Annotated in this window: 41 protein-coding genes and 1 pseudogene; 19 read left to right on the forward strand and 23 right to left on the reverse strand. The window is 54.0% G+C overall.

All coding sequences use genetic code 11. The annotated features are described in order from the left end of the window. Positions 1–179: 179 nt before the first annotated feature. Positions 180–2096, forward strand: a complete 1917-nt coding sequence (locus ACP5D4_RS05550; RefSeq protein WP_428010636.1) for an alpha-glucosidase family protein — start codon at positions 180–182, stop codon at positions 2094–2096. 2 nt (positions 2097–2098) lie between these two features. Here ACP5D4_RS05550 and ACP5D4_RS05555 read toward each other — a convergent pair. Beyond that, positions 2099–3556: pseudogene (locus ACP5D4_RS05555) on the reverse strand (glycine betaine ABC transporter substrate-binding protein); the annotation flags it as partial. A gap of 139 nt (positions 3557–3695) precedes the next feature. On the opposite strand from ACP5D4_RS05555, the gene ACP5D4_RS05560 reads away from it, so the two are divergent. The 4 genes from ACP5D4_RS05560 to ACP5D4_RS05575 all read left to right on the forward strand — a co-directional run bounded on the left by ACP5D4_RS05560 (position 3696) and on the right by ACP5D4_RS05575 (position 6885). Next, the gene (locus tag ACP5D4_RS05560; RefSeq protein ID WP_428010637.1) at positions 3696–4232 is read left to right on the forward strand and encodes an RDD family protein; all 537 of its coding nucleotides are present in this window, start codon (positions 3696–3698) and stop codon (positions 4230–4232) included. A 44-nt stretch (positions 4233–4276) separates the two neighbouring features. Further along, entirely contained in the window at positions 4277–4465 is a 189-nt protein-coding gene (gene rpmG / locus ACP5D4_RS05565) for a 50S ribosomal protein L33 (RefSeq protein ID WP_428010638.1), read from the forward strand. A 95-nt stretch (positions 4466–4560) separates the two neighbouring features. Continuing rightward, complete coding sequence (gene rpsR, locus ACP5D4_RS05570; protein ID WP_428010639.1) at positions 4561–4779, forward strand: 30S ribosomal protein S18; 219 nt, start codon at positions 4561–4563, stop codon at positions 4777–4779. 84 nt (positions 4780–4863) lie between these two features. Next, positions 4864–6885 (forward strand): ribonuclease catalytic domain-containing protein, encoded by a 2022-nt coding sequence (locus ACP5D4_RS05575; RefSeq protein ID WP_428010640.1) that lies wholly within the window; start codon positions 4864–4866, stop codon positions 6883–6885. A 137-nt stretch (positions 6886–7022) separates the two neighbouring features. Here ACP5D4_RS05575 and ACP5D4_RS05580 read toward each other — a convergent pair whose 3' ends face one another. Together ACP5D4_RS05580 and ACP5D4_RS05585 are read right to left on the reverse strand one after the other, a co-directional pair. Next, on the reverse strand, positions 7023–7859 hold the full coding sequence (locus tag ACP5D4_RS05580; protein ID WP_428010641.1) for a diguanylate cyclase domain-containing protein: 837 nt from the start codon (positions 7857–7859) through the stop codon (positions 7023–7025). Between the two features lie 69 nt (positions 7860–7928). Further along, the gene (locus ACP5D4_RS05585; protein WP_428010642.1) at positions 7929–8579 is read right to left on the reverse strand and encodes an esterase/lipase family protein; all 651 of its coding nucleotides are present in this window, start codon (positions 8577–8579) and stop codon (positions 7929–7931) included. Positions 8580–8961: 382 nt separating this feature from the next. On the opposite strand from ACP5D4_RS05585, the gene ACP5D4_RS05590 reads away from it, so the two are divergent. Then, on the forward strand, positions 8962–9363 hold the full coding sequence (locus tag ACP5D4_RS05590; RefSeq protein ID WP_428010643.1) for a hypothetical protein: 402 nt from the start codon (positions 8962–8964) through the stop codon (positions 9361–9363). Positions 9364–9507: 144 nt separating this feature from the next. On the opposite strand, the gene ACP5D4_RS05595 is transcribed toward ACP5D4_RS05590, so the two are convergent. Beyond that, on the reverse strand, positions 9508–10392 hold the full coding sequence (locus ACP5D4_RS05595; protein ID WP_428010644.1) for an alpha/beta fold hydrolase: 885 nt from the start codon (positions 10390–10392) through the stop codon (positions 9508–9510). 131 nt (positions 10393–10523) lie between these two features. Here ACP5D4_RS05595 and ACP5D4_RS05600 point away from each other — a divergent pair, with 131 nt between their 5' ends. After that, positions 10524–12116: an ABC transporter substrate-binding protein gene (locus ACP5D4_RS05600; protein WP_428010645.1), complete on the forward strand. Its 1593-nt coding sequence runs from the start codon at positions 10524–10526 to the stop codon at positions 12114–12116. A gap of 161 nt (positions 12117–12277) precedes the next feature. Here ACP5D4_RS05600 and lpdA read toward each other — a convergent pair whose 3' ends face one another. From lpdA to ACP5D4_RS05635, 7 genes are all read right to left on the reverse strand, one after another. Beyond that, positions 12278–13711 (reverse strand): dihydrolipoyl dehydrogenase, encoded by a 1434-nt coding sequence (gene lpdA, locus ACP5D4_RS05605; protein ID WP_428010646.1) that lies wholly within the window; start codon positions 13709–13711, stop codon positions 12278–12280. 136 nt (positions 13712–13847) lie between these two features. Continuing rightward, positions 13848–15035, reverse strand: a complete 1188-nt coding sequence (locus ACP5D4_RS05610; RefSeq protein WP_428010647.1) for a glycosyltransferase family 4 protein — start codon at positions 15033–15035, stop codon at positions 13848–13850. 192 nt (positions 15036–15227) lie between these two features. Continuing rightward, on the reverse strand, positions 15228–16607 hold the full coding sequence (locus ACP5D4_RS05615) for an MFS transporter (protein ID WP_428010648.1): 1380 nt from the start codon (positions 16605–16607) through the stop codon (positions 15228–15230). A gap of 86 nt (positions 16608–16693) precedes the next feature. Then, on the reverse strand, positions 16694–17596 hold the full coding sequence (gene recO, locus ACP5D4_RS05620; protein WP_428010649.1) for a DNA repair protein RecO: 903 nt from the start codon (positions 17594–17596) through the stop codon (positions 16694–16696). Positions 17597–18033: 437 nt separating this feature from the next. Continuing rightward, entirely contained in the window at positions 18034–18732 is a 699-nt protein-coding gene (deoC, locus tag ACP5D4_RS05625; protein ID WP_428010650.1) for a deoxyribose-phosphate aldolase, read from the reverse strand. Between the two features lie 122 nt (positions 18733–18854). Continuing rightward, positions 18855–19643, reverse strand: a complete 789-nt coding sequence (locus tag ACP5D4_RS05630; RefSeq protein WP_428010651.1) for an alpha/beta fold hydrolase — start codon at positions 19641–19643, stop codon at positions 18855–18857. 54 nt (positions 19644–19697) lie between these two features. Further along, positions 19698–20453 (reverse strand): lysophospholipid acyltransferase family protein, encoded by a 756-nt coding sequence (locus ACP5D4_RS05635; RefSeq protein WP_428010652.1) that lies wholly within the window; start codon positions 20451–20453, stop codon positions 19698–19700. Positions 20454–20849: 396 nt separating this feature from the next. On the opposite strand from ACP5D4_RS05635, the gene metG reads away from it, so the two are divergent. The 3 genes from metG (at position 20850) to lptC (ending at position 24477) form a co-directional block, all read left to right on the forward strand. Then, positions 20850–22448 carry a methionine--tRNA ligase gene (gene metG / locus ACP5D4_RS05640; RefSeq protein WP_428010653.1) on the forward strand — a complete coding sequence of 533 codons (1599 nt, stop codon included), beginning with the start codon at positions 20850–20852 and terminating at the stop codon, positions 22446–22448. 199 nt (positions 22449–22647) lie between these two features. Further along, entirely contained in the window at positions 22648–23265 is a 618-nt protein-coding gene (locus ACP5D4_RS05645; protein ID WP_428010654.1) for an NYN domain-containing protein, read from the forward strand. A 21-nt stretch (positions 23266–23286) separates the two neighbouring features. Continuing rightward, entirely contained in the window at positions 23287–24477 is a 1191-nt protein-coding gene (gene lptC, locus ACP5D4_RS05650; RefSeq protein WP_428010655.1) for an LPS export ABC transporter periplasmic protein LptC, read from the forward strand. A 286-nt stretch (positions 24478–24763) separates the two neighbouring features. Here lptC and ACP5D4_RS05655 read toward each other — a convergent pair whose 3' ends face one another. The 3 genes from ACP5D4_RS05655 to ACP5D4_RS05665 all read right to left on the reverse strand — a co-directional run bounded on the left by ACP5D4_RS05655 (position 24764) and on the right by ACP5D4_RS05665 (position 27808). Then, the gene (locus ACP5D4_RS05655) at positions 24764–25117 is read right to left on the reverse strand and encodes a hypothetical protein (RefSeq protein WP_428010656.1); all 354 of its coding nucleotides are present in this window, start codon (positions 25115–25117) and stop codon (positions 24764–24766) included. A 44-nt stretch (positions 25118–25161) separates the two neighbouring features. Then, entirely contained in the window at positions 25162–27204 is a 2043-nt protein-coding gene (gene dnaG / locus ACP5D4_RS05660) for a DNA primase (protein WP_428010657.1), read from the reverse strand. A 307-nt stretch (positions 27205–27511) separates the two neighbouring features. Next, on the reverse strand, positions 27512–27808 hold the full coding sequence (locus ACP5D4_RS05665) for an RNA recognition motif domain-containing protein (RefSeq protein ID WP_428010658.1): 297 nt from the start codon (positions 27806–27808) through the stop codon (positions 27512–27514). A 296-nt stretch (positions 27809–28104) separates the two neighbouring features. Here ACP5D4_RS05665 and ACP5D4_RS05670 point away from each other — a divergent pair, with 296 nt between their 5' ends. Further along, positions 28105–29493, forward strand: a complete 1389-nt coding sequence (locus ACP5D4_RS05670) for a hypothetical protein (protein ID WP_428010659.1) — start codon at positions 28105–28107, stop codon at positions 29491–29493. A gap of 155 nt (positions 29494–29648) precedes the next feature. On the opposite strand, the gene ilvD is transcribed toward ACP5D4_RS05670, so the two are convergent. Then, entirely contained in the window at positions 29649–31337 is a 1689-nt protein-coding gene (ilvD, locus tag ACP5D4_RS05675; RefSeq protein ID WP_428010660.1) for a dihydroxy-acid dehydratase, read from the reverse strand. A gap of 253 nt (positions 31338–31590) precedes the next feature. Between ilvD and ACP5D4_RS05680 the strand changes: the two genes are divergently transcribed. Beyond that, positions 31591–32442: a pentapeptide repeat-containing protein gene (locus ACP5D4_RS05680; RefSeq protein WP_428010661.1), complete on the forward strand. Its 852-nt coding sequence runs from the start codon at positions 31591–31593 to the stop codon at positions 32440–32442. 38 nt (positions 32443–32480) lie between these two features. On the opposite strand, the gene ACP5D4_RS05685 is transcribed toward ACP5D4_RS05680, so the two are convergent. The 4 genes from ACP5D4_RS05685 to ACP5D4_RS05700 form a co-directional block, all read right to left on the reverse strand. After that, positions 32481–32894, reverse strand: a complete 414-nt coding sequence (locus tag ACP5D4_RS05685) for an MAPEG family protein (protein ID WP_428010662.1) — start codon at positions 32892–32894, stop codon at positions 32481–32483. 27 nt (positions 32895–32921) lie between these two features. Continuing rightward, the gene (locus ACP5D4_RS05690; protein WP_428010676.1) at positions 32922–33428 is read right to left on the reverse strand and encodes a DNA recombination-mediator protein A; all 507 of its coding nucleotides are present in this window, start codon (positions 33426–33428) and stop codon (positions 32922–32924) included. A gap of 211 nt (positions 33429–33639) precedes the next feature. Further along, on the reverse strand, positions 33640–34554 hold the full coding sequence (locus ACP5D4_RS05695) for a class I SAM-dependent methyltransferase (protein WP_428010663.1): 915 nt from the start codon (positions 34552–34554) through the stop codon (positions 33640–33642). Positions 34555–34694: 140 nt separating this feature from the next. Continuing rightward, complete coding sequence (locus tag ACP5D4_RS05700) at positions 34695–35651, reverse strand: hypothetical protein (protein WP_428010664.1); 957 nt, start codon at positions 35649–35651, stop codon at positions 34695–34697. Between the two features lie 1235 nt (positions 35652–36886). On the opposite strand from ACP5D4_RS05700, the gene ACP5D4_RS05705 reads away from it, so the two are divergent. The 4 genes from ACP5D4_RS05705 (at position 36887) to ACP5D4_RS05720 (ending at position 42836) form a co-directional block, all read left to right on the forward strand. After that, complete coding sequence (locus ACP5D4_RS05705; protein ID WP_428010665.1) at positions 36887–39175, forward strand: Ig-like domain-containing protein; 2289 nt, start codon at positions 36887–36889, stop codon at positions 39173–39175. Positions 39176–39252: 77 nt separating this feature from the next. Continuing rightward, entirely contained in the window at positions 39253–40008 is a 756-nt protein-coding gene (locus tag ACP5D4_RS05710) for a foldase protein PrsA (RefSeq protein WP_428010666.1), read from the forward strand. A gap of 76 nt (positions 40009–40084) precedes the next feature. Further along, entirely contained in the window at positions 40085–40258 is a 174-nt protein-coding gene (locus ACP5D4_RS05715) for a hypothetical protein (RefSeq protein WP_428010667.1), read from the forward strand. Between the two features lie 484 nt (positions 40259–40742). After that, complete coding sequence (locus tag ACP5D4_RS05720; RefSeq protein ID WP_428010668.1) at positions 40743–42836, forward strand: DNA polymerase III subunit gamma/tau; 2094 nt, start codon at positions 40743–40745, stop codon at positions 42834–42836. 121 nt (positions 42837–42957) lie between these two features. Here the strand turns inward: ACP5D4_RS05720 and ACP5D4_RS05725 are convergent, their stop codons facing one another. Then, the gene (locus ACP5D4_RS05725) at positions 42958–44394 is read right to left on the reverse strand and encodes a glycosyltransferase (protein ID WP_428010669.1); all 1437 of its coding nucleotides are present in this window, start codon (positions 44392–44394) and stop codon (positions 42958–42960) included. Between the two features lie 355 nt (positions 44395–44749). On the opposite strand from ACP5D4_RS05725, the gene ebsA reads away from it, so the two are divergent. Continuing rightward, complete coding sequence (ebsA, locus tag ACP5D4_RS05730; protein ID WP_428010670.1) at positions 44750–45130, forward strand: type IV pilus biogenesis protein EbsA; 381 nt, start codon at positions 44750–44752, stop codon at positions 45128–45130. 212 nt (positions 45131–45342) lie between these two features. Then, complete coding sequence (locus tag ACP5D4_RS05735; protein WP_428010671.1) at positions 45343–46416, forward strand: phosphotransacetylase family protein; 1074 nt, start codon at positions 45343–45345, stop codon at positions 46414–46416. A 563-nt stretch (positions 46417–46979) separates the two neighbouring features. Here the strand turns inward: ACP5D4_RS05735 and ACP5D4_RS05740 are convergent. From ACP5D4_RS05740 to ACP5D4_RS05750, 3 genes are all read right to left on the reverse strand, one after another. Continuing rightward, positions 46980–48815, reverse strand: coding sequence for a ShlB/FhaC/HecB family hemolysin secretion/activation protein (locus tag ACP5D4_RS05740; protein WP_428010672.1), 1836 nt, complete (start codon positions 48813–48815; stop codon positions 46980–46982). A gap of 228 nt (positions 48816–49043) precedes the next feature. Then, positions 49044–50588, reverse strand: a complete 1545-nt coding sequence (locus ACP5D4_RS05745) for a bifunctional pantoate--beta-alanine ligase/(d)CMP kinase (protein ID WP_428010673.1) — start codon at positions 50586–50588, stop codon at positions 49044–49046. Between the two features lie 136 nt (positions 50589–50724). Next, the gene (locus ACP5D4_RS05750) at positions 50725–51447 is read right to left on the reverse strand and encodes a septal ring lytic transglycosylase RlpA family protein (protein ID WP_428010674.1); all 723 of its coding nucleotides are present in this window, start codon (positions 51445–51447) and stop codon (positions 50725–50727) included. 461 nt (positions 51448–51908) lie between these two features. Here ACP5D4_RS05750 and purM point away from each other — a divergent pair, with 461 nt between their 5' ends. Then, on the forward strand, positions 51909–52949 hold the full coding sequence (gene purM / locus ACP5D4_RS05755) for a phosphoribosylformylglycinamidine cyclo-ligase (protein WP_428010675.1): 1041 nt from the start codon (positions 51909–51911) through the stop codon (positions 52947–52949). Positions 52950–52984 lie beyond the last annotated feature (35 nt).

Here is a 52984-nt window from a genome sequence, read left to right on the forward strand (position 1 = left end):
ATTCGGTCGAACCGAAACAGGTTCCCGGCGAAGAAACTTCGATGGCGGCAGTGTTCCGATATCCCGTTCCGGCGGGGCCTGTTGAAAGTCCTGTCTGATTGTAGGGTCGCGACGACGCTACTTCGGCCGACTGAAGTCTTACCGTCGCGACCTTAACATTTTCGAGGAGGGAGACAACCGTGCAGAAAGTTCAAAAATTCAAAACCCCTCGTCTGCAAACTAACGACGAGCAATGGTGGCGTCATCCTGTTATTAACCGCCGCGCCTGGACTTGGGAAGATGCCAACAATATGCGTCATAACGGCGAGTGGTGGCAGCACGCCGTCATCTATCAAATTTCGCCGTTGAGTTTTCTTGATTCGAGTGGCAACGGCATGGGCGACCTTCAAGGCATTATTACCAAAATGGACTATATCGCCTCCCTCGGCGTGGATGCTATTTGGCTTTGTCCGGTATTCGAGGCGTCGATGGACGATTTCGGCTACGCCGTGACGGGGATGTTGGATATCGATCCGCTGTTTGGAGATTTGGGGGATTTCGATCGACTGTTAGATATCGCCCATACTTTTGGCTTAAAAGTCCTCATCGACCAAGTTTGGAACCACACTTCCGACCAACATCCTTGGTTCGTTGAAAGCCGTAAAAGTCGCGATAATGAGAAAGCGGATTGGTATGTTTGGGCAGACCCGAAACCCGATGGCTGTTCGCCGCCGAACAATTGGGTCTCGGCATTTATGGGAAAAAGTGCGTGGGAGTGGGATGACTGTCGCCAACAGTATTATTTTTATAATTTTTTGCCCAGTCAACCGGAGCTAAACTGGCACAATCCGGACGTCATCGATGCCGTGTTGAGTCGCGCTCAGTTTTGGCTCGATCGCGGCGTGGATGGATTTCGTATGGATGCGGTGAATTTTTACGTTCACGATCGAGAACTGCGGGACAATCCCAAACGACCGGAATACGTCCCGCTTCCCGACGGCATCGACCCAGACAATCCCATGGTGGACTATCTGTTTCGCTATAACTTTTGCCGTCCGGAGAATTTGAACGCTCTCAAACCGATTCGCGAACTGGTCGATCGATATTCGGGGGTGGTGACGCTGGGCGAGGTGACGCTTTGCGAAGATTCCATCGACCTCTCGAGTCAGTACGTCAAAGGAGACGATCGCTTACACCTGGTTTACAACAGCGCCTTACTCCAAGACGAACCGATGACGGCGGCCATGATGCGGCGCATTCTACAACGCATTCAAATTCACTTCGCTGAAGGGGGGCAATGTTGGATTGTGGGCAACCACGATTACGGACGCCTTCGATCGCAGTGGACAGAAAGAGCTATTAACGGACAACCTTACCCCGAAGAGTTCTACCACATGATGGCGGCGTTGCTGTTGTGTCTTCCCGGCGCGTTTTGTCTCTATCAAGGGGACGAGTTGGGGCTTCCGGAAGCGAAAATTCCTAAAGACATTCCCGAAGACAAAATTCGCGATCCCTTTGGTAAGGCGCTCTATCCCCAAGTCCCCGGTCGAGACGGCTCTCGGACTCCCATGCCTTGGGATTCGAGCCAACCCCACGCCGGGTTTACTTCCGCTGAAGAACCCTGGCTTCCGATTCCCAAAAACCATCTCAACCGTGCGGTCGATCGACAAAACAGCGATCCCGATTCCTTGTTGAATACCTGGCGGCGATTGCTCCATTGGCGTCGCGGTCAACCCGCCCTTATTGCTGGAGATTTCCAACTGTTGGAGACGGACGAACGGATACTCGGGTTCGTGCGGGAATACGCAGAACAGCGATTGTTGTGTCTGTTCAACATTGGCGGCGACTCGGTGAGATACGACCTGACGGAAAATGCGGAATGCGAGTCGGTGTTCGGTGTCGAATGCGAGATTCAATCGTCGGGGGATGCCGAACATCCGTCACCCGGCGATTCCATCGTCCTGCCTCCCTACAGTTGCTTTTTCGCCAATCTCCTCAGTACTGAGAGGGCTGAAGTGGAGGCGGCCGCCTCAGAGGGAGAATCTTCGGAGGCTCGCGAGGCTAAAAACTCGCGCACGACTTCGTCAAACGGACGAAAATCTCCGTCTACGGCGTAGTTCATCTCCTGAATGTCGGATTCGCTAATTTGTCCGGCTAACTGTTCGATCGACTCCCTCACCTCGGGATATCGTTCTAACGTCTCCCGGGAAAACACCGGAACCGCTTCGTAAGGCGGAAAATACTGTTGGTCGTCTTCCAAAACCACCAAATCTAACTTGCCCAGTAAGCCATCTGTGGAATTGGCCGCCACCACATCAACTTGATGGTGGACGAGGGCGCGATACATTAACCCCAACTCCATCACCCGAGGCGATCGCGCAAAGTCGAGATCGTAAGTTCGCGCCAACCCAGGATATCCATCGTCTCGCTCGATAAACTCGTAGCCAAATCCCGGTTGCCACTCGTCCGCCTGACGTTTCAAATCCGAGAGCTGCTGCAAATCGTAGCGTCGCGCGTCCTCCCCGCGTACCACGATCGCGAAAGTGTTCTCGAACCCCAAACTGGGCATGACCGCCAAATCGAACTGTTCTTTATAGCTTTTTCTAACCTCGGTTTCGACCGCCCGAGCGTCGGCGATGGGGTCGCGGTTCAGAATTCCCGCAAACGCCGTCCCCGTATATTCCACGTAACCGTCAATCTGTCCAGATTTTACCGCCTCGTGACAAATAAAAGTCCCCCCCAGATTAAACTGTCGCGCTACAGTTAGATTAGTATGATTTTCGATTTGCTGTGCCAGAAGTTCCCCGAGAATCACCTGTTCGGTGAAGTTTTTCGAGCCGATGGTAATATCGCCCGAGGCGGGGGACGTAGAATTCGAGGCGGGATAGAAGGCGATCGATCCCAACAATCCTACCAACACCAACAGCGCCAAACTGCGAGGCGTCTTCCATTTGCGCCAATGGTGACCGTTTCGCAGGATTTTTTCGATCTCTCCGATGGCGAAATCCGCCAGCAGCGCCATCACCGCCGCCGGAACCGCCCCCGCCAAAATCAGGGAATTGTTCACCGTGGCGATTCCGCGAAAAATGAACACCCCCAAACCGCCAGCCCCAATCGCCGCCGCAATCGTGGCGACGCCCACACTCGTCACCGTCGCCACCCGCACCCCAGCGATAATCACTCCCATCGCCAGAGGAAATTCCACCTTCCACAACAACTGTCGATCGGTCATTCCCATACCGCGGCCTGCTTCCACGATGGCGCGATCGACCCCTGAAATTCCCGCGTAAGTATTGCGAACCAGGGGCAGCAGCGCGTACAAAAACAGCGCCACGATCGCGGGAATTTTACCGATTCCGCCCAGTAACGGAACCGAAATCAGAAAGCCAAAAATCGCCAAACTGGGAATCGTCTGCACCGCGTTGGCGAAGCCAATAATCGGCGGTGCGAGTTTGGGGCGTCGCGTCACCAGCAATCCCGCCGGAATCCCGATTAAAAGCGCGATGGCTACCGAAAGCGCCACCAACAGCAAATGTTCCCCCGTTCGCAACCAAATTTCGGAACCATACTGAAGCATAATTGAAAATTGAGAGAGGGGGAGCTTGGGAGAGAATTTTCCCTCATCCCATCATCCCATCATCCCATCATCTCCTCATCCCCTCATCCCCCCGAGCGTGGCACTATTAAGATAATGCTGGCAATTCCCAACACTGTCGATGGACAACGATCCGATTTACGATCGCGTGCCTCGAGTGCCCCTGTGGCGCCGGGGTTGCGCGTTTGCACTCGATAGCGCGATCGCCTGGTTTCTCTGCGCCATGCTGGGCGGACCGAATGGCTTCGCGCGGTTCGTCAGTTTTGCCCTGGCGTGGTTGGCGATGCGCGTCGTCGTCGCCGCCTCGAATTACGGCCAAAGTCCCGGCCGCTGGGCGTTCGATATGCGCGTGGTAGACAACCGCTACAAACGTACCCCCGGACTGGTAGAACTGGCGAAACGGGAAGGAATGGCGGGGCTGTTTGCGTTTTGGGCGCTGTCGGGCTTCTTTGGCTTGGCCTCGCGCAATGCCTTTTATTTGCTGGGACTGGTTCCCTTCAGCATCGATGTGGGCGTGGCCTGGTTCGACCCTCTCGATCCTTCCGCCCTGCACGATCGCATTGCCGATACTCGCGTCGTCGCCACCCGACGGGGCTACTCCTTGGACGTGAAAGCTAAAAAATGGGTTGCCCTAATTCGGCAAACTATGAAACAATAGACGATCGCGTCTGAATTTGTTCACAGAAGAAACACGAGACGATTATGGCTAAGGGCGTCCGCATTGTCGTGACCCTCGAATGTACCGAGTGTCGCACGAACACTAACAAGCGATCGAAGGGCGTGTCTCGCTACACGACCCAGAAAAACCGTCGTAACACCACCGGGCGGATGGAACTGAAAAAGTTCTGCCCCCACTGCAACAAACACACGGTTCACAAAGAAACCAAATAGATCGAACCTCGGTTCGATCGCATAGTCCCGAGACGCTTTCAACGCCTCTCGGCTGCTAAACCCCAACCTTCAATTGTTTAGGAGTAAAGCATTCCATGGCTACGTTTTACCGTCGTCGCGTATCTCCCATCAAACCGGGAGATCCCATCGACTACAAAGATGTCGATCTGCTCAGAAAATTTATTACCGAACGGGGGAAAATCCTGCCTCGCCGCATCACGGGTTTGACGGCTCGCCAACAGCGCGACCTGACCAAGGCCATTAAACGCGCTAGAATATTAGCACTGTTGCCGTTCTTGAATAAAGAAGGGTAATGTTTTCTTGTCGTGCGTTAGCTGTCGGTGAGAGATCGACGGCTAGCGGCGTAACAACGACACAGACGTGCAACGGGTAGGCTGGTGGAGAAGGGAAACCTCGTAGAATTTCGACTGCACGGCGAGCGCCGGCTTGCGGTGCTAGACCGTCCAGAAGGGAAGAAGAACTGGGTCGCGATCGACGATCGAGGCCAGTCTCGGACTCTATCACCCAAACAAATTACGTTTAATCTCAACAGCCAAGCGTTTAGCCCCGACGAGATAGAGTCGTTGCTCGAGGAAGCGCAAGATTATCTCGATCCCTCGAGTTTAGAAGTGGCTTGGGAGTTTCTCTCCGAAGATGGAGAGTCGATCGATCCCAGCGGACTCGCGCAACTGCTCTTCAACGACGAAACGCCGGCTCAACAGTACGCCGCACACTGTTTGTTGTCGGACGATAAAGTATATTTCAAACAAAAAGGCGATCGCTACGAGCCAAGATCCGCCTCGCAGGTGGCCGACCTCAAACACCAACTCGAGGCCGAAGCCCAACGCCAACAAGAATGGCAGGAGTTTCTCGATCGCGTCAACCAAGCCTTAACTGGCGAAACCGTCGAATGGAGTCAGAGCGATCGAAACCGTATCGACGCCCTCGAACGCCTGGCCGCCTTGGGGAACGAAACCCCCTCCCGCGCCGCCGCCCAAGAAATCCTCAGCGCCCTCGGGCGCCCCGACACGCCACAAGCAGCCTTTCAACTCTTAGTCGATTTGGGTCTGTGGAGTCCCCACGAAAATCTCTTCCTCCGACGCACCCAAATCCCAACGCACTTCTCGAACAAGGTTCTCGACGTGGCGCAACGCTGTTTGACATCTCCGCCCCCCGATTCCGACCCGAACCGACTCGATCTCACCCATCTCAAAATCTATACCATCGACGATACCAGCACCAAAGAAATCGACGACGGCTTGAGTCTCGAATATCTCGAGGACGGCCGCCAGCGTCTTTGGATTCACATCGCCGATCCCACCCGTTGGCTGACTCCCGGCGACGAACTGGACTTAGAAGCCCGCCGACGCTGCACCACCGTCTATTTACCCACCGGGATGACCCCCATGTTGCCCACCGAACTGGCAACGGGGCCGATGAGTTTGAACCAAGGCCAAACCTGTTGCGCCCTCAGCTTCAGCGTCGTCCTCGAAGAAACTGGAGAAGTCAGCGAATACAGCATTCATCCGAGTTGGGTCAAACCCACCTATCGCCTCACCTATGACGACGTAGACGAGATGCTGCAACTGGGGTTGCGGGCCGAACCGGAAATTTCCGACCTGGCAGAATGGGCGAAAAAACGTCAGGCGTGGCGTCAAACCCGGGGGTCGATTTCCATTCACTTGCCCGAATCCTCCATTAAAGTGAAAGGGGAAGAGGTCACGATCGAAGTTCTCGACGATTCCCCCTCCCGCAATCTCGTGGCGGAAATGATGATTTTAGCCGGGGAAGTGGCCGCCCACTACGGCCAAACCCACAACCTGGCTATCCCCTTTCGCCACCAACCCCAACCGGAACTCCCCCCCGAAGAGGAACTGCTACAACTGCCCGCCGGGCCGGTGCGTTCCTGCGCCATCCGTCAATGTATGCCCCGCAGCGAAACCAGCATTCTCCCCAACCGCCACGCCAGTCTCGGTCTCGATACTTACACCCAAGTCACCTCTCCGATTCGGCGGTATACCGATTTATTGACCCACTTCCAAATCAAAGCCCACCTGCGGGGGGACGAACAACCGTTCTCCGCCGAACAGGTACAGCAGATGATGGCGAGTATTATGACGTCTGTGAAGGAAGCGGTACTCGTCGAGCGTCAAACCTCTCGGTATTGGGCGATCGAATATCTCCGTCGCCATACCGACGAAACCTGGCAAGCCCTGGTGTTGCGCTGGATTCGCGAAGACGAGAATTTAGGCGTGATTCTCCTCGAAGAAATCGGCATCGAATTCGTGTGGCGTTTCCCCCGTGCGGTACAACTGGGGGAACGTCTCGATCTCCAAGTCACTTACGCCGATCCTCGCGAAGACACGATTCAATTCCAAGAAGTCGCCGCCAGTCCAGCCTTTACCGTGAGCAGCCAATAGGATGCCGTGACGCGGGCGCCAAAATGCGGCCGCCCTACGCCCCGCCGGGGGATGATGGGGTGATGAGATGATGGGATGATGGTGCGATCGAGTGGGTTTAACCCCTGTTCCTTGTCACCTGCATCGCGCCAACCCCATCAAACAGAGCCTTTACGAAAAAAGACGGTACGATTGCGTCCGTCTTTTTTGGCTTTATAGAGGGCGGTGTCCGCTTGGTTGACGAGGAGCGTGGCGGAGAGTTCCGGCGTCGGGAAGAGCGTGGCGATTCCCAAACTCAGCGTCACGTATTTATCGATCGGAGATCCGCCATGTTCGATCGCCATCGCCCGTAAATGAGAGCGAATTTCCGCAGCTACGTAAATTCCGCCGCGCTCGTCCGTATCGGGGAGAATTACCGCGATTTCTTCGCCGCCGTACCGGGCGACTAAATCGCTCGGACGTTTGGCGGCTTGGGAAAACGCTAACGCCACCTGTTTCAAACACCAGTCTCCCGCTTGGTGTCCGTAGGTGTCGTTATAGCGTTTGAAAAAATCGATATCTCCGAGAATCAACGAGAGCGGTTGGCGTTGGCGAGCCATACGACGCCATTCTCGGGTTAGGGTTTCGTCGAAATGCCGTCGGTTGGCGATTTCGGTGAGGCCGTCGAGATTGGCCAGTTGTTCGAGTTCCTTGTTGGCCAGGGCCAGTTGGTGGTTGAGGGAGACGATTTCTTTGTTGCGGGCCCGCAGTTCGTTTTCGATCCCGTCGGCGTGTTCGGTGATGTTTTCGATCACGATCTCGAGATCGATTTTTTCGAGTTTGAGGGCTTCGACTTCGCGGCGAAGTTCCGCGAGTTCCTTTTTTAACTGTTCCCGCGATGGTTCTCGTTCCACGATAGTTATGAAGTCGAACAGTTGATTAATCGGAGGTAGGGTTTCAAGTCGGTCGATCGCGATTTCCGTCTCGGTTAACCCCAAATCTCGGGACAACGCCATCGTTCACCAACGGAAGCGGGAATTTGGGGACTGGAGTGTGGGGAAATGGTTGGGGAAACCTCGTTTAGTCTATCGCAGTTGCATTGATCTCTCTAGGGCGGGTGGGGATGTCGATCGATCGAGAATTTCAGCCACTAACTCGATACAGCGGCGATTTTCGAGCATCCAAGGATGGAGGGCGACGGGAAGTTGGCGATCGCCTCCCACGGGCATTTGAGAACTGCGAGCCGGTACAATCATTAAGTCGTAAGGCGTCCAAATTGAGGTAAAGTCAATTTGTCCGAGGAGGTTTCGGGCGTCCCGATCTAACTCTACCAGAAACTCGCTGTTCGGACGCATTTGCCGACAACCGACGCGATCGAGGGCGTAGGCTGTCCAGGTCCCTTGGTGGGGCGAGGAAATGGTGATAAGGCGATCGACCCGTTCGACGCCGCCGAGACGCTGGACGTAGTAACGCGATACTAATCCCCCCATGCTGAACCCGACGAGATCGATGGCGCGATCGCCTTCGATGCGATCGCCGACAAAGGCCGCCAATTGCTGCGCTAACTCTTCTAATCCCACGCTTCCGTCGCTGGGAACGAGATCGATGGCGTACACGGGTTTTCCCCGGGACGACAGATGCGCCGCCATGCGATCGAATACTGCTCCCGTATCGCCGAATCCGTGAACCAATACCACGGGATTTTCTGACTGTTTCGCCTGTGTTTTGCCTTTCATCTCGGTTTTAGGGTCGATCGAATGCTTTCACCTTAACCCGGCGCGATCGCCCCGGTTCCCCACCTCGGGACAGCTTTTCGACCGGATCTATCTCCACGAGCGATCGCTCCCCATTAAATGAGGATTCTGTAAATAAGTGTAAGGAATTGTAGATAAGTCTCACAAAACCCCCTGAAAATAGCCGAAAACCAACCCGATTTTACCCTTTTTTGTTAAAAAATATTAAGAAATATCAACAATTTCTCTCATCTCGCCCTATGATAAGGGCAAGATTTGACGGTCTGTCTTTCTCGAAATTGCAGGTTGAGAGTGCAAGTCGAGAGAGAAATCCGTCGCCCGATCGAGCTGACGTTCCGACCCGAGATTTTAGGATTGTAATTCCATGTTAAACAAACTGTTTGGTTCTAAAAAAGAAGAATTTTTTGTAGAACTCGACGATTCTAAAGGTGCTAAAAAAGAAGAAGCACCGACTCAAGCGGCTGCCCCTGAAGTCAAAGAAGAGAAAAAAGAAGACGCAGTAAAACCCAAGAAAGAAGCCAAGCCTACGGCGAAAAAAGAAGAAAAAAAACCGGCCGCAAAATCTCAAAAGAAAGCTGAGAAAAAAGCCGAAAAACCCGCGCCTGCACCTCAGCCGAAAGCCAAACCCGCAGCCCCCAAACAACCGGTTGCAACGGGCTTTGCGACCCAATTCCTCATGCCCAATTCGGTGACGCCCCGCCGTCGTCCCAGCGCCAACATGAAAGCCTTTTTAGACATGGCGAAAGAAACGAACGCCGGTCGTTAAAAACCGTTCTTCACGCTCCAGACTCAAGAAACCCGGAATCTCGAGAAGACTCCGGGTTTGTTTAATTCTTGAATTTCCCAAGCCGCCTTCCCGAAAAGGCGGCCACCGATGAGGTGTATTTCGCAAGCGGATTGACTGTTAAAATTAAAGAGTTTGCAACCAATCCAACACCAAAGAATTGACGATTTCCGGGCGTTCGTCGTGGGGACAATGACCCGTTTTCGGAATTGAGTGAAACGTCACCGGATGGCGTTTTCCCCAATCTTGGAAAATCTGAGACCCTTTTACTGGCGTCCAAGGATCGTCTTCACCCCACAATACCAACATGGGACATTGCACTTGCGGTAACAATTCCGACGGTTTCGGTCCGGCGGGGGCGCTTAAAATTGAGGCGAAGACCTGTTGTGCGCCGGGATGACAGGACGGGGCGTAAAGCATTTGCACCAGTTCGTCTGTCACCGCCTCGCGATTTCCGTAGACTTGACGCAGGGTTCCGCGAATGCGGTGGGGTTGACGGACGCGATCGAACAGAAACGACCCGAACCATTTCGAGGATACCAGTTTCGCGAAGGTGCCCATCACCACCCGCAGCGGAAGATTTAACTCCTCGGGGCGGTGGTTGAGTCCTCCCGCACAGTTGAGGAGTACGATACCGTCAGTGCGATCGGGATGTTCCGCCGCCAACATCAACGCCAGCAACGCCCCGATGGAATTTCCGGCGAATACCGTCGGTTCTTTGATGAATTCCGTCCAAAAGTCCGAAATTAAGTCTCGCCAGAGTTCCAAAGCGTACCCTAACGCGGGTTTGTCGGAGTCGCCGAAACCCAGCAAATCCAGGGCGTAGACGCGATATCCGGCTTCGGCGAAGGCGGGGATGTTGTTTCGCCAATGTCCGATGGACGCCCCGAAGCCGTGAATTAACAACAGCGGCGTTCCTTCACCCGAGGCGGTGTAGGCGATGCGATGGTTTCGCCAAGTCCAAAATTGTTTCTCGATCGCTCGAGTCGGTACGATGGATTTTACGGTCATAGCTGAGTGGAAAGGCTGAGTGGGAAAGATTAGAGTCTGAGACCAATCGTAATATTGAGATCGTAATGCGATCGAATCGATCGCGCTAGGAATCGGAACAATTGAGGATGACAGGAAAAATCGGGCGGCGAATGGCTATCGTAACGGGGATGCTGAGTTTCTGCGTCGCCTTACTCGTCAGTTGTAGCCCCTCGTTACCGCCGACGGAGACGATCGATCGCATTCGCCTCGGAACCACCGCCAAAGTCGTCACCCTCGATCCCGCCGACGCCTACGAACTCTCGTCGTTTATCGCCATTGCAAACTTAGGCGATCGCCTCTACCGCTACGCCAGCGACGCCACCGAAATCCTCCCGCAACTGGCGACATCTCTTCCCGAAGTTAGCGACGACGGCTTAACCTATCGCATTCCCCTGCGTTCCGACGTGGTGTTTCACGATGGAACCCCGTTTGACGCCGAAGCGATGGTGTTTTCCCTGACGCGATTTATGGAAAATAAAGGGCGTCCGTCGTTTTTACTCTCCGATCTCGTGGAATCTGTCGCAGCCACGGACGAATACGAACTCACCATTCGCTTGAACTATCCCTTTGCGGCGTTTACCGCCTTGTTGACATTTCCCGGTTTTTGTCCCGTTTCTCCCAACGCCTACAACATTGGAGAAGGGGAATTTCAGCCGAATCAGTTCGTAGGAACGGGGCCTTATATTTTGAAGAGTTACGGTACCGACGCCCTGCAATTAGACCGATTTGAAGACTACTGGGGCGAGACGCCGGAAAACTCGGGAATTGACGTACAGCGGTTTTCCAGCAAAGCTAATTTGTACAACGCTTTTCGGACCGGATCGATCGACGTGGCGTATCAAGATCTCGATCCCGATCAAATTCATAGTTTAGAAGAACTCGCGCCGCAAGAGGGATGGCACATCGTCACCGCCGACAGTCCGACGATTTCCTATTTGGTGGTAAACGTAGAACAACCGCCCCTCGATCGCCTGGAAGTCCGACAAGCCCTCGCCTACATTATCGATCGACCCCTGCTGAGCGATCGCGTATTTTACGGACAAGCCGAACCGCTATATACCTTACTTCCGCGATCGTTCGACGCTTCCGAACCCGTCTTCGCCACCCGCTACGGCGACGGAAACCTCGACACCGCCAAAACCCTGTTACGAGAGGAGGGATTTTCCGCAGACAATCCCCTGGAAATCGAAATTTGGTTCGCCTCCAGTTCCAACGAAAACCGACTCGCGGCGACAGTCTTAAAAGCCTTGGTCGATCGCGATTTAGAAGGACTCGTCCGCATCGAACCTCGCAGCGTAGAAGCCGCCACCGCTTACGGGTATTTGGACAAAGGGGTGTATCCGACGTTTATGTTGTCTTGGTATGCGGACTTTTTCGACGCCGACAACTATCTCAAGCCGTTTCTCGACTGTAACGAGGGTTCGCCGGAAACCGGATGTCAAGATGGCGAGAGTCAGTATCACGGCTCTTTTTACTATAGCGATCGCGCCAACGAACTCATCGAACGCCAGCGTCAAACGACGGATGTGGAAACGCGCGATCGCCTGTTGGGAGAGTTACAGGAAATGGTAGCCGAAGCCGTTCCCTATATTCCCTTGTGGCAAACTAAGGATTATGCATTCGCCCAAGCCAACATCGACGGCGTGGCGTTGAGTTCGACGCAGCAGATTTTACTGTTTTCCCCGATTCGTCGGGTGGATTGAGTGAGAGGATTCACGCCCAGAGACACAGAGAACACAGGTTGTAGGGGCGAACGGCCGTTCGCCCCTACAACCGGGTATCATCCGATTAAAACATCTGATTACAATCCAATTTCTCTCAATTGCAGCAATTGAATTCAAGATGTTCGAGGATGTCGGAATCCCTACGCCGTTTCCAACGTCCGTTTGTAGGCTTCATCCAACACTTCCGAGAGCGTCGGGTGGGTGTGAACGTTAAACGCCAGTTCCCGCACCGATTTCCGTTCGGCGATCGCATTGGCGGCTTCCTGAATCAAATCCGCCGCATGAATGCCGATGATGTGGGCGCCGAGGAGTTCCCCGGTATCCTTACGATAGATGACTTTCGCCAAACCGTCGGTTTCCTTCTCCGCCAAAGCTTTCGAGTTGGCTTTAAAATACGTCCGGGCGCTGGCTACCTCGAACCCTTCCGATTTCCCGAGTTCCTTGGCTTGCGGTTCCGTTAAACCCACAAAGCTGATTTCTGGATGGGTGAAGGCGGCGGCGGGGATGCTGCGGTAATCCACCGTTCGATCGCGCCCGCAGAGGGTTTCAACAACCGCCACCCCTTGGGCAGATGCCGCGTGCGCCAACATCATCTTACCCGTAGCATCGCCGATCGCCCAGAGATGGGGAACCGCTTCATCGTTGGCGACGACTTGCAAAGAATCGTTGACAGGAATGAAACCTCGGCGATCGAGTTCCACGCCAACCGCTTCTAAATTGAGGTTTTTCGTGTAAGGAACGCGCCCCGTCGCCACCAAGCAGGCGTCCACTTCCAACACTTCCACGACTTCCTTAGTGTTGGCGTCCGTCAGTTCGATGGTAACCGGTGCGCCTGGGGTGACTTTCGTCGCAAACACCCCCGCGTAACTTTCGATATCGCGAGAATCCAGCAACACCCGTTTGGCAATTTTGGCGATATCGGGATCGAAAGTCGGCATCACCTTATCCAAGGCTTCGATGACCGAAATCTCGCAACCCAACGCCGAATAGACATCGGCGAATTCCAAACCAATGTACCCGCTACCGATAATGGCAATCCACTGCGGCAGAGATTCCAGTTTAATGGCGTCGTCGCTGGTGAAAACAGTTTTACCATCGACTTCCACACCCGGCGGAACAAAGGGAACCGAACCGGGGGCGAGAAGGACGTTTTCGGCGGTGTAGGTTTTCTCGCCGTCGGCGGTTTCCACCGTGACTTTTTGCGAAGCGGCGACTTTCCCCCAGCCTTGGATGATATCCACACCGAGGCGTTTGAGGCTGTTCGTCATGTTGCCTCGGATGTTGTTAACCAGGTTGAGAGCGTGATCGGCGATCGCCTGGCGATCGAACTGAACGCCGCCGATCTGCACCCCCATTTCTTGCAAGTGCTGAGTTTGGCTTAATTCCCGAACTTTCCCCGAAGCGGCTAACAAGGCTTTCGAGGGGATACAGCCGCGATTGACACAGGTTCCCCCCATGTCTGCTGCTTCCACGATGGCGGTTTTCAGCCCGTGGCTGACAGCGTGGAGGGCAGCCCCGTGACCGCCGACACCAGCACCGATAATAAGGAGATCGTAATCGAACTCTTGACTCATTTCGTTATTCTTCGCGCGTTTGAGTCTTCCCATTTTCGACCCGAGGGGGTCGATCGGACAAGTGAAGGGGGAATCGGGAACGGGGTTTGGGGGTTGAGTTGCGTTTGGGATTTCTCGAAATGTCTGCGATACGCCCCTAGGCAGAACTTACGGCGATGTTGGTGGAACAGTCGGAGACTTCGGCGTACAACTGCTCTAACTGGGTGATATTTTTATCGAGAGTGTAGCGTTCGAGAACCCGCTGACGGGCTTTGTAGCCCAACAAACTGGTAATTTCGGGGTGATCGCGAAATAGCGGTAACAGGGTTTGCAGTTCTGTCGTCACCCGCTGCGAGTTGAGGACGACTCCCGCCCCGTTTTCGAGAACTTCCCCATCTGCCCCGGCGTCGGTGGCGAGACAGGCTAAGCCGCAAGACATGGCTTCTAGTAGCGACAGCGACAAGCCTTCGACAAAGGAGGGCAATACGAAAACATCCGCACCCCGTAAAATGTCGATGCGTCGCTGTTCGTCGGCGATGTAGCCCAGCCAGCGGATGCCCTGTTCTTCGTTGTAGGTTGCCATGAAGGAGGCGGCGAGGGGTCCGTCTCCGACGATTAACAGTTGGCTGCGATCGCCCATTTCCGAATGTTTCCAGGCTTTCAACAGCGATTCGACGTTTTTCTCGAGGGCGATTCGCCCTTGATAGACAAAAATTCGTTCGGCACCGATTTCGGCTTTTAAATCGGAGGCACCGGGGGCGTATTTCAGGGCGTCTACGCCGTTGGGAATCACGGCAACTCGTTCCGGGGGAACGCCAAGTTGTACCAGTAAATCCCGTTGAATGTGGGAAAAGACGATGGTTTGATCGTAGTTGGCTAAAAATGGGGCGTAAAGCTGGTACATCAAATGTTGTGTACTGGAGGTGAGGTTGCGGCGACGACGATCGAACGGCGGATGAAACGTCGCCACCAGCGGCAAATTCAACTCCTCGCAAATCTCCGGTAACACGAAATCCAACGGCGACAGCGTCAGGGAAGCGTGAACCAAATCCGGTTTCAGTTGACGCAGGGCTTCGCTGAGAACTTTACTCGATTTGAGGGTGGGAATCGTGTAAAGGGTGGATTTGTAAAAACAGGGAAGGGGAACTTCACAAGCGGTAGCATCGTGAGAAACATCGGAAACGATCGATGTCGCACGGGTGTCGGTGTGAGTGTCGTGGCTGTCTTGGCGGAAATGCAGAAAGCTGACTTGATACCCTCGATCGAGTAGCGCGTTCGTCACCTCACGGCTATAGGTGACGTTACCGCAAAAGGGCGATTTTTTTCCAAGCCAAGCGATGTGCATTCGGGATTTCGGAGAATTCGGTAAGGGGAAGCGACGGACACTCGAAATCAGCGACGATCGCGAGAACCTCGACTGAATTTAAAGATACTCGAAAGATACTCGAAAGACGAAAAATTCAGCCGCGATCGCCACCTACCGCGCCAATGGATTTAAGTGAACCGTTCCCTTTTTTCAACGCCCGCAGCGGCGCGTTTAACGAGCGGGTTTGGCTTTAGCTGCCGAACGGGAACTTTTATCGGCAATATACCAGGTTATCAGTCCAGCGGCTACGACGATGGCGGCTAAGCTGGCTAAAACCGCCGACAAGCCGAAGAAGGATTCGGCGACGCTGGCTAAGGCTAAAGGAAGACTCAAGGCGATGTTGACGGCGTTGTTTTGCAAGCCGAACACTTTTCCCCGCTGTTCTTCGGGGGTTTCGGCTTGGATAATGGTTTGCATGGGAATCCCCACCCAGGCGGCGGAAAACCCCAACGCGGCGATCGCTACCAGCGACGGCACCAACTGCTGAGTTAACAGACTCAACGCCACTAACGAGGCTGCCATTCCCAAAGAACCGTAAAGACTCAAGCGACGGGGGGCAAACTGCGATCCGATTTGCCCCACTAACGCCGCCCCGACTGCCATTCCCGCCGCACTGGAAGCCAGTAAAAAGCCGAATTGAGAGGATTTCAAGGCGGGCATAATTTCCGCCAGGCGCACCGCTAAAACGGCTAACGCGGCAAAGATACAGAATAGGACGATTAATTGAACTAAGGCACTGCGAACGTGGGGTTGGCGTTTGAGAACCCGCAATCCGTCTTTTAAATCTTCCCAAACATGGCGTTCGGCGGCAGCGGCTTGCAGATGGGTGAGGTTTTCCCGCGTTCTCAGCAGCAGCAACACCACCCCGGCTAAAACGTAACTTCCGCCGACGACTAACTCTTGACTGAAGCCGATGTTATGCAAGGCGCGATCGGCGATCGCTAACATGGGTTCCCCCACGGCAAATCCGACGATGGCAGATGCCATCATGGTGGTGGTGTAAAGGGAATTCGCCGAGAGGAGGTGTTTTCGTTTGACGATGAGGGGAATCGCCGCTTGTTCGGCGGGGGCGAAGAACTGGGTTAGGGTGGAGACGAGAAAGGTAATGCCCAGCAACACGCCGAATCCCCAGGGAAGCCCCGCGAAACTCTGTTCTCGCGTCAGCCAAAACAGCGGCGGAAGTACTAATACGAAGACGCCGCGCAACAGGTTCGTTACGACGAGAACTTCTTTTTTATGCCAGCGATCGACCAAAATTCCCGCTAGGAAACCGAACAAGACGGCGGGAATGGTAAAGGCGATGGTAATGGCAGACACCCAACCGCTAATGCTTTGGTTCGCCGCCTGAAACCGACTGGCGACGATGGAAATCGCCATCACTAAATAGACTTTATCGGCGATTTGAGAAAAAACTTGACCGCTCCACAAGGTCAAAAAATTCTTGTTTTTAAAAACCGGGCCGAATCCGGTTTCTTCTTCGGGGGGAGGGGTCGAGTTACCTTTTGGGATAGTTTCCTCTGGCGTCAGTTCGGGTTCAGAAAGCTGTTTCATGTTTAAGTGGGAATCGCGCTTCGAGACTCGATCGATCGGAATTGGGGCTCGATAAAGATTTTCTATATCGTCTCATCTATATCTTCTCATCCGGCGGGCGTTGATAACGGCGTCGGCACGGCGGAGGCAATGTAACTATTCATTAAGGTAGCAGAGCGAATCGATCGCCCCAAATGATGCTGTGTGTATTCTCGTAGCAATCGTTCGAGGGTAATCCAGGCGCGATCGATCTGCGCCAGCGGGGGAGTTGGTGACAGTTGCGGTTGCGAAAGCTGTTGCAGCAAAGTAAGTTCCGTGGCGTCGAGGTAGCGGTTGGGGGTGGGAAGGAAGGCGGCGCGGTTGGCGATCGCGTCTCCGTCGTCTTCCCAGGTGGTTTTCAACTGCTGCATTTGTTCGCGTTTGAAGCGATCGAACTCTGCTAACGTTATCACCCCTCCGGCACGAATGCTAAACCCCACTTGCCAGTTGGGTTGATGGATTTCCGGAACGATGGGATGTTTGGAAACGCAACAGGCATAAACTTGCGGCGCGATTCCTTCTAACGCCAACAGGTGAAAGATACCGTGAACCAATCGCGATAAAACCTCCGATAACGAGGCGTTTTTCGGCAACTGTTCCAAGCGGTTTAAGTGTTCGGTTAGCAAATCGAACAGTTCCGGTTGGGGACCTTCAGAAAGGGTATGCGCCAGGGCAATTTCTGCGAGGTACTGACTCGCCGTGAGAATGCCAAAATGACGGCTCAATCCGGAATAGGTGGCGAGGGTTTCGGCTTGGGAGATTCGATCGAGGGATTTTCCCCGCGACAGCAACAATTCGTTGACAACGAACAGCGCACTTCGTCCCCCAAGTTTCGATTTCGGCTTGCGCGAACCGGGGGCTACTGCTCTCACGAATCCATGTTCTCGGGTGAGAATCGTCAGCAGGCGATCGGTTTCGCCCAAGGGCATACTTTTTAAATTTATTCCGGTTGCGCGATAGGTTTTAGGCATTCTATTTCAGTGAATTCATTAAAGTGAAAATATGAGTTTGAAGTCGGTTGGGTGAATCGATCGAAAAACCCAATAACAACTCAAATCATTACAGGGACTTCAATCTGATAAATTAACATTTTTGGTATCGCCCTATTTTTAGTTGTTTTTCTTTGCATTTGAAAAGTTTTTTTGAATTCCCATAAAATCTGTTTTTATGTTTATTGTTTTAGATTTTTTGGATTTTATATTTATCGTATGTTATACATAACACTTATCTTCTTCGTTATTTTTTTTTGGATTTAAAACTTGTAATTTTTTGGTTCTTCTTTACAAATTAAACCATAATCTCAGAAGATCCAATTTTTTTCGCTTAAACCTCTATTAAAACGAAAGTATCTCTGTCTAGATCCCCGGCATCTTGAAGATGCCGGGGATATCGCGCCCAACATCTAACCTTAACTCGGCTGATTTTCCGCCTCGTCTTCCTCCTCCTTTTCTCGACTTTTCAAAACTTGAATACTGTAAGACGTTCCGAGTCGAGACGCACCCGCATCAATCAACTGAATCGCATCCTCAAACGAACGAATTCCACCGGAGGCTTTAATCCCAACCTGTCCCCTCGCAAACTCTTTCAAAAGCCGAACGTCTTCAACTTTCGCGCCACCGTTCCATCCGGTACAGGTTTTCACGAACTGAACGCCCGAATCGATACAGATTTCCGTGGCGATGCGCTTTTCTTCAACACTCAATAAATTGGTTTCAATAATCGCTTTAACCGTGACGTTGGTTTCCTCGCAAATTTCTGCCAGTTCCCGATGTACCTCGTTGGTTTTCCCCATTTTTAACCAAGAGAGATTAATCACAACATCGAGTTCTTCCGCGCCGTTTTCCACCGCTTCTTGGGCTTCGTAAAGCTTCGTCGCTGACGTGGTCGATCCCGTAGGAAATCCGATGACGGTACAGACTTTAGGGCGTTTCCCCTGGAGGATTTCTCGGGCAAAGCGCACGTAAGAGGGATAGATACAAACGGAGGCAAAGCCAAAGCGATCGGCTTCTTGGCACCACTGGCCGACGTATTGTTGGGTGGCGCAGGGGTTGAGAAGCGAATGGTCGATAAATGGGGCGATATCGATATCTAAATGCTGGTCGAGCATAAATGAAAAAAACGTGAAAAACTTTGATGTGGCTGTCTTCACCACAGAGACACAGAGGACGATTTATTCGGTACGAGTGTTATTCTATCGGAGTTGGGTGCGATTCATTTCCCGCAAATCCATCATCCCCTCATCAGCTCATCACAAACTGGCTCGGGCAGTAAATTCGCCTCTTGTAAAATGCGATAGAGATCGACTCCTTTCTCGAGCAAACAGGCGTGTCCGCTTTCGGGCAAAATGCGAAGGCGTCCGTCGGGGAGTCGATCGACCAATTCGCGAACTTCGGTGACAGAGGGTAACAGGCGATCGCAGGCGCTGGCAATGGCTAAGGTCGGCTGTTGGATGCGATCGAGCCGTTCCCAATCCAGTTGAAATTCCCGCAACATCTGAATTCGCCATGCGGCGGATTGGGGCGAAACATGCTGCATGGCGTCGATGAGGGCTTGGCGGTTGTGACTGGGAATTCGTTCTAAGGCGGCGAGAAACGGTAACAATCCTAATGCAGAGACGGCGTTGAGGAAATCGGGCATCCAACCGACGAGATGAGATCCCCAGGTTAACCAGGGACGGCGGTTGAAGGATGAGGCGGGATTGCTTAAGACGAGTCGATCGATCGATTTCGGCGATCGCATCGCCACTTGCAACGCCAAACAGCCTCCAAAGGATTCGCCGAATAAATACACGGGTTGCTGGCGGTTCTTCCGTTCCCGTTCGATGAGTGCGATGGTGTGTTGCGTCAGTTCTTCCCAGCCGCGCAAGTCGTCCGGTGGAATCTGCAAACAGCGCACGTCGAACACTTGCGACAGTTTGGGCAGTTGCCAGCGCAGTAGGTGGCCGCTACCGTCCATTCCCGGTAAGTAGACAAACAGCGGTAAGTCAGAAACGATGGCAGTTGGGGCAATTAGGCGCATTGTCGTGAACGAGCGATTTGTTAAACGTTAAAGGTTGATGGGGAAAGCGTTGAGTTACAAGGCGGAGAGGGCGTCCTCGTCTCGGTGTTTGGTGAGTAACTGTTCGATTTCCGTGCGACAGGTTTTCGCCAGCGTCGAGACGACTCGTCTGGCTTCGCTACCGCGATAGCGTTGGCGATCGCGCTGGGTAATCCAGTAGGGACGCCCCACGGCGACGACGAGATGGTGGTACACCACCACGGGATGCAATCCCGAGCGATCGAACATCGGTTCGTTGGGATCGAAAAAGCTCAACAGGCGCACGGGAATCGATCGAAAGTTACTTTCTTGCAAGGACACCAACGCCACGGGTAAGACGGCGAGGGCGTTTCGTGGTTGCTGACAGGCAAACTGAAGGGCTAAATGAGCGAAGCCGCGATGGAACTTCCCCAACTCTGCCGGATGCGTTGGCGTCACCATCGGCGGCGTTCCTTCGGGAAACACCCCCACCGCCTCGCGATCGCTCAACAGTTCCGTACCTTGCCGTAAAAAACTCTGGTTGCGACGTTCGGGGATATCTAGGGGAAAACAGCCCATTCCGGTGACGATTTCCCGCATCACCGGAACTTCCCCCATGTAGTGGTGACAAGCGAAGCGTAACGGTCGATCGAGCGCCGCCATCAACGCCGGAGCGTCCATAAAACTGCGGTGGTTGCTGACGACTAACACCGAATCGCGCTGGGGAATCCGATCTTCTCCTTCGACAAACATCCGAGTTCCCAAACTCGATAACAACCAGCGAGAGAGATAGATGGGATGTTGAGAAGACATACAGAGCGTTCGTCAGGGAAAGTGGCGTTCAAGTTCGTTTAGGGAGAGTTTGCGCGATCGCGTCGGTTTTACTTCCGGTTGCTTTACATATTGTAACGTTTCTCCCCTCGACTGCGATCGCCTCAAATCATCTTGAGTTTGATTCTCAATGTCGGCTGTCGATCGCGGCAGTTTGGAAGATTTTCTTAACCTCAAAACTTAAAAAATTCTGAGGAACTGAAAACCCCCCGCCGGGAATAAGGAACGCTGGTTCTTGTGCGATCGGTTTCTCGGGGACGATCGCGTTTCTGACCTCCACCGCCATCGAGCGGGGTAGTACCTCACAAAACGATAAAGAAGTGTAAACTGACCCATGTATGATGAATAATGCTGGCACTTGTTTCGGCTACTGCGTCCATGACTGTTAACCCGATCGAAGACAACCGATTTTCCCTGACGACTCCGCTGTACTACGTCAACGCGCTGCCTCATATTGGCAGTGCCTACACCACGATCGCCGCCGACGCGATCGCCCGATTTCAACGCTTGTTGGGGAAACCCGTGATGTTTGTAACGGGAACGGACGAACACGGCCAAAAAATCCAGCGAACCGCTCAAAGCAAAGGCCGAGATCCCAAAGAATACTGTGACGAAGTGGTGGCAGCCTTCGATGGACTGTGGAAAAAACTGAACGTTCGTTACGACCGATTCAGCCGCACCACCGCCGAACGTCACGAAGCGATCGTGCGCGACTTTTTCCAACGAGTTTGGGATAACGGCGACATCTACCTCGGACAACAACAGGGCTATTACTGCGTCGGTTGCGAGGAGTTCAAAGACGAACGGGAACTCCTCGAAAACCACCACTGTCCCCTTCATCCCAACCTGGAAGCCGAATGGCGCGATGAAGAAAACTACTTCTTCCGCCTCTCGAAATACCAACAAACCCTCGAAGAACTCTACGAAAGCCAACCGGATTTTATTCAACCGGAAACGCGCCGTAACGAAGTCTTAAGCTTCGTCAAACAGGGCTTGAAAGACTTTTCTATTTCCCGGGTGGATATGGATTGGGGATTTCCCGTTCCCAACGATCCCAACCATACCCTTTATGTTTGGTTCGACGCCCTCTTGGGATACGTCACTGGATTGGTCGATCTCGAAGAGGAAGCCACGTTAGAAAACGCCGTTAAATACTGGTGGCCGTTTAACCTTCATTTGATTGGAAAAGATATCCTGCGGTTTCACGCCGTCTACTGGCCGGCGATGATCCTCTCTGCGGGATTGCCCCTTCCCAAACAGGTGTTCGGTCACGGCTTTTTAACCAAAGACGGTCACAAAATCAGCAAAAGTCTCGGAAATACCATCGATCCCGGCGAGTTGGTCGATCGCTTCGGCGCCGACGCCGTTCGTTACTATTTCATGAAAGAAATCGAGTTCGGCCGCGATGGCGACTACAACGAAACTCGTTTCGTGAATATCGTAAATGCCGATCTCGCTAACGACTTGGGCAACCTCCTCAACCGCACCCTGAAGATGGCTCACAAATACTGCGGCGGGGTCGTTCCCGAGATATCCGTTGACGATTTAGGAGACGATTGCCCTCCGAAAGTGTTGGGAACCGAACTTCCCGAAACGGTGAAATCCGCTTACGACGGCCTTGAATTTCACCGGGCTGGCGACGCTATCTTAAATCTAGCCCGCAGTTGTAACAAATATCTCGACGATCGCGCTCCCTGGACTCTGTACAAACACGGAGAACAAGCGGCGGTGGAAGAGGTTCTTTACGTAGTTCTCGAGTCAGTTCGCTTGGCGGCTTATCTACTTTCTCCTGTCGTGCCGCAGTTGAGTACCACCATTTACCAACAACTCGGATTTGAGACCGATTTCGATCGCATCGATTTGATTCCTGAAACCGCTTCCTTCGAGGTTCACGGGCGTTGGGGAATGCTTCCTTCCGGTCAGCAGACGAACCGACCGAGTCCAGTTTTTCAACGTATCGAACTGGAGGTTAACTAATACGAAGCGATTTTAAATCCCCTCAATCCCCTACCCCTTCGCGATCCCCGACAAATTGTTGGGTTTAACCGAGATCGCGAAGAAAACAGATTCAAAAAGAAAAATTATAATATAAAATGTAGCCCGATCGAACCCTAACAAGATCGAGGCGTTTTCGGTGGGGATTTAATTAGTGATAACAAGCCGAGGATAACAAACCATGATAAACGACTTTGAACACGACTCTATATTTACCCCAGAACAGGTTCTCGAAAATCGCGGTCGCGTCGCTATTTTCATCGACGGTTCTAACCTGTTTTACGCGGCCATGCAACTGGGCATGGAAATCGACTATACCAAGTTACTCTGTCGGTTGACGGCCGGATCTCGTTTGTTACGGTCGTTCTTCTATACAGGGGTCGATCGCTCCAACGAAAAACAACAGGGCTTTCTCTTGTGGATGCGGCGCAATGGCTATCGCGTCATCGCCAAAGACTTGGTACAACTGCCCGACGGCTCCAAAAAAGCCAACTTAGACGTTGAAATCGCCGTGGACATGATGGCCTTGGTGGGGGCTTACGATACAGCCGTTCTCGTCAGCGGCGACGGCGATCTCGCCTACGCCGTCGATGCAGTCAGCTATCGCGGCGTGCGCGTGGAAGTGGTGAGCCTTCGATCGATGACCAGCGACAGCCTCATCAACGTGGCCGATCGCTACATCGACCTCGAAAGCATCAAAGAGGACATTCAAAAAAGTCCGAGACACCATCCCTACACCTACCGTCCCCTATCCGGAGTCAGCCACCAAACCACTGAAGGAAAACCTTCGGCCAAATAGTTCTCTGTTTCCGGTCTCCTAATGACTCCTCCTCTTTTCCTCTCGAGCGTCCATCGCCAGTTCGATCGTCGCGGTGGGCGTCCTTGGCTGTGGGTTTTTGTCGCCTTCTCCGCAGTTTTGCTGAGTAGCTGTTCCAACGAGCCTACCTCCGAACCCGCACCCGATCGCGCCCCCACCTCCCAAACCATCGATCCCAGCCTCACCTTTGAAAACGTCACCCTCGAACAAGTCAACGACGACGGGGTGGTGTTATGGGAAGTCAAAGCCGATCGTGTCACCTACAGCAACGACCGCCAAATCGGCCGCCTCGAAAACCCCAGGGGCGAACTCTATCGCGACGGCGAACTCGTCTACGAAGTCGAAGCCGCCTACGGCGAAATTCAACAAGACGGCCAACAGGTTTTTCTACGGGATAACGTCGTTATTATCGACAAACAAAATGGAACCGTGGCCCGAGGGGACGAAATGGACTGGACGCCCAACGACGATCGCCTCGTGGTGCGCGGAAACGTCAGCGCCACCCACGAACGAGCCGATATCACCGCCGCCGAAGCCGTCTTCCTCAGCCAACCGCAACATATCGAACTCATCGGAAGCATCGTCGCCAACTTCAAAGAGCCACCGTTACAAATCAGTAGCGAACGGCTGTTGTGGCAAATGCCCGAACAACTGGTTATCGGGGAAGTTCCCGTGCAAGTGGCTCGCTACGAAGACGAGGAAATTACCGATCGCGCCACCTCTGAAAGCCTTCGCGTCGATTTAGAAACTCAAATCGCCACCCTGCAACAAAACGCTCGCATCGCCGTCGTGGAACCGCCCCTCGATATCGTCAGCAACGAGTTAAATTGGGATCTCGAAGGGGAAATGATGTCCTCGGACGTTCCCATTCGCGTCGTTCACCGGGAAAACCAAGTCACCCTCAGCGGAAATCGCGGTTGGATGAACTTCGTCGAGGAAACTTTTTATCTCAAAGACGGAATCGAAGCCTTGGGACAAGCTAACGAAGCGCAACTGACGGCGAACGATCTCACCTGGTTTGTGGATTCTCAGCGGTTTGAAGCGGAGGGGAATGTAGTTTACCGTCAAGTCGATCCGCCGTTCCACCTCCGGGGACCTCGCGCCGAGGGGAAACTCGAAGATCGTACCTTCGTCGTCAGCGGCGGCGATGTGGTGACGGAAATTATTACGGACGATTTGGGAAATGTGCCGTAGGGTGCGTGACTTGAAAAATCCGGTGTCGAACCTGAAACTGACCCCTCCTCACGCACCGATAACTTGAAAAATCCGGTGTCAAACCTGAAACCGACCCCTCCTCACGCACCGATAACTTGAAAAATCCGGTGTCGAACCTGAAACCGACCCCTCCTCACGCACCGATAACTGAAAAAGCCCATCATCCCATCACCCCCCGCTTGGGGGCGGTGCGTGACGCAGCAACAACATTAATCTGACTTCGACCGCATTTTTGCCCGCGTCACGCACCCTACCCGGCCGGCGGTTACTTTGCCAGTTGGGGGGGTTCGGGTTCGGGGGCGAAATGGTAACTGGCGTGAGCGCCGTTGGGATAGAGAAACGTACAAACCACTGAGACTTCGGGGTTGTAGCGAACTATCATGTCCTGCAAGCCCACGTCTTTCCAATCGGACAGCATACTGTCTAGGCGACTCATGGGGCGATACTGAAGTTGCCAGTCTTCTAATTCTGTAGAGTTGTTTTCTAACTGGCGCAGGATAACGACGGTTCCTTTTTCGCCCGTTTCTGAGTAGCCGCGATAGGCACAGGCGCCGATGCTCGGGGCGTTGGCTTCGATGACGGCGAATTGCTGTTCTTGGGTTTCGAGGGCTTCGGGCATGGCGGCAGCTACAGATCGAACGAACCTTCAGTTTAACCTCACGATTATACGTCGATCGCGTCGTCGGCCGGAGATAACTGTGCTGGAGGCGCTTGCCAGGGAAGGCTGACGAGATCGGTTAAATCGGTGTTGCGACGGCGATCAAGTTCGTCCATATGGCGTTTTTCGGCGTACAGTTGCTCTTGGTACGATCGCGCCGTATCTTCATCTTCTCGAGGATCGGTCGCTTCCCACAACTGTAAAATTTTACGATAGCGTTTTTGGCAAATCGTCCGTTCGATGGCCGAAGCCGCCGCACGCACCGCCAAGGGCGCACGCTGAATATCAATTTCTTGCAGTTCGTCGGCTTGAAACAGCGGCATGACTTGCTGTAACCGTCCGGATGCCTCGGTTTCCCGTTCTTGCAGTTTTCCTAAAATGCTGGCGGCGTCGTCTCTGGGAGTCAGTTGCAGTTCGCTCAAAGTCTGCCACAGCCAGCGGTGGTGAGACAAACTAAAGTAAATGTCCTGTTCTTCGAGTTCCTCGACAGCCTTGGCTACCATCGCTCTCGCTTGACTATCGTGGAGGTACAACCGCAACAACAGCGATTCCGCCCGTTCCAACAAACTTCGATCGCTATCGAGAACGGGAACGGGAATGTCTTCATCGTGAGATTCAACGTCCGGCGAGGTTTCCCAGTCCCCCTCTTCTCCGACTTCGCCGCCAACGTCCCCTTTGACATCTCGTTTGACATCTCGTTTGACGGTTCGCCGCAACCGCGCGATGAGGTTTTCTTCCAGCAGAGGAACCCGCCGCGAATCTCCTTGACTGAGTTTTTGGGCGCAGGCGTTGACGTAATAGGTGCGGGTAGTGCGGTTTTGAATGCGACTGAGGAGTTTCACCAACTCCCGCACGGTATTTTGATAGACATCCGCCTGAGATAAGTCTCGTTCGCCTAGGATTTCCTCGATTTGCCAGTCAATCCACAACGGCGCCGCCTCGAGGAGTTCTCGATAGGCGTCGGGGGAGGCGTTTTGTAAGAATTCGTCGGCGTCTTTCCCGTCGGGGAGGTTCAACACCCGCAACTGCACCATTCCCCGATAGGCTAAGTCTGCCACTTCGCCGATCGCCCGTTGTGCGGCGCGGGTTCCGGCGGCGTCGGCGTCGAAGTTTAAGATGACTTGTTTCGATTCGCTGTAGCGCAGCAGTTGTTTGACTTGTCCCTCGCTTAATGCAGTTCCCAAGGCGGCGACGGCTTCGGAAATTCCGGCGGCGTGGAGGGCGATAACGTCGAAGTAGCCTTCGACGACCACGGCGCGATCGACTTTGGCAATGGTTTGACGGGCTTTGTCTAAGCCGAACAGGGTATGGCCTTTGTCGAATAGTTCGGTTTCTGGAGAGTTGAGATATTTGGGCGGTTCGTCGCCGAGAGTGCGTCCGCCGAACCCGATAACTCGCCCGCGATCGTCGCAGATGGGGATGGTGATGCGATCGCGGAATCGATCGTAATAGCCCCCGCCCTTTTTCCTCGGGAGAATCAACCCCGCCGCCTCGACTAATTCCGCCGGATAGCCTTTCTGTTTGACGAGGTAGCCGTAAAGGGTTTCCCAGCCTTTGGGGGCGTAGCCGAGTTGAAACTGTTGGAGGGTGGCGTCGCTGAGATGGCGTTGCTGTTGCAGGTAGGTTAAAGCCGTTTCTCCCTGGGGTTGGCGCAGGGCGTGTTCGTAGAAGCTACAGGCGATCGCTAAAATTTCGTAAAGCTGTTCCCGCCGCGACAGTTGCTTTTGAAAGTCCCGCTGTTCCCGTTCGTCGAGAGTGCGAACTGGCACTTGGTAGCGTTGGGCTAAGTCCAACACCACATCGGAAAACGATCGCTGTCCGATTTCCATGAGAAAGGAAATGGCGTTGCCCCCTTTTCCGCAACCGAAACAGTAGAACAGTTGCTTGCTGGGACTGATGGTAAAACTCGGGGTTTTCTCTTCGTGGAAGGGACACAAACCCGCGAAGTCTTTTCCCTGTTTTCGGAGGACGACGTATTCGGATACTACGTCGTAAATGTCCGTTCGTTGTTTGACCGCCTCGATGGTGTCGGGGTGCAAACGGGGCATGGCTTTCCTGACAGCTTACAACGCAAACTTTTTATTTTATCTCGATTTTTAGTAACCGAGAAAGTTTCGATAAAAATCGTTACTTTTATGCCAGTCACCTGGGGATCGATTCCCTAAACTCCGGTCAAGATGTTAAGTTTTTGTGACAAGTTTACGAGAAGTTTAGGACGAGTTTAGGACGAGTTTAGGACGAGTTTATGACGATCGCGTGAATTAAAAAAACACAACAAGACTCACCCCGAAGGGGGCGAGTCTGAAAAGACTGTATCGGAAAAACGTCGTTTCCTTAACGGTCTGAAAGCGCGGTTTAGTAGCGAGCCGCGCGACGTTCGGAGCCGTTGAATCCATTACGAGGACGGCGTTCGCGCGGTTTAGCTTTGTTTACCCGCAGTTGGCGTCCCATCCATTCCGCACCGTTGAGCGCTTCAATGGCCGACTCTTCTTCATCGTCAGAAGACATTTCAACAAATCCAAAACCGCGAGACCGTCCTGTTTCGCGATCGACGGGAATTTGTGTACGTTTGACTGTTCCGTAGTCAGCAAAGATGGCGCTGAGATCTTCTTGCGTGGCGTCGTAGGACAGATTTCCAATATAAATTGACATGGAGCAACTCCAGGAACCGAAAAGACGAAAAGACACAGGCTCGCGGAGATTGCGTAACCGGGAAAAGAAACACCAGAATCAATCCTACCGCCGAACAGATGTCTTGCCACACTCTAGCACAGGTCGATCGAATCTGGGGTATTCCTTTAACTTTCTTTGAACGAATTCAAGTAACGACAGCATTCGCCCTCAGAAAGGGCTTTCTCGAAACTCCTGTAATAGAATAGCGAAGACAAGCGTTTGTCCTGTCTTTATTATCTATTTCAACATCTCCGTCGAATTTAGGTTTTGAGTCGATGCACAGCTCTCCCGCTACCCCTGAAGCCTTTCGTCCTTCTGCCGCCTCTGCGGCGCCGTCGCAGAAACCCCAGGGCGGCGATCGCACTCGAACCGAACCCCGATTAACCGTCGCCCTGGTCTCCGGTGGGGCGACGCTGGGGGTGTTGGCCTTGCTGGCGGGGATTTACGCCTTAACCCGTCCTTGCGTGGTGGGGTCTTGCGATCGCCTCGAGAGAGCCGAGACCCTCTCCCGCAACGCCCTTTCGACCTTAGAAGCCGAACCCACCACCGAATCCTTCGTGCAAGCTCGCCAGGGAATCGATGCAGCTTTAGCCGAACTCGAACCGATTCCCCCCTGGTCGCTCCAGAACAAGAAAACGCAGCAACTCGAAGAACGCTTGCAAGGGCGAGAGCAAGAACTGATCGCGCTCAATCCCCCCTTAACGGGGGCGATGAAAGCCGCCGAAATGAGTCAGAACCCGCCCCATTCCCTGAGGGAGTGGCGACAGATGGAGCGGTTGTGGGAACAGTCGATCGCCCAACTCGAAGCGATTCCCCCAGACAACATCGCCCACAGCTTCGCCCAAGCCAAAGTTGAAGAATATCAAAACAACCTAGACGCCGTGCGTCGGCGAGCCATCCTCGAACGGCGAGGAGAAGAACAGTTAGAGGCAGCGCGTTCGGCGGCGGAAGTGGCACGAACTCGCCAGAGTAACGCCCGAGATCTGGCCGGATGGCAACAAGTTTACGCCACCTGGCGCACGGCAGTTCGCGCCTTAATGCGGGTTCCCAACGGCACCACCTCCGCCGACACCGCCCAGGACTTAGTTCGCAATTACGGGCCGCAACTCAACGCCGCCCAGCAGCGACAAACCCAAGAACAAATCGCCAAAAACCTCTACGATCGAGCCTTAACCCTAGCCGACGAAGCCAAAACCGCCCAAGAACGGCAAGACTGGGATCGCGCCGTCGTCAAGTGGCAACAAGCCCTCGGTTACAGCCAACAAATCCCCAGTCAAACCGCCTATTCCGACCGGGTTCCGGCGTTAGTACGCGGTTATACGAACGCTCTGGTGCAGGCCATCGCCGCCCAACAGCTTAACGAGACGATCGATCGCGCCAAACGGGATTTGGCGCGGGTTTGTGGCGGAACGCCGAAAATGTGCCAGTACCAAGTCAGCGGCGATCGAATCGTGGTGAAACTGCTGCCCGATTACGTGGAACGGGTTCGTCAACTGGACATAGAAGCGGTGCGTCAGAACAACACCCAAGCCCAAGCGCAGCTAAACGAACACATCCAACGATCGATCGACAGCCTAGAACTCATCAGCCTCAACGCCGGCATTCCCTTAAAAGTCCTCAACCCCGACGGCGAGGAAATCGGCGCGTTCGTACCCGGGTCGTAGGGTGCGTGACTTGACAAATCGGGGGTTTAACCTGAGACCGAGAAATCGTCACGCACCGACAATGTACGCCACCAACAGACAAGGGTGCGTGACGCGGAAAAATCCGCTGTCGAACCGGAAACCGATAAATGGTCACGCACCGATATAGTCGATCGCTACAAGTCCAAATCCAGATCCGTCACCGCACCGACGCTACTGGAGGAGACCAACTTGGCGTATTTGGCCAAAACGCCGCGACGATAGCGCGGTTCGCGGGGTTTCCAAGCTTCGCGCCGTTTCGCCAACTCCTCCTCAGAAACCTGCAGTTGTAGCGATCGCTGATGGGCGTCGATGGCGATCGTGTCTCCTTCTTCCACGAGGGCGATGGTACCACCTACCGCCGCTTCCGGGGCCACGTGACCGACCACCAGACCGTAAGTCCCGCCAGAAAAGCGTCCGTCCGTCAGCAAGCCCACAGAATCGCCCAAACCTGCCCCGATGATGGCAGAAGTCGGCGCTAACATTTCCCGCATTCCCGGGCCGCCTTTGGGGCCTTCGTAGCGGACGACGACGACATCTCCGGCTTTGATATTTCCGGCGAGGATGGCTTTGAGGCATTCCTCCTCGGACTCGAACACCCGCGCCGGGCCGGTGATTTGCGGGTTTTTCACGCCGCTGATTTTGGCCACGGCGCCTTCTGTGGCTAGGTTGCCTTTGAGAATCGCCAAGTGTCCCTGTTCGTACACCGGATTGTCCCAAGGCCGAATTACCTCTTGACCGGCTGGCGGTTCCGAGGGAACCTCGGCCAGTTGTTCGGCGAGAGTTTTTCCGGTGACGGTGAGGGCGTCGCCGTGAATCAAGCCCCGTTCGAGGAGCATTTTCATCACCAGCGGTACGCCTCCGGCTTGGTGGAAGTCCACCATCAAATAACGACCGCTCGGTTTGAGGTCGCACAACACGGGAACTTTTTGACGGATGGTCTCGAAATCATCGATTTTCAAATCGACACCGATGGCGTTAGCGATCGCCAGCAGGTGCAACACAGAGTTGGTGGAACCGCCGACGGCCATAATTACGGCGATGGCGTTTTCAAAGGCTTTGCGGGTCAACAGTTGGGACGGGAGGATTTGCTGGCGAATCGCCTCGACGACGGCTTTCCCCGAGGCTTCGCTGCTGTCGGCTTTTTCAGCATCCTCGGCGGCCATGGTCGAGGAGTACATCAAACTCAGTCCCATCGCTTCGATGGCCGAAGACATGGTGTTGGCGGTGTACATTCCGCCGCAAGACCCCGCGCCGGGACAGGCGTTGCGTTCGACGGCTTTGAGTTCGGCGTCGTCGATTTTTCCGGCGCTGTACTCGCCCACGGCTTCAAAGGCGCTGACGATGTTGAGGTCGCGGCCGTCGTAGTGTCCCGGTTTGATGGTACCGCCATAGACGAACACCGCCGGGATGTTGAGGCGTGCGATGGCGATGAGCGCCCCAGGCATATTTTTATCACAGCCGCCGAGCGCGATGACACCATCGAGACTTTGACCGTTGCAGACGGTTTCGATGGAATCGGCGATGACTTCCCGAGACACCAGGGAATATTTCATCCCTTCGGTTCCCATGGAGATGCCGTCGCTGATGGTGATGGTTCCGAATTCTTGGGGCATTCCGCCGGCCGCGCGAATTCCGGCTTCGGCCCGTTTGGCCAAATCGTCGAGTCCCATATTGCAGGGGGTGATGGTGCTGAACCCGTTGGCTACCCCGACAATAGGTTTAGAAAAATCGTCGTCACCGAAACCCACCGCCCTTAACATGGCGCGGTTTGGAGTGCGAGCGTTTCCTTCTGTAACGATTCGACTGCGCAAATTATCCGGCATTTTCTGTCTTCTCCCTGAACGTATAGAATAGGCGATCGCTGTCTTTCCTGAACTCGGCGAACGAAATTACGCTCTTTTTTTGATTGTGTCAGAATATCTGACACTTGGCAGGGGCGAACCGATCGCAGATGGTATTAAAAGATCGAAAAATATTTCTCGACGGGTGGGATGTCCTCGTTAGAAAATTAAGACCGATCGCGTTTGGAGAAGATTGTCAACGTCATCTACACTGAATTTAGGGAGCCGAACCAGCATGAACGCCGACGAACTACTACAGCGATACGAAGCCGGAGAGCGTGATTTTCGAGAGATCGATCTCGCCCACAGTATGCTGGCGGGTGCGAACTTACAGGGTGCGAACTTACGGGAGTCCAATCTGGCTTACGTCAATTTTCAAGATGCCAACCTTCGAGGCGTAAACCTGCGCGAGTGCCAGTTGCAAGGGGCGAGTTTTAACGGCGCGAATTTACAAGATGCGAATCTAATTTCTTGTAAATTGTTTGAAGCGGATTTATCGGACGCTCAACTGACAGAAGCTAATTTGCGAGGGGCGAAGTTGCGCGGCGTTTCTTTAGCGCGATCGACCTTAATCGAAGCGATTTTAAACGAAGCCGATCTCAGTCATTCTACCTTTGACGATGCGGTTTTACGGGAAGCGAATTTAAGTCGATCGAACCTGACTAACGCTTCTTTAAAAGGGGCGATTTTAGAAGGATCGAATCTTTCGATCGCGGTTTTGAGCCAAGCCAATTTAGAAGACGCCAATTTGATGAAATCGGTTCTCAACGGCGCGAATTTAACACAGGCGAAAATGGCTCGTGCCGATTTGAGTTTTGCTAAACTCAGCGGTGCGAATTTGGCAGGCGCTGATTTATCAAAATCCCAGTTACGGGCGGCCAATCTCAGTTGGGCTAGCCTCCGAGGTGCCGATTTGAGTGGGGCGAGTCTGTACCGCACGAAATTGAGTTGGTCGAATTTAACGGGGGCAATTCTCACCGAAGCGATTTTGATGAGCGCCAAAATTTATAAAACTAACTTTCGCGATGCCGTGTTGACTCGTGCGATTATGCCCGACGGCAAAACCTTTGGCGATACTCGCCCATAAATTCGACCGTCAACCCCTTGGGGCGCAGAGGCGTCCGATTAGGCGGCCTGCAATCCGAAAACGAACAACGCCAGCGTGGCGAGACCCCCAACGACAAAGAAGAGCGATCGGAACAGGGCAATGTTGAGAATGTAAAACACAGCGTGCAGCCACCGCGCCACGATAAACGTCGCCGCCGCCACCGACGCCCAAGGGGAACTGACCCCCACGACGTAAGCCACTAACGCCGCTGCTGCAAAGAGCATAAAACTTTCAAAGGCGTTTTGATGCGCCCACGCCGCCCGTTGAGCGTAGGGGGGCAGTTTGTCGAACATGGCGCGGGGGGCAGCTAAATCGTAACCCACTTGAAACCGACCGTAGGCGACAAACAAATAAGGAAAATAAATTGAAGCACCCGCCACGGCGATCGCATACAGCAATATCGCCGGGTCAGCCCACTCTAGCGCCGTCATAAAACTTACGTCAACGGAAATGGACGATTAGTCGAAATAGAACAGCGTGACAATTTTACGCTGGTCTTCCGCGTCGCGACAGGTTTGGAGTAGCGTGTGACTGTCGTGAAACGCAAAACAAATGAGTTGCTGGCAGCGGGACACGATTTCCAAGTTGCACGCGGCACTCGCCTCGGCAAGAGACATCTGGTCGTTTTCGGGATGTTCGACCAAATGAATCACTTGTTCGAGTTGTTTGCGAGATTCGCTGGCCTGACGCTTGAGACTTTGGGGCAGAATCACCGTTAACTGGTTGGGGTCAGCCCGCATCGCGCCGCGAATGGCGGCCGAGTTGGTTCCCGTCGCGCCGGAGGTAATCAAACGATTCCCACCCAACACCAAGGCGTAACTCATCACTTCGATGAGGTGTTGGTGCGTGATGGGAACGTGGCGCGAACCCAAAATGGCAATTCGTTTAGAGCCAGACTGCTGGATGGCAGCCAGCTCTTGCAAAAATACATCGACTTTATCGGAGGTCTCTGTGACTTGACTCAAAGGACAGTACGACCGGAACTGAACGACCCCGCTATTGTAACAGGAGTTGAGGAGATGGGGTTCGATCGCTCCATCGGCCGCCGAGAGGTGCGATCGCCGATGCTGTCTCAAATCCCCTTTGAGGAGGGAGGTCGAGAGGCTTTCCGAAGCCGCGTTACGGACTACGCGGCTTCGGGGTTTCAGACCGTCGGAACGCCCCTTTCGGAATCGGTCACGCTTTGGGCTTATCGCTCGATCGCTCGGCGACGCACATCAGCGACAAGGCCGCTTCGGGAGAATTGACATCGATCCCCGAAAGACGCTGGGCGATGCGGTATTTGGAGGCGGCTCGCCCGATGTTTCCTTGGAAAATTTCCGCCCCCAGGTCGTGGTTGTGGGGAAAGATGCGGGTGGTAAAGTCCAAGGGGTCGAGAACTGAGTGGAAAAATTCGACGGTGACGCCATCGCCGGGAACGTGGTGCGCTTCGCTGGCTAAAGCACATTCCTGTTCGGATTGGGAGGCGTGACCGCCCCGTTTCAGCCAGCGATAGAGGGGTAAACGCGCTTCCCAGAAGAGGCGGGCGAGTCCTTTATAGTGCCATGCGGTTTGTTGCGGGTCGTGGTCGCACACTAAGACGCCGCCGGGTTTCACCAGACGAGCGGCTTCCTGTAAGGCGCGAGTCATGTCGTCGCAGTGGTGTAGGGTGGCGTTGACAACGACGATATCGGCAATTTGCGATCGCAGCGGCAGGTTTTGCGCGTCCGCCAGTAAGGGTTGATAGCCCAGTTCGGCCGCCATTTTTAACGCCCCGAGACTGATATCGACTCCGATTAACAGCTTGGGACGACCGCCGACGGAGGCGAAGACGTTTCCCGGTCCGCAACCGATATCGACGACGATTTTATCGTCCCAAGTGCCAGTGGCTGCCTGCCAGCGATCGATAAAGGCGCGATCGCGGTGACAGGCCTCGAAATACGATCGCCCCCACTGGGGATGTCCGAAATATTCAGCGTTGGCGGTGAACGCCTGGGTAATAGCCTCTGGCGAAATCGTCACAGAGGGAACGTTGTCGATGGTTTGGAGAGATACCCCCTCTTGGAGGGCGTCTTCTATCGAAGAGAGAACGGATACGTGGGTTTCAGTCATGGTTTTGTACGGGGTTTTCAATACTGAAGGGGTTGGCGACACTCAAGGAACGAAAATGGGTAGCACTGAGGCAGAAGCCCGGTTTTTGAGTTTCTTGGCCGACCAGTGCGTCACTCCTGATTTGACCAATTTCGTCCGGTTTAGGAATAGCGAACTTGCAGCAACAGACGATGTCCCTTCGTTGGGGCTTTGAGTTTGTGGAAACAGGAGGGATCTTGAAAGAAGCCAAATCCGGCATCGCCGTAGATGACGAGTTCGTTATCCCGTCCGTAATAGGTTTCGATGGCAGCGTCGCTGTGACGCCCGGATTTCAGCAACATCCTCAAGGGTTTGTGGTGATGGGACTCTGGAACCATCACGTGAGGCCCCGACTCTGCGTCTAAGGTGGGGGTGATGTAAAAGTACGCTGTCGCGAAGTTGTACCCGGCGATGTCGTAGTGATAGTTCGTTGGCGGGTAGGACTGGCGAAGTTCGGCGTCGGGTAAGTCCGAGGCGAGACTCCACGTCAAATGGCTGGTGATTTGCGTCGGGAAATAGCCGAGATAGGTCGAGGCGATTTGCAATAGCTGCCCATCGCGGACTACGGCGGCGATCTCCGGACAGGTTTCGGCGTCGCACACTAAGGCCCGCAGGGGACGATGGCCGTCTGGCAAGCGGCCGGTTTCGTCGAGTTCGCCGATAAAAAAGGGTCGCGGATATCCGGGTTCGGTACAAGCGGTGCGGGTGGCGTAGTCCAGACAGGCGCAAACGGTGGTTTCGGGAATTTGCAAGCCAAAGGCGACGGCACGATGTCGCACTTCTGAGACGATCGCACTGGGGTCGCTGTCGAGGGAAACGCTAGAAATTCTGGGGGTGACGGCGGTTTGGCCGGTGGTGCGATCGAATTTTTGTTGCATCCGGCGAATCCAACTGTAAGACTGGCGAAACCAGTGAAATCGACTGAAGCGTTGGGTGATATTGCCCGTCATGAGACGTTCGATCGCGCGAGAGGAGGAACTCAACCGCCCGTTTAAACGAATCAGGGTTGGCGGTGCAGCAGGATTTTGGGTTTTGAGAGAGGGCGATCGCTTGCCCCGTAACAACTGCGTCAAACTCATAATACTTGCCTGTTTTTTGAATTGTTGTATTGAAGATGCGTTCCCATTTCGCTCGGCGGACTTTTGGATTGTTTCTCGTTTGTTAACTCAAGAGCTTTAGCTGGTTTTCCAGATAAGTTGTGTTGATTTTTTTTGAGATAGCCTTTTTTTCGTGTTTGGCTGTCTATTTTTACGCATCAAAAAACGTCTCGGGTTTGTTAAAACAGCTTTGGCTGTCCGAAACTTCGAGGGGTCTAGATTGCAAAATTGCTTTTTTATGGCGAGACAAGACCTGACATTACTTCGGATTTTGACTTCACCCGAATTTTTTGCGTCGAGAGATTTACCTGAAAACGTTATTTATTGTAAATTCTGTATGGACGGACTATTGCGTTTTCTCAATGGTCTCCTGGCAATCTGACATCTGGGACGTTGTGTCATTTCTCGTTTCCTATCTAGAATTTATGGGTTTAACGGTCGATCAGGTTCGGTATCTGTCCCAGACGCGATCGATTAGCTTTCGTTCCCTGATGCTGCGATCGCCGTCTTTCAGTTTGTTATCAAATTGTTTTCAAACGTTTTGCGAGTCCGGAGAAATGCGATCGCATCGACTCTATCAAAAAAAAATCAGTTTCGCCAGAAGTTTTATATTTTTTTGATGGCGAATCCCCAACCGCCATCCTCCTTGTATTTAATAGGGATTGAATTTGATTTTTTATTTTTGGAGCCGTGGAATGGCGCGACAATTGTAGATGCTTGTAAAAAATTATTTTTAGTAATTTTCTGTATTTTTTGTTACCAATCTAGGGTAGATACCCGATATTTTATGACTCGCGCGTTCTTCACGTCACTTCATATCAGCTAATGTCTTATCTGTCCTGAAATCAGAAGAATCTGGGAGGGTTTTCCTCAGTCAAAACCCCATCTTGTGAGGTGAAGAAAATCGATAAAATATTACTCGTTCGCACTCAAATCAAGTCAACGCTCAACGTTAACGGTCAAGGTCAACCCTCAACCGGAACGCCTCACCTAGCAAAGGCTTCCATCGGACGATCGCATCAATCCTGAAACAGGGATGGCTAGATTGGCTTGCTATATTTGGGATAGCGTGGAACCGCGAAAGCGATCGCTCGTCTCGAGGCAAATCTTTGAGCCTATGCTCGAAATTCCCCGAACCGCCTCGCGATCGACCTTAGAAAGCGTTCAATTTTTCCCAGAAACTTCACCGTATCCGCCCTCTCCACTCCCCTCAACTCATGGACGTTCGACTCGATTTCGCAGAACTCGGTGACCTCGCCCCCGTCGGAACCCAATACAGCAGCCAGGGGCTAACCTTTTCCAGCAATACCGTTAGCCTGGTCGATGGCGACGCGGGAGGACGCGGAAACTTCGAGATGGGGGTAGAGGAAGGGAGCGATCGCACCCTGTTAACCTACACTGACGGCGACGCCATCGAAGTAGGCATTAACAACAACCTGCCAATCATCGTTTCCGGACAACTCAGCTTACGCTACACTTCCCCTCACCTCAGCCACGCCGTCGAAATCCTCGACGGAACCGGAACCGTCCTTCAAACCACCTTCCTGCCCAAAACCGCCCCCAACTTGAGCGGCGGTGGCGAATTCGGCATTTTCCAAACCGTTACCATTGACTTTATCGGCGACGGGCGATCGATCTCGATCGGTAGTCTCGCCAACCAACTCGGACTCGACGATTTCGACCTCACCCTCAACTTCGAGACGCCAGACGTCACCAACACCCCCCCCATCGCCATCGACCTGTCGAGCGATCGCGTCGCTGAAAACAGCCCCACCAACACCCTCGTCGGCATCTTGTCCACCCTCGACCCCGACGCTGGAGACAGCCACACCTACAGCCTTCTCGACGACGCCGGAGGCCGCTTTACCCTCGATGGAGACCGACTCCTCGTCGCCGATGGAACCCTCCTCGACTTTGAAACCGACCCCGTTCACACCATCGCTGTCCGAACCACTGACAGCGGTGGCTTGACGTTCGATCGCACCTTCGACATTCAAATCGAGGATATCGACGAAACCCGTCCCAACCAAGCCCCCATCGACATCACCATCGATCCCCCCGTTCTCGAAATCGCTGAAAACAGCCCCGTCGGAACCCCCTTCGGCACCCTCGACGCCATCGACCCAGACGACGATACCCCCCTCACTTTCACCCTCCTCGACGACGCCGGGGGACGCTTCGCCCTCGAGGGACTTCAAATTGTCGTCGAAGACAACACCCTTCTCGACTTTGAAACCGCCCCCAGTCTCGAAATTACCGTTCGCGTCACCGACCCCGGCGGCTTGAGTTACGAGGAAATCATCCCCGTCACCCTCGCCAACGTCCAAGAACCCCCCACCGCCGCCGACGACACCTTAAGTCCCACAGAAATCTTGGGAACTCCCAACGACGACACCTTGGTTTACGGGGAACTCACCCAAGTCTCGATTCCCGACAGTCAGCTTTTAGCCAACGACAGCGACCCCGACGGCGATACGCTGCAAGTTCTCGGAGCGATCGGGCCGTTTTTGGGGGGATTGGCTTTTCGCGACGGGGGAATTTTCTTCGAACCTAACGACGACTTCTTCTCCACGGGTTCGGGACAGTTCGGCTACCTCATCGAGGACGCCAACGGTGGAACGGCGGCGGCTACCGTCACCATCTTTGGAGATGCGATCGATACTCAAGACGCCCTCGAGGGAAACGACGTTTTGGTGTTAACTGACCCCGTCGCCGTGGATTTAAGCGAAACGGACGACCAAACCCCCGACGACACGCTTACGGTTCTCGGATTTGAAAACGTCGTTGGTTCTCCAGGGGACGACACCCTCGGCGGCGACGACAACCCAAACCGCATCTTCGGTGACGCGGGAAACGACAGTTTGCGCGGCGCAGAGGATCTCGATACCCTCGACGGCGGTGAGGGGGACGATATTATTTTCGGCGAAGTTCAAGATCTCCTGTTTGGCGGTGAGGGGATCGATACGCTCGTCATTGAAGGAGATTCGGATAACGAAATCGCTCTTCCCCCCGATGTGGAAGTTCTCTTTACTGGAGACGGAGACGATTCGATCGTCGCTAACCTCGGCGACGAAACCCTCGTCAGCGGCGACGGAGAGGATACCCTCTTCGGCGGGTTCGGAAGTGATGTTTTTATCGCCGGGGAAGGCGGCGACGTCATTGAAGGCGGGTCTGGGGCAGATATTTTCCGCTTCGACAGTCCCCAAGATGGGGTCGATACTTTACTCGATTTCGAGTCGTCGAGTTTTTCGACTCTTGGGGGAGTCAGCGATCGCATTTTCGTCTCCGCCAGCGGCTTCGGCGGTGGACTGACCCCCGGCGTCTTACCGACGACGCAGTTCGCCTTCGGCGCCCCGGTTGACGACGACGACTTCTTTATTTTCCAAACCTCGATGTTGGGAGGTGCGTTGTTCTACGACCCCGATGGTGCCGGTCCGACTGTACAGACGCAAATCGCCGAAGTTCCCACCGGCTTTGTCATCGCTGAGGATATTTTCGTATTCTAGGGCCTGCCATCTGGTCGCCATCGAAGCGAAAATGGCAAAATGGCAGCGTTGACAATACTCATCTATAAAGCAACACTGTGAGCGAAAACTTCATTACCATTGACGACCAGGCGATTTCTCTGAAAAAAGCCATCTCATATCTCAATACAACTGGAGATTTACCGAAATTTATCCAAAATATTCTGCACCGCCACGTTATCGAACAAAAGCTACAAGAGCGCACGGACTTGGAAGTAGACTCCCAGAACGTGGAACAGGCTCTCGTCAACTTCCGCATTCAAAACCGCCTCACGGACCCCGGCCGCTTCGACCAGTGGCTCAAAAGCCAAAATCTTACTTACGAACAGTTTCGCGATCGCGCCGCTGAATCCTTGCGTATCGAACAGCTCAAGCAAGAAACGATCGGGGCCACGGTCGAAACCTATTTTCAGGAGAACAAACCCGACCTCGATCGCGTTATGTTGTCTCGTATCGTGGTCTTGGCTCGCACGTTAGCTGATGACATCCGCCAACAAATTGAAGCGGGAACCGCTACCTTCGAGGCGCTGGCGAAACAGCATTCTGTTACCAACGACAGCAGTGCTAACGGTTTGATGGGAACCCTCCAGATGGGACAACTCCCGCCGGAAATTCGCGAACAGTTGCGCGGCCGCGAAGCCGGAGAGTTAATCGGCCCCATCGAAACGGAAGGTCGCTATATTTTGTTGAGAATCCAGCAGTGGTTCCCGGCGGCGTTGGAAGGTCAGCTCAAACGCCAACTCGACGATCGCTTTTTCGGGCAATGGCTGCAAGAACAACTCAAAGATAAGAAAATCAAGCTGAATATTGAGTAATTCTTCGGCGAAACGCGACCTGGCTCGAGAATGCCCTCGAGGGCGGGACTATCGCATTTTCCCGTTTTCGCCTAGAATGAGCGATCCCTCTCGCGATCGCGCTGTCGAGCGTCTCCGAGAGGGATTGCTGTCTGGAGCGACGGCCGTCCGTTTCTGGACAACCTGCAGCTTGGGGTTTTCTAGCCTCGATTCTGGGGCGATCGAACCTCTGACTTCCCCGGTTGCATTTTTCCCCTGTTGCATTTTCTGAAGTTCATCTTCTGATGTCGATAAATTTGATATAATTGTTAAATAACAAGGTTTTTGATGGAAGCTGTCCTCGCTTGCAAAATTTTATTGTTTTTAGTTATTTTTTATAAAAATCGATAATTTTTAAGAGGTTTCAATCTGCAATATTTGGCAATTTTTGAAGTCAGACTTCAAGCTGAGTATTGCTTCAAAATGCTGCCCCAATGCTGCATTTTGGCCGTTGTTTTACTAGGTTTTGTAATCGTACAATATTCTTATACATCCAGTCGAGCCTTTGTCAAAATCATCGCAAAAGACAAAAAAACATAACAAACCTCCAAAAATAAAGCCTATAAACTCTTAATTTCCGAGTCAAAAAACCTTCAAAAACTGATAGTTTTTTACCTCAAATAAACAAATTAAATTTTTCGCAAATTCCGTATTTATGGTTTGAAATCTTCTTCTAAAAAACCTCTGCGACGCCCTTGCCAAACCCACAGCCCGAGATGACGACTTACGAACCCCTCCATCACAAATACCGTCCGGCTACCTTCGGCGATTTAGTCGGTCAAGAAGCGATCGCCAGTACCCTAACCAACGCCCTCGAAAAACAGCGGATCGCGCCAGCGTACCTGTTTGCCGGACCTCGCGGCACCGGAAAAACCTCCAGTGCGCGAATCATGGCGAAATCCCTGAACTGTCTGGCGGTCGATCGACCCACCGCCACCCCTTGCGGCACCTGCGAAACCTGCCGTTCGATCGCCAACGGATCGGCATTAGACGTCATCGAAATCGACGCCGCCAGCAACACCGGCGTCGATAACATTCGGGAACTCATCGAACGAGCGCAATTCGCCCCCGTGCAATGTCGGTATAAAGTCTACGTCATCGACGAATGCCACATGCTGAGTACGGCGGCGTTCAACTCCCTCTTAAAAACCTTAGAAGAACCGCCCGAACAGGTAATTTTCATCCTGGCCACCACCGATCCCCAGCGAGTTTTACCGACGATTATTTCCCGGTGTCAGCGATTCGACTATCGGCGAATTCCCCTCGACGCGATGGTGTCTCACTTGAAAATCATTGCCGAAAAAGAGGCGATCGACATTGCCGACGACGCCGTAACGCTGGTGGCACAAATTTCTCAAGGGGGATTGCGGGACGCCGAAAGTTTGCTCGACCAACTGAGTTTGTTACCCGAACGCATCACCGTCGATCGCGTGTGGGATTTAGTGGGAGCCGTTCCCGAAAAAGACCTGTTTTACCTCCTCGAAGCCATCGCCGAAGACAATCCCCACGCCGTCCTCGAACGCTGTCGAAACCTGCTCGATCGCGGACGGGAACCCCCCATCGTCGTACAGAACCTCGCCGGATTTTACCGAGACTTACTCATTGCCAAAACTGCCCCCAACCGCAGCGATTTAGTGGCAGTGACGCCGCCGACGTGGGCGAAACTCTGCGAATTTGCCCAACAGTGGGACGAATCGATAATTTTGGGCGGTTCCCAACATCTTCGCCAATGCGAAATCCAAGTCAAAAACACCACTCAACCGCGATTGTGGTTGGAAGTGAGCCTGTTGGGATTGTTGCCCTCGGCGTTGAGCCGTCCGGCTGTCGCTGCGGTAGCTGCGCCGCAAGTCTCGGCGAGGATGCCGGGAAGAGCGATCGAGCCGCAACCGTTTCCCCAAGCCGTACCCCAAGCTGCACCCCAAGCTGTGGCGTCAGCCAGCACACCGCCCCAAACTCCATCGGTCCATCAAACCCCGTCCAACCCTCCGGCGACTGTGGCCACACCGCCATCAGTACCGCCATCGCCCCCAGCGGCGAACCCAGTGGAGACGCCACGGGAAGCCCCCGTGTCAGGAGAATCGGCGAGGGTTTCTCAACCCGCCGCACCTCCTTCAGACGCCGCCGCTGCAACCGCTGCCAGCGAAGCCGAACCTCCCGCCAGCGAACCCGTTTCCTACAACCTGCCTCAGATTTGGCAACAAGTCCTCGAAAACATCAAAATGCGGGCGACTCAAGAACTGCTGCGCCAACAGGGGCAATTGCTGGGGTTTGATGGCAGCATCGCCCACATCGGCGTCAGTCCGGGGTTGATCAAACTCGCGACTCAGAAAGTTCCCGATATCGAAGATGCCTTTCAGCGGGCGTATCAACGCACTGTACGGGTTCACATCGAGGCCAATCGGAGTAACGGCTCCGTGCAACCGTCTCGTTCCGTACATCCTACGTCACCGCCTCCTCAGCAGCGCCAACAGCCAGTTGCCACACCGCCCCCGCAGCCACTTCCCACCCACAATGCTGCTCCTGCAACGCCTACGGCGGTGGCGACGCCTCCCCCGGAATCGGTTCCGGCGAGTCCTGAGACGCCCCCCTGGGAAGCGGAAGCCCCGGCGCCGCCGTCTTCTCCTCCGGTTCCCGAGAATTCAGGTCAACCGAATGGAGCGATCGCCAATTCAGCGATCGCCAATCCCTCTGTAGCCAGCGATTCTCGCAGGTGGGAAGAAGACGAATTAGGCAACGTGACGAATCAATTCGCGCAATTTTTCAACGGGGATGTGGTTTCGGTTGACGACGATTTAGAGTTGGAGTTTTAGCCGAAAAGCCAACCCCCCAGAATCTCCAAGATTCCGGGGGGGCTTTTCGGGAAGACAGTATCTCATCATCCCCTCATCTCATCATCCCCTCATCTCATCATCCCCTCATCTCATCACCACCTCATCTCATCACCACCTCATCGCCGCTGCGATGCCCTTGATGGAGGGTTTTGACCCATTTGAGGCGTTTGGGGCGCACGGCGAGGCGAGCGGTGGTACTGGCCATGACAACGAGCCAGTGCATCATGTAGAGGGTTCCGCGTAAGCTTTGTAATAGGGAAATCCAGAGGGGTTGGCGTTTTCCTTGTAGGCGATCGCAGCGACGCAATCCCAGGAACATCCACACCATCGATAAAGCGACGGTTAAAGTGGTCAGGGGGCTGAAAATGGGTAAGCGGCTACGCACGACAGCCATCACCAAATCGGGGAGGGCGGCGGTGGGTAGGATATATTGCATCAACAGGAAGACGAACAAATCGAACCGTTTGGCGAAACTCAGCCGCGACCCCAGTAACAACCGCCAATAGTCCAGATAGCGTTGATAGCCGCCTTCGGCCCATCGCGAGCGTTGGTGCCAGAGGGCGATCGATCGCGTGACGGCTTCTTCCGATACCGTCGGAAGGGTGACGCATTCAATATCCCAGCTATCGAGATGGAGGCGCAGCGTTAAATCTAAATCGTCGGTAATTGTTTCTTCGTTGAAATTGCCACAGCGTTCGAGGGCGCTGCGGCGAATCAGTTGACCGTTCCCGCGCAGTTCTCCGATACCGTTGAGGGCGACCCGTTTTTCTTGAACGTAAGCGTCGAGAATCATTTCCGCCGCTTGACCCCGCGTCCAGAAGTTCTCGTTGGCGTTGTCGATGGCTTTGCGAACCTGCACCGCCCCGACGCTATCGCGATCGAACAGGGGCAACACGCGCCAGAGGAAATCCGAACTGACTTTCGCGTCCGCATCGAAAACGGCGACGATATCTCCTTTGGCGAATTTCAGGGCGTTGTTGAGGGCGCCGGATTTGCCGCCTCGGGCGGTGCTGTCTCGGTGGAGAACCCGCAGGCGATCGTACTGTTGGGCTAAGCGATCGAGTAGTTCTGGCGTCCCGTCGCTGCTGTTATCGTCGATCGCCCAAACCTCGTATCGGTCTGCCGGATAATCCAGGTCGCACAGCATTTCGACAAGGGACTCGATCACCGCTTCTTCGTCTTTCGCCGCCACCAGAAACGAAACGTAAGGCAAATCCGACTCGTCGAGATTGCGATTCCAAGACAGGGGAGAGCCAGAGGCGGCAAAAATCAGGCGCATGGCGTGTAATCCCAACAATCCCGTCAGTCCTACCACGACCCACAGTCCCCAGGAAACTGAGTGTAAAACGATCGTGCCGCCCCACACTAACGTCAAGACGACCGCTGCTTTACGCCGTCTTCCCGCGTAACCGCGATAGGACGGGGGAGCCTCGTCTGACTCCTCTTCCAATTCCGCACTGTCGCGGTCGAACAGTATAGTTTGAAGCGGTTCCCCCGCTCGAGACGAATTTCGATCGAACCAAAAATTTGCAGGCATAGTTTAGGGTTGCGTTCGCTGCACTCACCAACTCGAACAGCGGTCAACATCAAGCGCCAAAGGCTCAAAGAACCGATTAAAGTATAAGTTGGTTGTTCATATTATGGTAAGTTCTCAGTCCCCATTTCGTGCGAAATACGCTTCGACGATACATCTACAACGGAGGGTGCATCTCCAAGAAAGCCAAACGATCCACTGAGCGAAACCCGGTATCTGGAAAATCCTCCGTTTTGGGTATTCCGTCTCTCAGAGATACCGGGTGTCTGACGATTGGCATTGTTGAGATGCCCCCAAAACAGATATTGAGTCGTTAACTCTCTGTAGTCCATCCCTCAATGGAGGAAATCGCCACACCATGCCGGCCTTAGAAAATTTACAACCCGCTCCCAAGTCCAAGGTCATGGTTTATCTGCCTTACTACAAGACCAACAACCAACGGAGTGCCCTGCCTCTGGCCATCGGCTTGTACGAAACGGGAAACCTGGAAGGGGAACGTCAAATCGAAGGGGGTAAAAATATCCCTTTCGTCGCGACCTGGACGGTTTCGAGCCTTCCGGCGGACCCGACCCGCTGTCGCTTGCAGTTCGATGGGAACGCCGATCTCAGTTACGAGACCACGATGGCGAACTACGAGTTCATCAATCACTTGATCGATCTGTTAATTTTCTACAAGAAAAATCGCTGCATCGACTTTTCTAAAGGGTTCTATCACCAGCTTCTCGATGTAGACGAGTAGCCTGGCCGCTTCGGGAAAATCGCTGCTGCGGGCGATCGCCCTCGCGTCGGGTCGTCGTCGCACGGTCGATCGCCAAAACCGGTCGATCGCCAAAACCGGCCGATGGAGACGGCCAACCCGCCAACATCAACCGGGGTGTTTTGGCTTTCAAAGGAGACTGTTAATCTTAAGAAAAGAATTCGAACCCATTTCGACAAAGAGGAGTGTCAAGCGTGCCAACCGCCAAGTATCTGATCGTCGGGTCTACAGAACCCTATAGCGGCAAAACCTCCACGCTGTTAGGACTTGCCCGTCAATTTCAAGAAAAAGGGTTTCAACTCGCCTGCGGACAGCCTTTAGCCTCGGGAACGACCGATCCGTGGCTGGGGAGTCCGCCGGAAGACGAAGTGCAGTTCTTGGCGCAACAGTTAAATCTCGAGGACGATCGCACGCTGTCCCCCCTGGTGCGAACGAACGAAGAAACCCTTCGCAAACGCATTCGCAGCGAAGATACCACTGACTACCGCCAGCAAATCGCCGATTTACCAAAACCCGAGGTGGATTTCGTGTTGTGGGAAGGGGTCGGAACCCTCGATGAAGGGAGCGCCTTTGGCCTGTCTTTACCTCAGTTAGCGGCGACGGTGGACGCTCAGGTGCTGTTGGTGGCGCGATACGGTTCCCCCAACGCCCTCGAACAGATTCTCGCGGCCAAGGAACGCCTCGGCGATCGCTTGCTGGGCGTCACCCTCAACGACGTTCCCAGCGACGAGTTGGACACCACTGGCGCGGAGTTGAAAGGGTTTTTAGAATCGCGAGGAATTTCTGTGTTGGGAATGGTACCTCACAGCGCCCTCTTGCGCGGCGTCAGCGTGGCGGAAGTGGTACGCCACCTCAACGCCCAAGTTCTCTGCGGTAAGGAACGGCTCGATTTGAAAATCGAAGGGATTCAAATCGGGGCGATGAGCGTCAACTCGGCGGTGAAGTATTTCCAACAGCGTCATAATACGGCCATCGTGACTGGGGGCGATCGCGCGGACATTCAACTGGCTGCCTTAGAAACGGCGACTCACTGTCTGATTTTGACCGGCCATCGCTTGACGCCGCCGGAACTGGTTCTCAGCCGCGCTGAAGAAGTGGAAATTCCGGTAATTTCGGTGGAACTCGATACCCTGACGACGGTGGAAATCCTCGATCGGATGTTCGGACGCACTCCCGTCCGCGAACCCCTCGAACTCGATTACATCTATCAAACCGCCGCCGAACACTTCGATCTCGATCGCCTTCTCGACTGTCTCGGCGTGCAATAGCGATTCGGATTCGAGACCGGATTCGAGAGGAGGCGATCGCTTTTAACTAATGAGGGGTTCACCGGAGCTATAAGTCCCGCGCTCTACCTGAAAGGTGAGCGTCGGGATACATGGACTCCCCGCGTCGATTGAGGGGGTCGATGCCCCGAAAATCGACACCCAATCTTTGGGTTCCAGTCGAGTAAAGTGCATACAGCACAAAGGTTTTAGGTTATAATACAAACGGTCTAGCCACCCGTAGATTGAGAGTAAAAGTCAGGCATTGCCGGGACCTCCAAAGTTCTAGAACGGCGCTGAACCTTGATAACCGAAGTTAGGGCGTTCCATCCAGAACACTTGGCTTTGTGGCAAAGGACTGTGGGTGGGTAAAAACTTTGCAGTACAAAGGAAGCTTCTGTAAAGCTGTACCCAGGGACTCTGGGAATTGGAAACAGCCTGTCAAGTCGGTCTGTCGGGGGAAGAATCATGGGGTTCGACCTAGATAAGTGGCGTGGGGCAGGAATACCCAAGAGCGATCTTGGGAAGCCCGCGCTCTACCCGCTAGGGTGAGCGTCGGGAGGATGTCACAATTCGTAGCCGACGCTGAAATAAAAGCCGTCGTCTTGAATGTTGTCGCCGCGATCGTCTAAATCTACCAGGGGAACGCCATAATCGACCCGGAGGACGAAACCGGGAAAGGCTTCCCAAATCGCCCCGACGCCCAAACCCACTAAAAACCGCTGGTCGGCTTGGGCGTTGGGGTTGTCGTCGTGGTTCCACACCGCCCCCATGTCTAAAAAGGGCAAGACTTGCAGTTTCGGCAGTCCCGAGGCGTCCCGCAACAGGGTAATTCGGTCTTCAACGGAGAAGCTAAAGCCGTTGTCCCCCGCCCGCACGTTTTGGCGATAACCCCGTAACGACTGACCGCCGCCGATGACGAACTGCTGGGAGGGAAGCAGGGGGTCGGGGGAGAATTGGGCGAACAGACGAGCGATAAGAAGGTGGTCGTCTCCGAGGCGTTGGATGCGTTGGAACTGTCCCAACCAACTGAAAAACTGCCCGTCGGGGTCGTCTCCGGCGTTGAGGGTCGCCCCAAACATTCGGGTACCGAAGCGCATTTGCGATCGCAACACCCAAGCCCCGTTGACGTCCCGACGCACGTAATCTTGACTGAAGCGGAGCGATCGCGTGCGACTGCGACCGTCTTCGTCGGGCCCGATACCGAAGGGTTCGGGGTTGTCGTCGAGAAAGGTTTGGCTGTCTTGCCAGGAAAACCCCAGCGACAGGGCGAATTCCTCCCGAGGCGTGCGTATCAACGGCTGTCGGAAATCCACTTCGTAAAGGGTGGACTGGCCGCGAATGTCGAATTCGTCGAAGGGGGCTTGGGTGATTTCGTTGCGGTTCGGAGACACGCGAAACTGTAGCGTCCCCTCCATCGGGTTGACGGGAACGCGATAGGCGATGTCGAAGAAGTCTAAACCGTTGGTGTAGGAGAAGTTATATTCAACGTCGATTTCGTCGCCGAACCCGGCCAAGTTGCGATGTCGGATGCCGAGAATCCCCCGTTCGCCGCCGACGCTGGGGGGCGAGTAGTTGTCGGTGGCGATGCGAAACCCGAAGGGATTGGCTTCGCTGACGCGCACCACCAGCAAGCTTTCGCCGATTTCGTCTCCCGCCCGCAAGCTGGCTTCGACGGTTTCAAAGAGGGGGTCGGCCCGCAACAGGCGCAGTTGGTCTTCGAGGGCGGCGGTGTCGAGGGGAACGTCGGCGGCCAGGTCGATACGGCTGCGAACGAAGGATTCGTGCAGTCGTTCGGTGCCTTCGATGCGGATTTCTCCGAGACGGCCTTCGATGATTTGAAGGGTGACGACGCCATCTTGGATGTCTTGGTTGGGGACGATGGCGCGAGAGGTGATGTAGTCGCGATCGAGATATTCTTGGGTGATGGCGTCGGCGACCTCTTGCAATTCCTGTAGCGTCACCGCTCGCCCTTCCACGGCGGCGGTGAAGGTCGCTAGTTCTTCGGCGGTGAAAATGCTACTTCCGACCACTTCCACCCGTTCGACGAAAAATTGAGGGGCGTCGGGGTCGGATTCGGATTGCGGTTGCGGCGGTGTCGGCTCTTCGGGAAGGGGTTCGTCCTCCGGTTCGAGGGGTTCGGCGTCCGGTTCGGGGGACCCAAAGCGTCCGCTGGGGTCGGGTTCTGGGTCGGTTTGAATCGGCGGAATCGAGGGGACGTTTTGAGCTTGCTGTTTTTGGGGTTGAAGGGGTGTGTCTGATTTTAATTGGCTCTTTTGAGGTAGGTCGGAAAGCGTTTCTGCGTCTTGACCAAGGACGCGAGCGGATAGGGATTCGGCAGTTAACAACCACGTTATCGCCAGTCCGATACTGACTCCACACCACGATCGCCAATCTTTCACTCACGCCTCCTCTGTTTTGCAGTGGTCGTTCGTTTTCTACGACGATATCACTCTATAAGGACACTCTATAAGGACTTCAAACCGGAGTGCGATCGCCCGAGATCCATTGGTCAATCTTTTTTTCGATCGATCGCAATTTTTAACAACAAGCTTCTCCCCGGCATCTTTGAGATACCGGGGATATTTTGCAATTTTCTTGACTTTTTTGGTTTCTTGTGTTAAAGAAACTCAATGGGTAGACGGGACTAGATGTAAAATCTTGTCCGTCACTTCGTCGATGCTGAGATTGTCCGTTTGGATTTCCACCGCGTCTCGGGCTTTTTTCAAAGGCGCGATCGTCCGCGTACTATCTTGGCGATCGCGTTCGGCGATGTCCCCTTCCAACTGACCCAAATTTACCTCGTATCCCTGACGTTCCAAATCCAGCTTGCGCCGTCTCGCCCGTTCTCCCACCGAGGCGGTGAGAAACACCTTCACTTCCGCATCGGGAAACACGCAGGTTCCCATGTCTCGCCCTTCGGCGACGAGTCCCCCCGTTTCTCCGTAGCGTTTTTGCTGTTGGATGAGAAACTGACGCACCACCGGAAGCGCCGACACCGCCGATACCGCCGAGGTGACTTCCGGCGATCGAATGGCGTCGGTGACTTCCTGACGGTTCACCCACACCCGACAGCGATCGCCCTCCACATCAGACTTAAGTTGTAAATCGCACCGCTGCAAAGCCTCCGCCACCGCCGCCTCGTCCTCAATGGAGACGCCGCATTCCCGCAACCACCAAGTTACGGCGCGATACATCGCCCCAGTGTCCAAGTACAACAACCCCAGTGTCCGGGCTACTTGGCGCGTGACGGTAGATTTCCCCGCCCCCGCCGGGCCGTCAATGGCAATAATGGGCGGGCGGGCGTTGAGTAATAGATTGTCAATGAGGCGAGTTTCTCCCACGCGGGCGGCGATGGCCAGCAATCCTTTGCGGCGCACGCTGGCCAGGGGAACTAAACTCTCGGGATCGACGAGTTCGAGGTATTCCAACCGCACCTCGGGAACCGTGGACAGTTCGGTTTTCACGGCCTCGAGGAGTTTGGCGCGATCGCGAAATCCTTTATCGAATAGCCTTTGCGCCTGTTGTAAACTGCGGTACAGCGTCGCGGCGGTTTCTTTTTGTTCGTGGCTGAGATACTGATTGCGAGAACTGAGGGCTAAGCCGGACGGTTCCCGCACGATGGGACATCCGACAATCTCCACGGGAATGGAGAGATCCCGCACCAATTGGCGGATAATCGCCAGTTGTTGGGCGTCCTTCTGGCCGAAATAGGCGCGATCGGGACGCACTAAGTTCAGGAGTTTCGTGACGATGGTGGCCACGCCGTCGAAATGACCGGGACGCGATCGCCCACATAATATAGATGTCATTTTAGGCGGCGGTACCACCGTCGTCCGTAACGACGTTTTCCCGTCCGAGTCCGCTGGCGCTCTTCCCGAAATCCCCAACTCCTCAGCACTCGGCGCAAACACTGCATCGACGCCCGCCTCTTGACAAAGCTGACAGTCGAAATCGAGGGTTCTCGGATATTTCTCGAAATCCTCGTGCGGTCCGAACTGAAGCGGATTGACAAAAATACTAACAATAACGCGATCGTTTTCCTGGCGGGCGCGATCGATCAAGCTCAAATGTCCCCCATGGAGGTTTCCCATCGTCGGAACCAAACCGATCGTCACCTCGCTTTGACTTTGACAATAGGCTTGCAACGCGGCCGCAGTCGTCAAGCGTTTCATAACATCTCCCTCGGTGCGACAGAACCAACTTGTTAGTTTAGCAACCGAGGGAACTTTGAGGTGATGATGGGATGGTGGGATGGTGGGATGATGGGAAATCTTCCCCTCTCCCCATCTCCCCTTCTCGACAACGAACTTACTTCCCAGCCACGTCAGTCGGTTGCACCACCTCGAGACGGACGGGGGCGACGCCGCTGGCGATTAAGCCGAGACGTTCGGCGGCACCGGCGGAGAGGTCGATGACTCGTCCGTGGGCGTAGGGGCCGCGATCGTTGACCCGCACCACGAGCGAACGACCGTTGTCGAGATTGGTCACCCGCACTTGAGTCCCGAAGGGTAACGCAGGATGGGCGGCGGTGATGTCGTTGCTGTTAAACACTTCGCCGCTGGCGGTGCGGTTTCCGTGGAATCCCGGCCCGTACCAGGAAGCCATCCCCTGTTCGCTGTACACGATGACTTCTTCGGGTTCGGGTTCGGGTTTCGGTAGCGTCGCCGGGGGAAGAACGTAGGCTTGTCGATCGCCCCAAACGTTTGTCCCCGGAACCAGAGATGATGGATCGACGATGCGATCGCGCAGCAGTAAATCCGACACCTCGGCAGTTTCCTCGTGAAATCCGAGGTTCTGTAGTCCTTCGTGAGACTCTCCCCAATTCACTAGAAGCGTCTCACCGGCACTTGGAGGAGCGGCTTGTACGCGGTCCACGAGCGATTGTGCGACTTCGTAGGTTGCCGTTGTAGCTTCTTGGCCGGTCGTATCTCCCTCGGAAGTGCTTTCGATGGCGTTCGCCATGCAAGAAAAGTTTCCCATTCCGGAAATCACGATCGCGATCGTGAAGCTTCTCCAAAGTTGATAGGTCATAGATTAAATTCTCCCAATCGAACCCCCAAATCGCGCGATTCCCCGCGTTTGGGGTGGCGAGTCGAGTCCGCCAAGCGCCCACAACACCCGGTTTTGAGTTGGTTTTTTGAGTGGGTTTGATAGATTTAACGGGCCTTTGGCTGCGGATTCACTGTTTTGGAAACAGCTAACTCCTAACTCATACTCATTCCGTGTTCAGGTAATTGTTGTAGAACTGCCACAGAATAGCACGAACTTTTTCGATCGGGGATCGGGAACGACCCCAATTTGGGGATAACTTTACCGAAACTTCACAATTCGGTTTTGGGTGAAAGCCTTATGAAATATAATTTTTAGGTATTTCTGCCCATTGTCAAATCTTTAAACAAAAAACATATAAAAAATACTAAGATATGGTATATGTAGCGAATTAAAAAAAATGCGGTAAAATAAGCAGCCTGTGTTTTATCGCCGAAGAAATCATGGATTATCGAGAAGCTGGGGTCGATATTGAAGCCGGTCGCGCCTTTGTCGATCGAATTGGCAAAGTGGTCGAACAAACCCACCGTCCCGGTGTTTTGGGGGGACTGGGGGGATTTGGCGGATGCTTCGAGATTCCGGCTGGGTATCGCCAACCCGTCCTCGTGTCGGGAACGGACGGGGTGGGAACTAAGCTGAAACTGGCGCACCAACTCGATCGCCACGATACGGTTGGTATTGATTTAGTAGCCATGTGTGCCAACGACGTACTGACGTCGGGGGCAGAACCCCTGTATTTTCTGGACTATTTGGCCACGGGAAAACTCAACGGCGAACAGTTGGCGCAAGTAGTGACGGGAATCGCCACGGGATGCCGTCAAGCCCGATGCGCCCTCTTGGGTGGGGAAACGGCAGAAATGCCGGGATTTTACCCGCCGGGAGAATACGACATCGCCGGATTTTGCGTGGGAATCGTGGAAAAAAGCCAGCTTCTCGACGGTTCCACGGTGCAGGTGGGAGATGTCGCCGTCGGACTTCCCAGTTCGGGGGTTCACAGCAACGGCTACAGCTTAGTTCGGAAAATTGTCGCCGATGGCGGATACAGTTGGGACGATCGCCCGGAAGGGTTAGGTGGCCGCAGTTTGGGCGAGGTTTTCCTCACGCCAACATATATATATGTAAAACCGGTGTTATCCCTGCGGGAAACGGAGGTGGAAATTCGCGCCATGGCGCATATTACTGGGGGCGGACTTCCGGAAAACTTGCCCCGCTGTTTGGGTGAAAACCAGTCGATCGCCATCGATCGATCGGCGTGGGAGATTCCCCCCGCCTTCCAATGGTTGGCAGAGGCCGGAAACGTCCAACTCTCAGATATGTTTGATACCTTTAATATGGGAGTAGGGTTTGTGGTTATCGTCTCCCCGGAACAGGTCGATCGAACCTTAGAAATCTTGAAAACTCAAAATACCCAACCCTTCGTCCTCGGAGAAGTCGTCTCCGGACAGGGTGAAGTTTTAGGACTCAGGTCACTGACCCCGCGCTAAAGCGACGGGGCTTGGGAGCAGCCAGGTTCCCGTAG

The sequence above is a fragment of the Baaleninema sp. genome (assembly GCF_049974805.1).
In the GTDB taxonomy this organism is placed as follows: Bacteria; Cyanobacteriota; Cyanobacteriia; order Cyanobacteriales; family Geitlerinemataceae; genus Baaleninema.

Coding starts and splice junctions, on each gene's coding strand:
- ACP5D4_RS05560 (WP_428010637.1), top strand. CDS start 3,696: ATGGACAACGATCCGATTTACGATCGCGTGCCTCGAGTGCCCCTGTGG.
- rpmG (WP_428010638.1), top strand. CDS start 4,277: ATGGCTAAGGGCGTCCGCATTGTCGTGACCCTCGAATGTACCGAGTGT.
- rpsR (WP_428010639.1), top strand. CDS start 4,561: ATGGCTACGTTTTACCGTCGTCGCGTATCTCCCATCAAACCGGGAGAT.
- ACP5D4_RS05580 (WP_428010641.1), bottom strand. CDS start 7,859: ATGGCGTTGTCCCGAGATTTGGGGTTAACCGAGACGGAAATCGCGATC.
- ACP5D4_RS05585 (WP_428010642.1), bottom strand. CDS start 8,579: ATGAAAGGCAAAACACAGGCGAAACAGTCAGAAAATCCCGTGGTATTG.
- ACP5D4_RS05590 (WP_428010643.1), top strand. CDS start 8,962: ATGTTAAACAAACTGTTTGGTTCTAAAAAAGAAGAATTTTTTGTAGAA.
- ACP5D4_RS05595 (WP_428010644.1), bottom strand. CDS start 10,392: ATGACCGTAAAATCCATCGTACCGACTCGAGCGATCGAGAAACAATTT.
- ACP5D4_RS05600 (WP_428010645.1), top strand. CDS start 10,524: ATGGCTATCGTAACGGGGATGCTGAGTTTCTGCGTCGCCTTACTCGTC.
- lpdA (WP_428010646.1), bottom strand. CDS start 13,711: ATGAGTCAAGAGTTCGATTACGATCTCCTTATTATCGGTGCTGGTGTC.
- ACP5D4_RS05610 (WP_428010647.1), bottom strand. CDS start 15,035: ATGCACATCGCTTGGCTTGGAAAAAAATCGCCCTTTTGCGGTAACGTC.
- ACP5D4_RS05615 (WP_428010648.1), bottom strand. CDS start 16,607: ATGAAACAGCTTTCTGAACCCGAACTGACGCCAGAGGAAACTATCCCA.
- recO (WP_428010649.1), bottom strand. CDS start 17,596: ATGCCTAAAACCTATCGCGCAACCGGAATAAATTTAAAAAGTATGCCC.
- deoC (WP_428010650.1), bottom strand. CDS start 18,732: ATGCTCGACCAGCATTTAGATATCGATATCGCCCCATTTATCGACCAT.
- ACP5D4_RS05630 (WP_428010651.1), bottom strand. CDS start 19,643: ATGCGCCTAATTGCCCCAACTGCCATCGTTTCTGACTTACCGCTGTTT.
- ACP5D4_RS05635 (WP_428010652.1), bottom strand. CDS start 20,453: ATGTCTTCTCAACATCCCATCTATCTCTCTCGCTGGTTGTTATCGAGT.
- metG (WP_428010653.1), top strand. CDS start 20,850: ATGACTGTTAACCCGATCGAAGACAACCGATTTTCCCTGACGACTCCG.
- ACP5D4_RS05645 (WP_428010654.1), top strand. CDS start 22,648: ATGATAAACGACTTTGAACACGACTCTATATTTACCCCAGAACAGGTT.
- lptC (WP_428010655.1), top strand. CDS start 23,287: ATGACTCCTCCTCTTTTCCTCTCGAGCGTCCATCGCCAGTTCGATCGT.
- ACP5D4_RS05655 (WP_428010656.1), bottom strand. CDS start 25,117: ATGCCCGAAGCCCTCGAAACCCAAGAACAGCAATTCGCCGTCATCGAA.
- dnaG (WP_428010657.1), bottom strand. CDS start 27,204: ATGCCCCGTTTGCACCCCGACACCATCGAGGCGGTCAAACAACGAACG.
- ACP5D4_RS05665 (WP_428010658.1), bottom strand. CDS start 27,808: ATGTCAATTTATATTGGAAATCTGTCCTACGACGCCACGCAAGAAGAT.
- ACP5D4_RS05670 (WP_428010659.1), top strand. CDS start 28,105: ATGCACAGCTCTCCCGCTACCCCTGAAGCCTTTCGTCCTTCTGCCGCC.
- ilvD (WP_428010660.1), bottom strand. CDS start 31,337: ATGCCGGATAATTTGCGCAGTCGAATCGTTACAGAAGGAAACGCTCGC.
- ACP5D4_RS05680 (WP_428010661.1), top strand. CDS start 31,591: ATGAACGCCGACGAACTACTACAGCGATACGAAGCCGGAGAGCGTGAT.
- ACP5D4_RS05685 (WP_428010662.1), bottom strand. CDS start 32,894: ATGACGGCGCTAGAGTGGGCTGACCCGGCGATATTGCTGTATGCGATC.
- ACP5D4_RS05695 (WP_428010663.1), bottom strand. CDS start 34,554: ATGACTGAAACCCACGTATCCGTTCTCTCTTCGATAGAAGACGCCCTC.
- ACP5D4_RS05700 (WP_428010664.1), bottom strand. CDS start 35,651: ATGAGTTTGACGCAGTTGTTACGGGGCAAGCGATCGCCCTCTCTCAAA.
- ACP5D4_RS05705 (WP_428010665.1), top strand. CDS start 36,887: ATGGACGTTCGACTCGATTTCGCAGAACTCGGTGACCTCGCCCCCGTC.
- ACP5D4_RS05715 (WP_428010667.1), top strand. CDS start 40,085: ATGAGCGATCCCTCTCGCGATCGCGCTGTCGAGCGTCTCCGAGAGGGA.
- ACP5D4_RS05720 (WP_428010668.1), top strand. CDS start 40,743: ATGACGACTTACGAACCCCTCCATCACAAATACCGTCCGGCTACCTTC.
- ACP5D4_RS05725 (WP_428010669.1), bottom strand. CDS start 44,394: ATGCCTGCAAATTTTTGGTTCGATCGAAATTCGTCTCGAGCGGGGGAA.
- ebsA (WP_428010670.1), top strand. CDS start 44,750: ATGCCGGCCTTAGAAAATTTACAACCCGCTCCCAAGTCCAAGGTCATG.
- ACP5D4_RS05745 (WP_428010673.1), bottom strand. CDS start 50,588: ATGAAACGCTTGACGACTGCGGCCGCGTTGCAAGCCTATTGTCAAAGT.
- ACP5D4_RS05750 (WP_428010674.1), bottom strand. CDS start 51,447: ATGACCTATCAACTTTGGAGAAGCTTCACGATCGCGATCGTGATTTCC.
- purM (WP_428010675.1), top strand. CDS start 51,909: ATGGATTATCGAGAAGCTGGGGTCGATATTGAAGCCGGTCGCGCCTTT.